Source organism: Bradyrhizobium sp. BRP22 (assembly GCF_020194175.1).
Taxonomy (GTDB): Bacteria; Pseudomonadota; Alphaproteobacteria; order Rhizobiales; family Xanthobacteraceae; genus Bradyrhizobium.
Genome location: NZ_JADYVX010000001.1, coordinates 229962 through 287632 on the forward strand (window position 1 = coordinate 229962; position 57671 = coordinate 287632).

Annotated in this window: 45 protein-coding genes; 30 read left to right on the top strand and 15 right to left on the bottom strand. The window is 64.0% G+C overall.

Translation table 11 applies throughout. From position 1 onward, the window contains the following. Positions 1-683 precede the first annotated feature (683 nt). Both I6F35_RS01005 and I6F35_RS01010 read left to right on the top strand, forming a co-directional pair. On the top strand, positions 684-2045 hold the full coding sequence (locus tag I6F35_RS01005) for an adenylosuccinate lyase family protein (RefSeq protein WP_225115766.1): 1362 nt from the start codon (positions 684-686) through the stop codon (positions 2043-2045). Positions 2046-2099: 54 nt separating this feature from the next. After that, the gene (locus tag I6F35_RS01010) at positions 2100-3356 is read left to right on the top strand and encodes an aminopeptidase (protein WP_225115767.1); all 1257 of its coding nucleotides are present in this window, start codon (positions 2100-2102) and stop codon (positions 3354-3356) included. A gap of 11 nt (positions 3357-3367) precedes the next feature. On the opposite strand, the gene I6F35_RS01015 is transcribed toward I6F35_RS01010, so the two are convergent. The 3 genes from I6F35_RS01015 to I6F35_RS01025 all read right to left on the bottom strand — a co-directional run bounded on the left by I6F35_RS01015 (position 3368) and on the right by I6F35_RS01025 (position 6518). Beyond that, on the bottom strand, positions 3368-4180 hold the full coding sequence (locus I6F35_RS01015; protein WP_225115768.1) for an MBL fold metallo-hydrolase: 813 nt from the start codon (positions 4178-4180) through the stop codon (positions 3368-3370). Between the two features lie 65 nt (positions 4181-4245). Further along, a complete protein-coding gene (locus tag I6F35_RS01020) occupies positions 4246-5769 on the bottom strand; it encodes a permease (protein ID WP_225115769.1) in 1524 nt (507 codons plus the stop codon). Next, positions 5766-6518: an ABC transporter ATP-binding protein gene (locus I6F35_RS01025; protein WP_225115770.1), complete on the bottom strand. Its 753-nt coding sequence runs from the start codon at positions 6516-6518 to the stop codon at positions 5766-5768. The genes I6F35_RS01020 and I6F35_RS01025 overlap by 4 nt, the downstream gene beginning before the upstream one ends. A gap of 294 nt (positions 6519-6812) precedes the next feature. On the opposite strand from I6F35_RS01025, the gene I6F35_RS01030 reads away from it, so the two are divergent. From I6F35_RS01030 to I6F35_RS01055, 6 genes are all read left to right on the top strand, one after another. Beyond that, positions 6813-7688 carry a branched-chain amino acid ABC transporter permease gene (locus I6F35_RS01030; RefSeq protein WP_225115771.1) on the top strand — a complete coding sequence of 292 codons (876 nt, stop codon included), beginning with the start codon at positions 6813-6815 and terminating at the stop codon, positions 7686-7688. A 5-nt stretch (positions 7689-7693) separates the two neighbouring features. Then, on the top strand, positions 7694-8845 hold the full coding sequence (locus I6F35_RS01035; RefSeq protein WP_225115772.1) for a branched-chain amino acid ABC transporter permease: 1152 nt from the start codon (positions 7694-7696) through the stop codon (positions 8843-8845). Next, entirely contained in the window at positions 8842-9600 is a 759-nt protein-coding gene (locus I6F35_RS01040) for an ABC transporter ATP-binding protein (RefSeq protein ID WP_225115773.1), read from the top strand. The genes I6F35_RS01035 and I6F35_RS01040 overlap by 4 nt, the downstream gene beginning before the upstream one ends. 4 nt (positions 9601-9604) lie before the next feature. After that, positions 9605-10393 carry an ABC transporter ATP-binding protein gene (locus I6F35_RS01045; RefSeq protein WP_225115774.1) on the top strand — a complete coding sequence of 263 codons (789 nt, stop codon included), beginning with the start codon at positions 9605-9607 and terminating at the stop codon, positions 10391-10393. Positions 10394-10483: 90 nt separating this feature from the next. After that, on the top strand, positions 10484-12322 hold the full coding sequence (locus tag I6F35_RS01050) for an AMP-dependent synthetase/ligase (protein WP_225115775.1): 1839 nt from the start codon (positions 10484-10486) through the stop codon (positions 12320-12322). 128 nt (positions 12323-12450) lie between these two features. After that, positions 12451-13650, top strand: a complete 1200-nt coding sequence (locus I6F35_RS01055) for an ABC transporter substrate-binding protein (RefSeq protein WP_225115776.1) — start codon at positions 12451-12453, stop codon at positions 13648-13650. Positions 13651-13770: 120 nt separating this feature from the next. Here I6F35_RS01055 and I6F35_RS01060 read toward each other — a convergent pair whose 3' ends face one another. Then, positions 13771-14505 (bottom strand): transglutaminase-like cysteine peptidase, encoded by a 735-nt coding sequence (locus tag I6F35_RS01060; protein ID WP_225115777.1) that lies wholly within the window; start codon positions 14503-14505, stop codon positions 13771-13773. A gap of 709 nt (positions 14506-15214) precedes the next feature. Between I6F35_RS01060 and I6F35_RS01065 the strand changes: the two genes are divergently transcribed. Together I6F35_RS01065 and I6F35_RS01070 are read left to right on the top strand one after the other, a co-directional pair. After that, positions 15215-19306, top strand: coding sequence for a nidogen-like domain-containing protein (locus I6F35_RS01065; RefSeq protein ID WP_225115778.1), 4092 nt, complete (start codon positions 15215-15217; stop codon positions 19304-19306). 83 nt (positions 19307-19389) lie between these two features. Beyond that, positions 19390-21618, top strand: coding sequence for an adenylate/guanylate cyclase domain-containing protein (locus tag I6F35_RS01070; protein WP_225115779.1), 2229 nt, complete (start codon positions 19390-19392; stop codon positions 21616-21618). Positions 21619-21940: 322 nt separating this feature from the next. Here the strand turns inward: I6F35_RS01070 and I6F35_RS01075 are convergent, their stop codons facing one another. Continuing rightward, positions 21941-23548, bottom strand: coding sequence for an ABC transporter substrate-binding protein (locus tag I6F35_RS01075; RefSeq protein ID WP_225115780.1), 1608 nt, complete (start codon positions 23546-23548; stop codon positions 21941-21943). 211 nt (positions 23549-23759) lie between these two features. On the opposite strand from I6F35_RS01075, the gene I6F35_RS01080 reads away from it, so the two are divergent. From I6F35_RS01080 to I6F35_RS01120, 9 genes are all read left to right on the top strand, one after another. Further along, positions 23760-25415: an ABC transporter substrate-binding protein gene (locus I6F35_RS01080; RefSeq protein WP_225115781.1), complete on the top strand. Its 1656-nt coding sequence runs from the start codon at positions 23760-23762 to the stop codon at positions 25413-25415. Between the two features lie 197 nt (positions 25416-25612). Next, positions 25613-26566 carry an ABC transporter permease gene (locus I6F35_RS01085; RefSeq protein ID WP_225115782.1) on the top strand — a complete coding sequence of 318 codons (954 nt, stop codon included), beginning with the start codon at positions 25613-25615 and terminating at the stop codon, positions 26564-26566. A 122-nt stretch (positions 26567-26688) separates the two neighbouring features. Continuing rightward, on the top strand, positions 26689-27576 hold the full coding sequence (locus I6F35_RS01090) for an ABC transporter permease (RefSeq protein ID WP_225115783.1): 888 nt from the start codon (positions 26689-26691) through the stop codon (positions 27574-27576). 3 nt (positions 27577-27579) lie between these two features. Continuing rightward, on the top strand, positions 27580-28647 hold the full coding sequence (locus tag I6F35_RS01095) for an ABC transporter ATP-binding protein (RefSeq protein WP_225115784.1): 1068 nt from the start codon (positions 27580-27582) through the stop codon (positions 28645-28647). Beyond that, on the top strand, positions 28644-28841 hold the full coding sequence (locus I6F35_RS01100; RefSeq protein ID WP_225115785.1) for a hypothetical protein: 198 nt from the start codon (positions 28644-28646) through the stop codon (positions 28839-28841). Before I6F35_RS01095 ends, I6F35_RS01100 begins: the two co-directional genes overlap by 4 nt. After that, complete coding sequence (locus I6F35_RS01105) at positions 28838-30250, top strand: amidase (RefSeq protein ID WP_225115786.1); 1413 nt, start codon at positions 28838-28840, stop codon at positions 30248-30250. The genes I6F35_RS01100 and I6F35_RS01105 overlap by 4 nt, the downstream gene beginning before the upstream one ends. Next, a complete protein-coding gene (locus tag I6F35_RS01110) occupies positions 30247-31224 on the top strand; it encodes an ABC transporter ATP-binding protein (RefSeq protein ID WP_225115787.1) in 978 nt (325 codons plus the stop codon). Before I6F35_RS01105 ends, I6F35_RS01110 begins: the two co-directional genes overlap by 4 nt. 319 nt (positions 31225-31543) lie before the next feature. Further along, positions 31544-33289, top strand: a complete 1746-nt coding sequence (locus I6F35_RS01115; RefSeq protein WP_225115788.1) for a type I secretion system permease/ATPase — start codon at positions 31544-31546, stop codon at positions 33287-33289. After that, a complete protein-coding gene (locus I6F35_RS01120) occupies positions 33286-34593 on the top strand; it encodes an HlyD family type I secretion periplasmic adaptor subunit (protein WP_225115789.1) in 1308 nt (435 codons plus the stop codon). Before I6F35_RS01115 ends, I6F35_RS01120 begins: the two co-directional genes overlap by 4 nt. 184 nt (positions 34594-34777) lie before the next feature. Here I6F35_RS01120 and I6F35_RS01125 read toward each other — a convergent pair whose 3' ends face one another. Further along, positions 34778-35260 carry a CinA family protein gene (locus tag I6F35_RS01125; RefSeq protein WP_225115790.1) on the bottom strand — a complete coding sequence of 161 codons (483 nt, stop codon included), beginning with the start codon at positions 35258-35260 and terminating at the stop codon, positions 34778-34780. Between the two features lie 160 nt (positions 35261-35420). Here I6F35_RS01125 and I6F35_RS01130 point away from each other — a divergent pair, with 160 nt between their 5' ends. The 3 genes from I6F35_RS01130 (at position 35421) to I6F35_RS01140 (ending at position 38078) form a co-directional block, all read left to right on the top strand. Further along, entirely contained in the window at positions 35421-36494 is a 1074-nt protein-coding gene (locus I6F35_RS01130) for an amidohydrolase family protein (RefSeq protein ID WP_225115791.1), read from the top strand. Positions 36495-36555: 61 nt separating this feature from the next. Beyond that, positions 36556-37665: an amidohydrolase family protein gene (locus tag I6F35_RS01135; protein WP_225115792.1), complete on the top strand. Its 1110-nt coding sequence runs from the start codon at positions 36556-36558 to the stop codon at positions 37663-37665. Then, positions 37665-38078, top strand: a complete 414-nt coding sequence (locus I6F35_RS01140; RefSeq protein WP_225115793.1) for a Rieske 2Fe-2S domain-containing protein — start codon at positions 37665-37667, stop codon at positions 38076-38078. The genes I6F35_RS01135 and I6F35_RS01140 overlap by 1 nt, the downstream gene beginning before the upstream one ends. Positions 38079-38211: 133 nt before the next feature. On the opposite strand, the gene I6F35_RS01145 is transcribed toward I6F35_RS01140, so the two are convergent. Continuing rightward, entirely contained in the window at positions 38212-39522 is a 1311-nt protein-coding gene (locus tag I6F35_RS01145; RefSeq protein WP_225115794.1) for an MFS transporter, read from the bottom strand. 135 nt (positions 39523-39657) lie between these two features. Next, entirely contained in the window at positions 39658-40557 is a 900-nt protein-coding gene (locus tag I6F35_RS01150) for a transcriptional regulator GcvA (RefSeq protein ID WP_225115795.1), read from the bottom strand. A 118-nt stretch (positions 40558-40675) separates the two neighbouring features. On the opposite strand from I6F35_RS01150, the gene I6F35_RS01155 reads away from it, so the two are divergent. Next, complete coding sequence (locus I6F35_RS01155) at positions 40676-40891, top strand: DUF1127 domain-containing protein (protein ID WP_225115796.1); 216 nt, start codon at positions 40676-40678, stop codon at positions 40889-40891. 66 nt (positions 40892-40957) lie between these two features. After that, positions 40958-41578 carry a GNAT family N-acetyltransferase gene (locus I6F35_RS01160; protein WP_225115797.1) on the top strand — a complete coding sequence of 207 codons (621 nt, stop codon included), beginning with the start codon at positions 40958-40960 and terminating at the stop codon, positions 41576-41578. 202 nt (positions 41579-41780) lie between these two features. Here I6F35_RS01160 and I6F35_RS01165 read toward each other — a convergent pair whose 3' ends face one another. Next, positions 41781-42482, bottom strand: a complete 702-nt coding sequence (locus I6F35_RS01165) for an SDR family NAD(P)-dependent oxidoreductase (RefSeq protein ID WP_225115798.1) — start codon at positions 42480-42482, stop codon at positions 41781-41783. A 151-nt stretch (positions 42483-42633) separates the two neighbouring features. Between I6F35_RS01165 and I6F35_RS01170 the strand changes: the two genes are divergently transcribed. Beyond that, a complete protein-coding gene (locus I6F35_RS01170) occupies positions 42634-44415 on the top strand; it encodes an acyl-CoA dehydrogenase family protein (protein WP_225115799.1) in 1782 nt (593 codons plus the stop codon). Positions 44416-44478: 63 nt separating this feature from the next. Next, on the top strand, positions 44479-45567 hold the full coding sequence (locus tag I6F35_RS01175) for a Zn-dependent alcohol dehydrogenase (RefSeq protein WP_225115800.1): 1089 nt from the start codon (positions 44479-44481) through the stop codon (positions 45565-45567). A 91-nt stretch (positions 45568-45658) separates the two neighbouring features. On the opposite strand, the gene I6F35_RS01180 is transcribed toward I6F35_RS01175, so the two are convergent. From I6F35_RS01180 to I6F35_RS01205, 6 genes are all read right to left on the bottom strand, one after another. Further along, the gene (locus I6F35_RS01180; RefSeq protein WP_225115801.1) at positions 45659-46012 is read right to left on the bottom strand and encodes a nuclear transport factor 2 family protein; all 354 of its coding nucleotides are present in this window, start codon (positions 46010-46012) and stop codon (positions 45659-45661) included. 140 nt (positions 46013-46152) lie between these two features. Continuing rightward, complete coding sequence (locus tag I6F35_RS01185; RefSeq protein ID WP_225115802.1) at positions 46153-47625, bottom strand: amidase; 1473 nt, start codon at positions 47623-47625, stop codon at positions 46153-46155. A gap of 116 nt (positions 47626-47741) precedes the next feature. Continuing rightward, on the bottom strand, positions 47742-48713 hold the full coding sequence (mbfA, locus tag I6F35_RS01190) for an iron exporter MbfA (protein WP_225115803.1): 972 nt from the start codon (positions 48711-48713) through the stop codon (positions 47742-47744). Positions 48714-48780: 67 nt separating this feature from the next. Then, on the bottom strand, positions 48781-49935 hold the full coding sequence (locus tag I6F35_RS01195) for an alpha/beta hydrolase (RefSeq protein ID WP_225115804.1): 1155 nt from the start codon (positions 49933-49935) through the stop codon (positions 48781-48783). Between the two features lie 221 nt (positions 49936-50156). After that, complete coding sequence (locus I6F35_RS01200; RefSeq protein ID WP_225115805.1) at positions 50157-51698, bottom strand: acyl-CoA synthetase; 1542 nt, start codon at positions 51696-51698, stop codon at positions 50157-50159. A 220-nt stretch (positions 51699-51918) separates the two neighbouring features. Further along, on the bottom strand, positions 51919-53091 hold the full coding sequence (locus I6F35_RS01205; protein ID WP_225115806.1) for an acetyl-CoA C-acetyltransferase: 1173 nt from the start codon (positions 53089-53091) through the stop codon (positions 51919-51921). A gap of 147 nt (positions 53092-53238) precedes the next feature. Here I6F35_RS01205 and I6F35_RS01210 point away from each other — a divergent pair, with 147 nt between their 5' ends. The 4 genes from I6F35_RS01210 (at position 53239) to I6F35_RS01225 (ending at position 57663) form a co-directional block, all read left to right on the top strand. Beyond that, a complete protein-coding gene (locus tag I6F35_RS01210) occupies positions 53239-53913 on the top strand; it encodes a TetR family transcriptional regulator (RefSeq protein ID WP_225115807.1) in 675 nt (224 codons plus the stop codon). Positions 53914-53988: 75 nt separating this feature from the next. Next, the gene (locus I6F35_RS01215; protein ID WP_225115808.1) at positions 53989-54747 is read left to right on the top strand and encodes an SDR family NAD(P)-dependent oxidoreductase; all 759 of its coding nucleotides are present in this window, start codon (positions 53989-53991) and stop codon (positions 54745-54747) included. Between the two features lie 191 nt (positions 54748-54938). Further along, complete coding sequence (locus I6F35_RS01220) at positions 54939-55745, top strand: enoyl-CoA hydratase/isomerase family protein (RefSeq protein WP_225115809.1); 807 nt, start codon at positions 54939-54941, stop codon at positions 55743-55745. A gap of 43 nt (positions 55746-55788) precedes the next feature. Then, positions 55789-57663, top strand: coding sequence for an AMP-binding protein (locus I6F35_RS01225; protein ID WP_225115810.1), 1875 nt, complete (start codon positions 55789-55791; stop codon positions 57661-57663). Positions 57664-57671 lie beyond the last annotated feature (8 nt).

The window sequence follows — 57671 nt, forward strand, 5'->3', positions numbered from 1 at the left end:
GTCTCACGGCGAATGAGGGGCGGGTCGCGATCGTCACGAACGTTGCGGTGGGATGCGGTGGACGCGGATGTTGCGAACGACGAACGCAGCTATCAGCGGACGGCGAAGTCGTGTGGTTCTGGCGCCCCGACGCTGGCGCTAAGTTCGCGGAGATAATCTGCGGGCGACGGTGGCAAGAAAGCCCGGTCACCGGGAAGAGCGCGAAGTAAGCCGTAAACCATCGCGCAGGGAAAGCCGGAGTTGCTTCGGTTGACCTGTGGTCCTACCCCCGTGCTCTTTGTTGCACGGGGCCCACGGGTGCAACCGGCACCCGGCTTTCCCTGCGCCCTCTGTATGAGGAGAGGGCGAAACGAGACGCAAACCTCGGACGCCATGCGCCGCGAGAACGCGGATTCACATCCATCCTTCGCGCCATTTGGGATTGCTTCGCCGCTCTCGCAATGACGGGGATAGAGCGACGTCGTCGGACCTATCTCCTCACCCTGAGGAGACCGCACAGCGGTCGTCTCGAAGGGCGAGGCCACCGGCGGGCCCCATGGTTCGAGACGCGCTACGCGCTCCTCACCTTGAGGGTCTGACACCGAAGCTACGTTGTTTCAGCCTTGCGCCAACATCCTAACCCCCACGGCAATATTGCGCTACGCTGCCTTCGCCAAACCACAACACAAAGCGAAACGCCCGCCATGTCCGTCTTTCCCGCTGCGACCACCGTCCTCGATTCCGTTCTGTTCCGCGACGCCTTCGGCACGTCGGCGATGCGCGAGGTGTTTTCCGACCTGCGCCTGATCGCGCGTTATGCGGAGGTCGAGGTTGCGCTGGCGAAGGCCGAGGCGCGCTGTGGCGTCATCCCGGCGCGGGCTGCGGAAGAGATCGCAACACGCACCAACGTCTCGGCGCTCGATTTCGACCTGTTGCGGCAGGAGACTGACATCGTCGGCTATCCGATCCTGCCGCTGGTGCATCAGCTCGCCAGGCAATGCGGCGAAGCCGGCCGTTACGTGCATTGGGGCGCGACCACGCAGGACATCATGGACACGGCCGTGGTCCTGCAATTGCGCGACGGCCTGAAGATCATCGAAGACGACATTGCCGCCTTGCGCGGCATCCTGGCCGATCTCTCCCGCCGCTATCGCGACACGCCGATGGCGGGCCGCACCCATCTGCAGCAGGCGCTTCCCGTCACCTTCGGCTACAAGGCCGCGATCTGGCTTGCCGCCTTCGACCGCCACGCCGAACGGCTGGCGCAGCTCAAGCCGCGGGTGCTGGTCGGCCAGTTCGCCGGTGCCGCCGGCACGCTCGCCTCGCTCGGCGGCAAGGGCTTCGAGGTGCAACAGGCGCTATGCGAGGAACTCGGCCTCGACGTTCCCGTTGCCACCTGGCATGTCGCGCGCGACGGATTTGCGGAAGCCGTGAACTTCCTGGCGCTCGTCACCGGTTCCCTCGGCAAGATCGCGCTCGACATCATGATCATGGCCTCGACCGAATTCGCCGAAGTCTACGAGCCATTCGTCAAGGGTCGCGGCGCGTCTTCGACCATGCCGCAGAAGCGCAACCCGATCTCCTCGGAGCTGATGCTGGCGGCCGCGAAGGCGGTGCGCCAGCATGCAGGGCTCATGCTGGATGCAATGGTGCAGGATTTCGAGCGCGCCACCGGACCCTGGCATGCCGAATGGATCGCGATCCCCGAGAGTTTCGTACTGACCGCAGGCAGCCTGCACCAGGCGAAATTCGCGCTTGGCGGACTGATTGTCGATGAGAAGAAAATGGCCGACAATCTCGACATCAGCCGTGGGCTCATTGTCGCGGAGGCCGTGATGATGGGGCTCGCGCCGGAGATCGGCCGGCAGGAAGCGCACGACGTCGTCTATGACGCCTGCCGCGTCGCCAACGAAAAGAGCATGACTTTGGCGGACGCGCTCTCGGCTGATCCGCGGGTCTCGAACCGCATCGATCGGGGGACGATCGAGCGGCTCACATTACCGAAAAATTATCTCGGTCTTGCCCCCCAAATGGTGGACCGGGTGCTGTCCTCGGTGAAACGTTGAAGAGCCCGCGTCGCTGGCCTATCTCTACGGTAGCGACCTAATCAAGGACCCAGCATGACCGCATCGCAACGCAACCTTTCCGCCGCAATCGATCCCGACAAGCTCGACCGCCTCGCCGAAGTCGCCATCAGGGTCGGGCTCGGATTGCAGCCGGGACAGGACCTGCTGCTGACCGCGCCGTCGTCGGCGCTGCCGCTGGTGCGCCGGCTGGCGGTGCATGCCTACAAGGCCGGCGCCGGCCTGGTCACGCCGATCCTGTCGGATGAGGAGGTGACGCTGGCGCGCTATCGCCATGGCCATAACCAAAGCTTCGATCGCGCGGCGAACTGGCTCTATGCCGGCATGGCGGAGGCGTTCTCCGCCAACACCGCGCGGCTCGCGGTGGTCGGCGACAACCCGATGCTGCTGTCGGGCGAGGATCCGACCAAGGTCGCGCGCGCCAGCAAGGCCAATTCGGTTGCCTACCAGCCGGCGCTGGAGAAGATCGTCAATTTCGAGGTCAACTGGAACATCATCGCCTATCCGAGCGCGTCATGGGCCAAGCAGGTTTTTCCCGACGATCCGCTGGAGACCGCGGTGGCAAAGCTCGCGGATGCGATCTTTGCGGCTTCCCGTGTCGACCAGGACGGTGCGGTCGCCGCCTGGGAGAAGCATAACGCGGTGCTGCGCGAACGGACACAATGGCTGAACGGCCAGCGCTTCCACGCGCTGCACTATACCGGACCGGGCACCGATCTCACGATCGGGCTCGCCGACGGCCATGAATGGGAAGGCGGCGCCTCGGTCGCCAAGAACGGCATCACCTGCAACGCCAACATCCCCACCGAGGAGGTGTTCACCACCCCGCATTGCCGCCGCGTCAGCGGCCATGTCGTGAGCTCGAAGCCGCTGTCCTACCAGGGCACCTTGATCGACAACATCCAGGTCAAGTTCGAGGAAGGGCGGATCATCGAAGCCAAGGCCTCCTGCGGCGAGGAAGTCTTGAGGAAGGTGCTCGATACCGACGAGGGCGCGCGCCGGCTCGGCGAGGTCGCGCTGGTGCCGCACTCCTCGCCGATCTCCAGGAGCGGCTTGCTGTTCTTCAACACGCTGTTCGACGAGAACGCTGCCTCCCACATCGCGCTCGGCCAGTGCTACTCGAAATGCTTCATCGGCGGCGACAAGCTGACGCCGCAGCAGATCGCGGCGCAAGGCGGCAACCAGAGCCTGATCCATATCGACTGGATGATCGGCTCGGACCAGACCGATATCGACGGCGTCAGGACCGACGGCAGCCGCGTGCCCGTCTTCCGCAAGGGCGAGTGGGCGTAAGGGAGAGGCTGTCAGACGCCGTCGAGCATGATCACGGTCGGTGTCGATGGCAGCGTGTCGCGCGAAATCCGCAAGCTGCGCTCGCTGCGCTGGTCGATCTCGAACTGCTGGCCGATCAGGCGCATGAACTCGTCGAGCGGGGTCGCAAAGCGGTGCATCGGCAGCACGACGGCGGCGCGCAGCCGCTTGGTGATTTCGGAGACGCCGGTGAGCGACATGGTGTAGGTGCCGTCGATCGGCACCATCACGATGTCGAGCCGGCCGATCGCCGCGAAATGGCTCTCGTCGAGCTTGTGGTGCAAATGGCCGAGATGGCCGATGCAGAGGCCGGCGACCTCGAAGATGAAGATCGAATTGCCGTCCTTGATCATCTCGCCCGCGGAATCGTCGCCGTAGTAGCGGCGGATGTCGGTGGTGACGTTGCGGACGAAGACGTCGCCGATCCGCGTGGCGTGATGGGCGGGCTGTCCGTTCTCGCCCCAGCCATGCAGCACATGCGGAATCTTCGGGTCGGGAAACAGCGTGTAATGCGTGCTGTGCGCCCGGTTCATGGTAACGACATCGGGCAGGCGGCCGGTGCGGTAGACGCCGTTGTAGTCGGTCGCGATCCGGATGCCGCCGGGGGTATCGATGTAATAGGTGGAGTGCCCGGCATAGGTGATCGCGACCTCGTCGGCCTTGGCGACGCGCCGCAGGCTGACCGGCGTGGCGCGCGGCGGCGCGCCTGCCATCGCCAGGCATTCGCTGCGCTGGGCATCCTGCCCATGGGCCGCGATGCTGAGGAAGCCGAGCAGGGCAAAGGCGGCGAGGATCGATCGCAACATGGGCAAGGTCCGTCAGCGGTGACGTCCTTGCCACTCTACCGTCTAATCCGGCGGCCGTCAGTAGATCAGTCCCGCCGCGGGCTGATCTTCCAGGTTATGGCCAGGACCGCCAGCGTCATGGCGGTGGTCATGACAGCCGCGACCGGCATCGCCAGCGCGAGCACAGATGTGGCCGCCCAGCCGATCGAGCAGAAGGCTTCCGCGAAGGTGGCGACGCGCGAGGAGGTCTGGCGGCGGCGGAACTGGCTGCGCCTGGCCTGCACGCGGAACCAGAGCTGGATCGCCGCGGCCGAGATCGTGGCGATGGTCACGCCGATCGCCGTGACGACCGCCTGCAGCGCCGAGGCGAAGGCCAGCGCGATGACGAATGGCGCGACCACCAGCGCGAACGAAAGCAGCACCACCTCGATCTTGGCGCGGATCACCTGGGACGGCGAAAGCGGCGCCGTGGCGACCAGGTCGGCGGCGTCCTCGCCCGATATCGTCAGCCAGGCGAGGCCGCCGGCGAGTTGGCCCGCTGCCATCACGATCACAGGCGTGATCAGCATCAGGCCTGTGGAGCCATCGGAAAAGCTCCGCCACAGCATCAACGCCGGCGGCACGAGGTAGAGCAATTGCATCAGGCTTTGCGACAAGAGCCAGGGATCACGCCGCAGCAGCACGAACTCTTTCCAGCGCAACGCCTGCTGGCGCGAGCCGCGCTGGAATGTCCGCACCCTGGCCTTTCGGCCGGCCATCGCCGGGTTCGCCGAGATGCTGATGATGGTGTCGGCGAAGCGCGGCGAGAACACCGCGATCACGACGCCGAGCAGGGCAAGGCTGAAGGCGAGCAGGAGCAGCAGCGCCTCGGTGTCGCCGAGCACGGCGCGGGCCGGCCACCACAGCATGCTGCCGGTGTCAGGCACGAAGTCCGCCGCGGTATCGGAGGTCAGCACGGCGAAGCGCGAGAGGGTGCCGTAAGAGAGGATCGCGACGATCTGCAGCGCGATGACGAAGCCGGCGCCGATGATCGCGGCCAGCACTTGTGCCACCAGGCGGGTGCGGCGCGGGCCGATCAGGCGGAACAGCGCCACCGTGAGGGCGGTTGCGACCGCCGCCGCCGAAAGGCCGATCGCGACGACGACGCCGAAGGCGGCAAGCCAGCGTGGTCCGCCGCCGATCACGAGCACGTCGACGAAGGGCGTCGAGAACAACAGCGCCATGCCGGTGACCTGCAAGGCGATCGCGGCAATGCGGACCGAGAAGATGTTGGTCAGCTTGATCGGGGACGACATGATCAGATCAAGGTCGGCACGGGCGTAAAACACCCGCGTCACGGACTCAACCGCCTGCGAGAGGATGAGCGCCCAGGCGAGGAAGATCGTCGACGACATCACGATCAGCGCCGACTTGTCGAGCGGCAGCGTCAGGCCCGCAAAACGGCCGACGACTGCATAGGCCGGCAGATGCAGGATGGCAGCGAAAATGAGCAGGCCGATCACCGCGCGCTTCGGCCGGCGCCGGCCGCCAGTCATCATGGCGAGCCACTCGCGCCAGGCCAGCCGGATCTCGTGCCGGGCGAACCAGGTGAGGTCGGTGGCCGAACTCATGCGGCCGCCGCTTCAGTCTCGACGAGGGCGATGAAGACGTCTTCGAGGCTGGTGTCGCCCCGGCCATTCTGCTGGCGCAGTTCCGTCAGCGTGCCCTCGGCCATGAGCCTGCCCTTGGCGATGACGCCGATGCGGTCGGCCATGCGCTCGGCGACTTCAAGGATGTGCGTGGTCATGATCACGGTTGATCCCGCCCGTACGCGCTCCTGCAATAGCCCCTTGACGTGGCGGGCGGAGAGCGCGTCGAGGCCGGTCAGGGGTTCGTCGAGGATGATCAGGCGGGGATCGTGGACCAGCGCGCCGGCCAGCGCCACCTTCTGGCGCATGCCCTTGGAAAATCCCTCGCAGCGCTCGCGCAGATGCGGCTCGAGCCCGAGCGAGACCAGGAGATCCTGGGCTGACCGTTCGGAAAGGCGGGGATCGGTGCCCCAGAGGCCGGAGACGAATTCGAGATATTCAAGGGGAGTGAGCTTGTCGTAGATCATCGGTTCATCCGACACCCAGGCCATGATCTGCTTGGCGGCGATCGGATCGGACAGCGCATCGATGCCGAAGATCGATACCGAGCCGGCGTCGGGCTTGAGCAGGCCGGCGACCATCCGCAGCGTCGTGGTCTTGCCGGCGCCGTTTGGCCCGAGCAGCGCGTAGAACTCGCCAGGGCGCACGGTGAGATCGAGCGCGTCGACCGCCGGCCGGTCAAAACGCTTGGTTAACCCTCGCACTTCGAGTGCTGGCGGATCTGATGGCATGATGTGGGGACGGTCCGGAGTTGATTTCTGGTTACGGACCATGAGGCGAAAGGCGTTTAGGCGCGGTGAATCGAAGGCCGCAAATCGCCGGCAATGCCGGAGAACTACGGGCTGCGGCATCTCTGCGCCATTATGCCAGGCGAGGGCTGCAGCGCTTTGTTGACAGCGCTTCCCGCTTTGCGCTCAAATCGCCGCCGGACATAGGCAGCTTCCAGCGCTCCCGAACAGAGGAGGGCGGAAGCGGGATGCAACGAGCGATCGACAAGAATTGCCGTGCATCGGGGAGGGAAAGTGATGCTGGACTTTGTTCAGCAGCTCGTCAGCGGCATTGCGCTTGGCTGCGTCTACGGCCTGATCGCGCTCGGCTTCGTGCTTGTTTACAAGGCAACCGAGGTCGTCAATTTCGCCCAGGGCGATCTGATGATGCTGGGCGGCTTCTTCGCCTTCACGTTCATCGGCATGCTCGGCCTCAATTACTGGCTCGGCTTTGCCGGCGCGGTGGCGGCGATGGCGCTGTTCGGCATGCTGGCGGAGCGGGTGGTGGTGCGGCCGATCCTCGGCTACCCGCAGTTCTCCATCATCATGGCGACAATCGGCCTCGGCTATTTCCTGCGCTCCGTCGCCGGCATCATCTGGGGCACCGACGATTTCAAGATCGAGACGCCGTTCAGCCAGGGCGTCCTGCGCATCGGCAGCCTGGTGCTCGCCTACGACAAGCTGTCGGTGATCGCGGCGACCATCATCCTGTGCGCGCTGCTCTATCTGTTCTTCAACCGCACCACGCTCGGCACCGCGATGCGGGCGAGTTCGGAGAACATGCTGGCCGCCTATTACATGGGCATCCCGGTCAAGCGCGTGGTCTCGATCGTCTGGGCGATCTCGGCGGCGGTCGCCACCTGCGCCGGCGTGCTGCTGGCGCCGATCACCTTCATCCATTCCAATGTCGGCCTTGTGCTGGGACTGAAGGCATTCCCGGCCGCCGTCCTCGGCGGCTTCGGGTCGATCCCTGGCGCTGTGGTCGGCGGCGTGCTGATCGGGGTGATCGAGAGCATGGCGGGCTTCTACCTGCCGCAGGGGTGGAAGGACGTCGCACCCTACATCGTGCTGCTCGCGGTGCTGCTGCTGAAGCCCGAAGGCCTGTTCGGTCTTCACGTGCGCAAGAAGGTTTGAGCAGCATGCGCTTCCTGTTCAAGACCGACTACGAAGACGACATCAAGCTGTTCCCGCATTCGGGTTATGTCTTCTCCTATGGCTTGCTGCTGGCATTGCTCCTGATCGCGCCCCACGTGCTCTCGAGCTATCTGATGAGCCAGCTCGTCTTCGTCTGCATCTATGCGATCGTTGGCGTCGGGCTCTTGATCCTCACCGGATTCACCGGGCAGGCGTCGCTCGGACACGCGGCGTTTCTCGCGATCGGCGCCTATACCGCAGCCTATCTGCAGCAGTTCAACGTACCCTTTCCGGTCTATTTCCTCGCCGCAGGGGTATTGACCGGCGTGGTCGGCGCACTTGTCGGATTTCCGGCGCTGCGACTGCAGGGCATCTATCTCGTTATCGCCACCATCTCGTTCGCCTTCATCGTCGAGGAAATCCTGGCGCGCTGGGAGAGTGTGACCCATGGCAATGAGGGCATGCGGGTCAAGACGCTCTATTTCCTCGGCACCGCGGTGCCGCGGGATGGACCGACCTTTTACTATCTATGTCTCGCGGTGCTGGTGCTGACCATCGTCGGCTCGCTGAACCTGCTGCGCTCGCCGACCGGCCGCGCCTTCGTCGCGATCCGCGACAGCGAGACCGCGGCCCGCAGCATGGGCATCAACGTCTCGCTCTACAAGGTGAAGTCGTTTGCGATCAGCGCCGCCATCACCGGCCTCGCCGGCGTGCTGTTCGCGCACAAGCTCTCCTTCATCAGCCCGGAAATGTTCACGCTGCAGCTCTCGATCGAGTTCATCATCGTGATCCTGATCGGCGGCACGTTCAGCCTGCATGGTGCGGTGCTGGGGGCGATCTTCCTTGTCATGATCGATCCATTCCTGACCTACCTGAAAGACGACATGCCCGGCGTGATCGCAGGCGCCGCCGCGACGCTTGGTGCCGGCGCCGAGCGCGCCGCACGTATCCAGGACGCGGTTGCAGCCTTTGCCTCGGCCAACGGCCTGAAGGGCGCGATCTACGGCATCATCATCGTGCTGTTCGTGCTGTTCGAGCCGCTCGGCCTTTATGGCCGCTGGCTGAAGATCAAGCTCTTCTTCCAGCTATTCCCGCTCTACAAGCGCGCCACCTTCAAGCGGCAGAAGATCTATGTGAAGTCGGAGCGGAATCGATGAGCTATTTCCGCGCCGAAAATCTCTCGCTTCACTTCGGCGGCCTCAAGGCCGTCGATGCGGTGAGCTTCGCGGTCGAGAAGGGCGAGATCCTCTCGATCATCGGGCCGAACGGCGCAGGCAAAAGCTCGATCTTCAACCTGATCTCGCGCATCTATCCGCCGACCTCGGGAAAGATCTTCTTCGAGGATCAGGACATCACCGAGCAGCCGGCCTACGATATCGCCAAGCTCGGCATTGCCCGCACCTTTCAGAACATCGAACTGTTCGAGAATGCGACCGTGCTTTCCAATCTGCTGGTCGGCCGCCATCGCCATTCCACCACGCAGCTCTGGCAGGAATTATTGTTCCTGCCGAGTGTGCGCGCCACCGAGAAGGTGCATCGCCGCCGCGTCGAGCAGGTGATCGAGTTCCTCGATCTCGAACCTTACCGCGACAAGCTGATCTCCGGCCTTCCTTACGGCGTGCGCAAGGTGATCGAGCTGGCCCGCGCGCTGTGCTCGGAGCCGAAGCTGATCCTGCTGGACGAGCCGTCGTCGGGGCTGAATGTGGAAGAAACCGACGACATGTCGTTCTGGATCCGCGACATGAGGTCCGAGCTCGGCATCACCGTCCTGATGGTCGAGCACGACATGACGCTGGTGAACCGCGTCTCCGACCGCGTCATCGCGCTGAACTACGGCCGAGTGCTGGCGATGGGCTCGCCTGCGGACGTGCAGCAGCATCCCGACGTCGTCGCGGCCTATCTCGGAGCTTGATGCCATGATTGCCGCGGTCATGCCCGAGACCATCCTGAAGCTCAGCAATATCGAGAGCTATTACGGGCCGATCATGGCCATCCGCGGCATCAGCCTGGAGGTGCCGCGCGGCAGGATCGTCACGCTGCTGGGCGCCAACGGCGCCGGCAAGACCACGGTGTTGAAGACGATTTCCGGCATCCTCGATCCGCAAAAGGGCTCGATCGAGTTTCTTGGCAAACCGATCCAGCGCATGGAAGCCGACAAGATCGTGCGGCTCGGTCTGAGTCATGTGCCGGAAGGGCGGGAGGTGTTTCCGTTCCTGTCGGTGCGCGAGAACCTGATGATGGGCGCCTATCCGCGCAGCGACCGCGACGGCGTCGCCGAGGATCTTGACCGCGTCTATGGCTATTTCCCGCGGCTGAAGGAGCGGATCGACCAGCCGGCCGGCCAGCTCTCCGGCGGCGAGCAGCAGATGCTCGCGATCGGGCGGGCGCTGATGAACCGGCCGACGCTGCTGCTGCTGGACGAGCCGTCGCTGGGGCTGTCGCCGATCCTGGTGAAGGAGATCTTCACCATCATCCGCCGGGTCAATGAAGAGCAGGGCATGTCGATCCTCCTGGTCGAGCAGAACGCCAAGGTTGCGCTGGAGACCGCGCATTACGGCTATGTGCTGGAGATCGGCCGTATCGTGATGAACGACACCTGCGAGCGGCTGATGCATTCAAAGGATATCCAGGAGTTCTATCTCGGCGCCAAGGAGGCGGGTGCGCGGGGGGAGCGGCGCTGGAAAAAGAAGAAAACATGGCGTTGAGAGGGACTTGACGATAGATTGAAGGCCTGTCGCGGAAAGATCGGCGCAAAAGCCGGCGGTCGCGACGGGCGAGGAGAGGAGGGAACGGGCATGGCCGGAGCGGCGGTGCTGACGGTCGCCGACACGATCGCGAGGAGTTTTCTTCTGGCGGTGGAGACGCGCGGCGACAGGCCCGCGATCCGCGAGAAGAAGTTCGGCATCTGGCAGCCGACGAGCTGGCGCGAGTGGCTGCAGATCTCCAGGGATATCGCCTACGGCCTGCATGCCATCGGCTTCCGTCCTGGCGATGTCGCCTCCATCATCGCCAACGCGGTGCCGGAATGGGTCTATGCCGATATGGGCATTCTCTGCGCCGGCGGCGTCTCGTCCGGCATCTACCCGACGGACTCGTGGGTCCAGGTCGAATATCTCATCAACGATTCGCGCACCCGCGTGGTCTTCGCGGAAGACGAGGAGCAGCTCGACAAGCTGCTCACCTGCCGCTCGCGCTGCCCGACGCTGGAGCGGATCGTCGTGTTCGACATGGAGGGTCTGAGCGGCTTCTCCGATCCCATGGTGATGTCGCTTGCCGAATTCACCGCGCTCGGCCGCAATCATGCCCAGGGCAGAGAGGCGCTGTGGGACCAGATGATCGGAAGCCGGACGAGCTCCGATCTTGCGATCCTCGTCTACACCTCGGGCACCACAGGTCCGCCGAAGGGCGCGATGCACGCCAACCGCAGCGTGACGCACCAGATGCGCCACGCCAACGACCTGTTCCCGTCGACCGATCACGAGGAGCGGCTGGTGTTCCTGCCGCTCTGCCATGTCGCCGAGCGCGTCGGCGGTTATTACATCTCGGTCGCGCTGGGATCGGTGATGAATTTCGCCGAAAGCCCTGAGACCGTGCCGGACAATCTGCGCGAGGTGCAGCCGACCGCCTTCCTCGCCGTGCCCAGAGTCTGGGAGAAATTCTATTCCGGCATCACCATTGCGCTGAAGGATGCGACCCCGCTCCAGAACTGGGTTTATCGCCGCGCGATGGCGATCGGCTATCGCATCACCGACTGCCGGCTGGAAGGCGAGCAGCCGGCGCTGCCGCTGCGCTTTGCCAACCGGCTGGCCTATTGGCTGGTGTTCCGCAACATCCGCCGCATGCTCGGGCTCGACCGCTGCCGGATCGCGTTCACCGGCGCCGCGCCGATCGCGCCCGACCTGATCCGCTGGTACCTCGCGCTCGGCATCGACATGCGCGAGGTCTATGGCCAGACCGAGAATTGCGGCGTCGCCACCATCATGCCGACCGAACGCATCAAGCTCGGCTCGGTCGGCAAGGCCGCGCCCTGGGGCGAGGTGATGATCTGCCCGAGGGGCGAGATCCTCATCCGCGGCGACTTCCTGTTCATGGGTTATCTGAACCAGCCGGAGAGGACTGCCGAGACCATCGACGCCAGGGGCTGGCTGCATACCGGTGATGTCGGCGCGATCGACAACGAGGGCTACGTCAAGATCACGGACCGGATGAAGGACATCATCATCACATCAGGCGGCAAGAACATCACGCCGTCGGAGATCGAGAACCAGCTCAAATTCTCCCCCTATGTTTCGGACGCGGTGGTGATCGGCGACAAGCGGCCTTACCTCACCTGTCTCGTGATGATCGACCAGGAGAATGTCGAGAAATACGCCCAGGACCACGACATCCCCTTCACCAACTACGCAAGCCTGTGCCGCGCGGCGGAGATCCAGGATCTGATCCACCGCGAGATCGAGGCGGTGAACGCCAATTTCGCCCGCGTCGAGACCATCAAGAAATTCTATCTGATCGAGCGCCAGCTCACGCCGGAGGACGAGGAATTGACGCCGACCATGAAGCTGAAGCGCAGCTTCGTGAACAAGCGTTACGCGGCCGAGATCGAGGCGATGTACGGCGAGCGCGCGGTCGCCTAGGCGCGACGGTTTTCTCCGTCTCGCCGTCCTTGCGAGGAGAGGTGCGCAGACGAGGTCAAGAGAAAGGCGAAGGAGCCCAGACAGGCCCGATCCTTCGCTCGATATGGGCCATGGAGAGGAGGATCATTATGTCGAAAGCGTTCAGGGCATTGGGCCTTGCGGTGGGTGCGCTGGCGCTGACCCACCTGCCGGCGTCAGCGCAAACCAAGGTCACCAACGAAGGCATCTCGGCGAACGAGATCGTCATCGGCACCCATCAGGATTTGTCCGGGCCGATCAAGGTCTGGGGCGTGCCGGTTTCCAACGGCATGAAGATGGCGGTGGAGGAGATCAACGCCGCCGGCGGCATCACCGGCCGCAAGATCAAGATGATCCTGGAGGACAGCGGTTACGATCCGAAGAAGGCGGTGCTGGCTTCGCAGAAGATGGTCGAACGCGACAAGATCTTCGCGATGATCGGCCCGATGGGGTCGCCGACCGTGCTGGCCGCGCAGGACGTGCTGTTCGATGCCGGCGTGCTCCAGCTCTTCCCGCTGACGGCGGCCGAATTCACCTTCAAGTTCGATCCGAACAAGCCGCAGGAGCGGCTCAAGTTCAACAACCTGCTGCCCTATGTCGAGAGCACGCGCGCCGCGCTCAAATACATGGTGGAGCAGAAGAACCCGAAGAAGCCCTGCATCATGTATCAGGATGACGAGTACGGCAAAAACGTGCTCGACGGCTTCACCCAGCAGGTCGCGGCGATGAAGCTGCAGCCGGCCTCGATCACCAGCTACAAGCGCGGCGCCTCCGACTTCAGCGCCCAGGTCGCCAAGATGAAGTCCGATGGCTGCGACCTCGTCGTGCTCGGCACCGTGATCCGCGAGACCATCGGCGCGATGAGCGAAGCCAAGAAGCTCGGCTGGGACGTGACCTTCCTCGGCTCGACGCCGACCAACGTGCTCGAAGTGCCGGCGCTCGGCAAGGAAGCGGTGGAGGGCCTCTATGCGGCGTCAGGCTTCGAGATTCCCTATGAGGACACCGCCAAGGGCAAGGTGAAGGATTGGCTCCTCAACTACAAGAAGATGTTCGGCACCGACGCCAATACGCAGGCGATGATCGGCTACAACGCGGTGACGACGTTTGCCTTCTACGCGCAGAAGGCCGGCAAGGATCTGACCGGCCAGAAGATGCTGGATTCGCTTGAGTCGGGCGAAAAATTCCTCGACATTTTCAATTCGCCGCCGACCAAGTTCTCCAAGACTGACCACCTCGCCAACACCATCACCCAGGTGCAGCAGATCAAGAACGGCCGTTGGGTGCTGATGAAGGACAGCCTGTCGTTCTGAGAGAGCATACACGCGCCGTCATTGCGAGCGAAGCGAAGCAATCCATGTCGCCCCACGCGGAGAGATGGATTGCTTCGTGGCTGCGCTCCTCGCAATGACGAATAGCGTTGGTTGCGTTGGCTACTGCAGCGTGGCCTCGGCCACGAGTGGAATGTCCGTGTAGCGCCGGACGCCGGCCTCATCGACCACGAAGGTCGGCCGGTAGTTCCTGACGTCCGTATCGGCGACCATCATCATGCGGCGGTTGTCCAGTGTCAGCCACTGGCCGTCGAGCCGGGCCGCGGCCACCGCATGATCCTCGCCGCGCAGCGTGTCGTGCATGATCACGATCCGCAGGTCTTCCGGTGCCATACCGGCCAGACGCAGCGCGACGAACTTGGCGATCGCGTAGTCCTCGCAATCGCCGGCGCCGTTCGCAAAGCTCGTCAGCGGCGAAGCCCAGAGATCGATCGCGCCATATTGCACGAGATCGTCCGCCGGCCTGATCGCGAGATTGATCGCGCGGTTGATCTCGCCGAGCCGGGCGCGGCCGTCTCTAGCCTTCGCGTCGTTGACGACAGCAAGGAATTTCAGCGCGGCCGGCGAGACGCAGCCCTCGCGGTCGCCCTCGCACAGCGCGAGCTGTACGAGATCGTCGGCGAGCCGGCGCTGCAGGCCGAGCCATTTGTCGCGCAACCCGCCGTCCGAGAGGAGGGCGGTCGCACGTCCGAACGGCTCGATTGATTTCTTGATCAGGACTGCGCCAGCCGGCGACAGCGGCGTCCCGGCGCTGACCTGCGCCGCCGGTGCAAGCCAAAGCAGGCCGCAGGCGAGCATGAGCGCGCGCAGCGCGCCCGAATAACCGAACATTCCCATGTGACACCCCCTGTCCGGGCATCGGCGGCATTCGCCCGCGCGTGACCGGATCGTTTCGCGGGCAGAGGATTGCGTGGGAGCGCTTGCGATCTGGTTTAAGGAGGGCGGCTCGGCCGCGGAAATGCGGAAGAGGCTGAAGCCGGTCTCGCCAAACCGTCGAAAATTTTATCGATCTTGCTAACCCGTGGTCGAACCTTCTGGGGGGTCACGATGTCTTATGCTTGATGTCTGCTTAACCGGCGCTCGTTCCTGGGCGAGGCTGGCGCAACGGCATCCGATGTCGTCGGACGCATCAGGCGGCCGAGCTTTCTGCACATATGGCTAACGGGGCGGCGGTCCATTTGATTAGTAATCTAGATCACATTGGGCAGCCGAACGGCAGTGTACGCTGGCCTGGCGGGGCGGACGGCCGGCAGTCGAAATCATCCTTCCATCCCAAGAAGTAATTGAATTTACTTCTATTTTCCGCAAGTTGAATGGAAGCTCCATGCACTTTTCAGGCAACAACATGCGTCGGATCAAATCTGCTTCGCGCCGGGCCGGGCGAAGACTTCTCGATCACGCCGCCAATAGGACTCGCACTCGGCGTGCGTGCTTTCGCGTGGTTTCTCCTAATGATATGTGTAGGTTCGTCTTAGGAAATTTGCATTTTTATTAACTGTTTCTGGTGACGGCATTGAATTACGCCGGCAAGTTTGGGTCGAGTGGGGTGGGGTCTCTTTCCAGCGCACATGCCGATCTCGATTCGTTTTCATTCCGCGCTGACCACGCGGACAGCTTTACCGTTCCTGACGCGCATCTTCTGTTCTCCGGCAACTTCCACAAATCCGGCAATGATCTCGTCATTTCCGACGACCTGCATCGCGTGGTGGTGCCGAATTACTTCCATGGCGACAAGCACCCGATACTGCTTTCCCCCGAAGGGGCGTCGCTGGATCCGAAGGTCGTCGACGCGCTGACCGGACACACGGTTTACGCCCAGGCGGGAACGCCGCCGGCCGCAGATCTGGTCGGCCATATCGCCAAGATGACCGGCAGCGCCAGCGTGGTGCGCAGCGGCGTCACCCTCGAACTGCAGAATGGCGACGCGGTGTATCAGAACGATCTGGTGCAGACCGGTAGCGGCTCCACACTCGGTCTCGTCCTGAACGATGGCACCACGTTCAATCTCAACGCCAATGCGCGGCTGATGTTGAACGAGCTCACCTATGACGCCAGCAGCAGTTCGAACTCGTCGCTGATAACGCTGGTGCAGGGCGCCGCCAGCTTCGTCGCCGGCCAGGTGGCCAAGTCCGGTGACATGAAGGTGGCGACGCCGATCGCGACCATGGGCATCCGCGGCACCGCGGTCATTCTCGACATCTCGACAGTCGACGGCTCGGTGTCGATTTCGGTCATCGACCAGCAGGACAATCAGGTCCACGCGGTGCAGGTGTTCAACACGCGCGGCGTTTTGATCGGCACGGTGACCAGCAATGGCAGCATCCTGAACCTGACGCCGACCGCGGCTTTCGAGCTGATCGCGCGGGAGAGCGCCAAGACACTGGCGCAGGTTGCGCAGGAATTCGCGACCTTCCAGGCGGTGCTCAATACCTATGACATCCGGAAGGCGATCGACCCGAACCTGCCGCAGCACACCGAGAACAACGCCGATCCGCAGACGAGATATGCATCGTACGGCAGCTCCACGGGCGCCGATTCGCCGGGCACCGAATTCGTTTCGGTGTTCGGCAGTGGCAGCGTTGATACGACCGGCACCGGCACCAAGACCTTTATCGTCAAGATAGGTAACGTGGGTACGGAAGGAAGCACGAGCTTCCTGCAGGACGCGGGCCTTCCGCCGCAGCCGCCGGAGCAGCAGCAGATTAACGGCAGTGCCGCGGGCAGCGTAGTTGAGGATCAGGCGACGATCGTAACCGGCACGCTGGCGGTGCAAAACGTCAACGGCGCGCAAATCTTCCAGCCAGTGCCATCCTCGGCGCTGGCCGGTCGTTATGGCAACTTCACGTTCGACGCGAACACCGGCGCATGGACTTATACACTGGTCCATGAGGTGGCGAACCAACTCGCGGAAGGGCAGGTCGTGCACGACACGCTGACGGTGATGTCGGCAGACGGCACCCCGCGGGTCATCGACGTCACGGTCACCGGTTCGAACGATATACCGACGGTGGCGTCCGGAACGGTTGCAGATCGCACGATCGTGGTGACCGCTTCCACTTCCGGCAACGATCGCGTCAGTCCGGAACTCGCTGCTCGGCTTAACGCGCCAGGGTTGATTAGTGATCTTCCCGGAGGTTCCGCTTATGGAGCAGCGGCGCTTGCTCCGGGCGACGACAACTCATCCGTCGCGATCAATGTCACCTCGGTGTTCGGCGCGCAGGGCATCAATTTCTTTGGCCACTACTACACCTCGCTTTACATCAACAACAACGGCAACATCACGTTCGGTTCGCCGACGGCCACTTACACGCCGAGCGCGATCAATGCAGGTCTGTACAATCCGATCATCGCGGTGTTCTGGGCCGACGTCGACACGCGTGGCGGCGGAGCGGTCTATTACGATCTGGATGAAATCAACGGCGTGATGACCATCACGTGGGACCGCGTTGGATACTACTCATATGGAACGGACAAGCTCAATTCATTCCAACTGGTGCTGATTGACCAGGGCAACGGGAATTTCGACATCCAGTATCGCTACGGCGATATTCAGTGGACGACGGGTGGGGCAAGCGGCGGCTCTGGCGGCCTCGGCGGAATCCCGGCGCGTATCGGCTATTCGGCCGGCGACGGCACGCACTATTACGAGCTGCCGCAATCCGGAAACCAATCTGCACTGCTCGATCTTTCGGGGACGGACGGCAATACGGGCATCGACGGTGTCGACCAGTTCGAAGTGCGGAACGGTGACGTCATCTCATCGTCCCTGACGACGACCGGCACGATCAATTTCTCTGATCCCGACCTTACCGATACTCACAACGTCCTTAGTGTAACCTATGTCGGTTCCGACCAGCCGCTCGGAACCCTGACTCTGGTCAAGCAGGCCGACACCACGGGTACTGGTACAGGCGGGCAATTCGTCTGGACCTACACCGCCGATCCTGCGGATGTGCGCGCTGCGCTCGGCGGGCTGCCGAACCACAGCAAGGTCGAAACCTTCAACGTCGTGATCAGCGACGGACATGGCGGAACGTTCACGCAGACTGTCTCCGTTACGCTGAACGAGCCCGACAATCATGCGCCGGTCGTCTCCGGTGCCGTGATCGGATCGGCGACGGAAGATGGCGCGGCCAGCATTCTGGATGCACTCGCCAACGCATCCGATGTCGACCAGCATGCATTGACGGTCGTGGACGTTCCGAGCCAGCTTCCGCCCGGCGTATCGTATGACGCGAACTCGCATGCATTCACGCTCGATCCCAGCGCCAGCGCCTACCAGCATCTTGCGGCCGGCGAGCCAACGACGGTGACCGTCCACTATGGCGTCTCCGACGGCACACTCGTCACGCCGGCTTCGGCCTCCTGGACGATCACCGGCACCAATGATGCGCCCGTCGCAATACCAGTGACATTGGCGAACGGCACCGAAGATGCGCCTTACATCGTTTGTGCCTCCGCTCTCCTGGCCGGCGCCAGCGATATCGATAGCCAGCAGCTTTCGATCACCGCTCTCAGCATCGCGAGTGGTGGCGGCTACCTTGTCCCCAATCAAAATGGCACATGGACCTACACGCCGGCTCCGGGACATGCCGGCCCGTTCAGCTTCGCCTACACCGTCTCCGACGGGGCGCTCAGTGCGAGTTCGACCGCAAACCTGACGCTGGACTGCGATAGCTCGGCGATCACGCCGGTTGCGGTCACCGTGCATTCGCCCGCCGGTTACGACTTCAGCACGTTCTATGACGATTTGGCGGCGAGCCAGTTCGCGACGGCTGACGAGAACGGCAATCACGCCTTTGTCGTCAATGCCGACAAAGAGATCATTTTCGAGATGGTCGGAAGCGGCTACAGCCACGATCCAGAGACGAACTCCTTCACCAACCTCATCAACGAGATCGATATTTTCGGCACGACCGACCCGGCCCAGGCTACGCCGGCGAATCTGTTGGTCAGCACCCATGGCTGGAACATCATCGTCCAGGCCGTCGTCAATTCTACCGGTCAAGATGCTCCGCTCGATCCAGTGGTCCCGTCTACGGGACTCGACGCGTTCGACTTCTCCGCAGTTGCTTTCAACTACGTCGGCAGCACCGGCCCTGATGTATTCCTGGCCAGCGATCATCCCGATGTCTTCAACGGCCTCGGCGGCCCGCTCGGCCCGTCCGATCCGGGCAGCGACACCGTCGATTACTCGCATGCAAGCGGCCCGATCTGCGTCAACCTGCTCACCGGCGCCACCACGGGCACGGCGGCCGAAGGCGATCTCTTCTCATCGATCGAGAATTTGCGCGGCACGGCGTTCAACGACACGCTGACCGGTGACGGCCATAACAACATCCTGTTCGGCGGTGCCGGCAACGACACATTCGTCTTCAAGCAGAACGCCGGCGGCATCGGCTACGACACGATCAGCGACTTCGTGGCGGGCCAGGACAGGATCGAGCTGGATTACGTGGCCTTCGGTCCCAATGGTCAGAACGATTTCGACCATTGGCTCGAAAGCCACGCGACTGTCGAGAACGGCAACGTGCTGATCGACCTCGACGGCAACGGGCACAACACGATCCTCTTGAAGAACGTGGCGCTCGCCAGTCTGCATGCCAACGATTTCATCCTGCCGCCGGGCAGTGTCTGAGCGCGCCGGTCGGTCCGCCTGGGTGCACTGCACCCCAAAACTCTCGGCGTGATCAATCGACGCGGGCGTGATATCGAGACGGCATGAGGCGGCTGAAGGCATTGCAAAGGTGGTTCAAGCGGCGCTTCGGCTACGCGCGGCTTGCCTGCCTTGCGCTGTTGATCGGCTTCGCCGCGCTCAGGGTGTTCGATCCGCCGGCAATCGAGGAACTTCGGGTCAGGACCTTTGACGGTTTTCAGCTCATCGAGCCGCGGGTCAAGACGATCAGGCCGGTCACCATCGTCGATATCGACGAAAAGAGCCTGTCCGAGCTCGGCCAGTTTCCCTGGCCGCGCACGCGGGTCGCCGATCTCGTCACCAACCTGACCCGGCTTGGCGCGGTCGTGATCGCCTTCGACATCGTGTTCTCCGAGCCGGACCGGCTCAATCCGGATGCCGCCGCCGATACGATCCGCAATCTCGACGAGGAGATGAAGGCGAAGCTGCGGGCGCTGCCGAGCAACGACCAGATCCTGGCGGATGCGATGGCCAAGTCGCGCGTGGTGCTGGGCGCCTCCGGCCTGCCCTTCGTGGTCGCCGAATTCGACAAGTCGCTGCCGCTGACGCCGCTTGCGATGAAAGGCGAGGAGCCGCAGCCTTTCATGTTCGATTTCCCCGGTTTGCTCCGCAACGTCCAGGTGCTGGAGCAGGCCGCCGCCGGCCGCGGCCTGTTCACGATCAAGCCGGAGCGCGACGGCATCGTCCGCCGTGTGCCGATGATCATGGTGGCCCAGGGCGCCACCATGCCGTCGCTGAGCTTCGAGGTGCTGCGGGTGGCGACCGGGTCCGGCACCGTGCTGATCGATACTGACAAGGCCGGCATCAAGAGCCTCGCGCTCCGCGGCTTGCGGATCCCGACCGACCGCAACGGCCAGCTCTGGGTGCACTTCGCCCAGGCCGACCCCTCGATCTACGTCTCGGCAGCCGACGTGCTGCATGGACGCGTGCCGGCGGAGAAGATCCAGGGCAAACTGGTCCTGATCGGCACGTCTTCAGTCGGGCTCAACGACATCAAGACCACGGCGGTTACCCCGGCGATGCCGGGCGTGGAAATTCATGCCCAGGTGCTGGAGAGCGCGCTGTCCGGCGCCAGCGTATCCCGGCCGAACTACGCCGTCGCGTTCGAATTCGCGGCCGCGCTGGTGTTCGGCCTGCTGGTGATCGCGTTCGCTCCGCTGTTCGGGCCGATCACGCTGGTCGGCCTGGGCGCGGTGTTCGCGACCGCGCTGATTGGCGCGTCCTGGTACTTCTACACGCAGCACCACCTGCTGATCGATTTCACCTATCCCCTGATGTCGACCACGGCGATTTATCTGACGCTGATCTTCTCGAGTTTCGTCCGCGAGCAGCAGCAACGGAAGCAGATCCGCGGCGCTTTCGCGCAATACATGTCGCCCGCGCTGGTCGAGCAGCTCGCGCAATCGCCGGAGAAGCTTGTGCTCGGCGGCGAGGAGCGCGAGATGACCATCATGTTCTCCGACGTCCGCGGTTTCACCACGATCTCGGAATCCTACAAGCGCGATCCGCAAGGGTTGACCGCGCTGATGAACCGCTTCCTGACGCCGCTCACCAACGCGATCCTTGCCCGCAAGGGAACGATCGACAAATATATGGGCGATGCGATCATGGCGTTCTGGAACGCGCCGCTCGACGACAAGGAGCACGAGATCAACGCCTGCGAGGCGGCGATCGACATGCTCGATCGCATCGACGAGCTCAACAAATTACGCAAGGAGGAGGCCGACGCGGGCGGCCACGTCTATATCCCGCTCAATGTCGGCATCGGCCTCAACACCGGCGTCTGCGTGGTCGGCAATATGGGCTCCGACCTGCGCTTCGACTATTCGGTGCTCGGCGACAGCGTCAACCTTGCCTCGCGCCTCGAGGGGCAGTCCAAGGAATATGGCTTCCCGATCATCGTCGGGTCGAAGACCGCGCTCGCTGCGAAGGAGAAGTTCGCGATCCTTGAGCTCGACTTCATCATGGTCAAGGGCAAGAAGGAGCCGGAGGTGATTTACGCGATCGCCGGCCGCGGCGATGTCGCGCAGTCCGGCCGATTCCAGCGTCTGCGCAATCTCACGATCGAGATGCTGTCCTGCTACCGCAACCGCGATTGGCAAGGCGCGCTGGCGACGATCGAACGCGGCCGCAAGACCGACGAGGGTCATGTGCTGGAACGGCTGTACAATCTCTATGAAGCGCGCATCCGCCATTTCATGGAGAGCCCGCCACCGGAGGACTGGAACGGCGCCTTCGCGTTACTCACGAAGTAGCTCGTCGTCCCGGGCTTTACCCGGGACCCATAACCACAGGCCGTAGTTTTGTGGTGCAAAGGAACTACAGGCTCGTCTCAACAACTGCGCCCTGTGATTATGGGGCCCCGCTTTCGCGGGGACGACATCGGTGTGCGTTGTTACAGTAGACATAGGGTGCGCACGCTGCGCTTTGCCTACCCTACGACCCGGCGTCGTCATTCCGGGGCGATGCGAAGCATCGAACCCGGAATCCATTTTTCCGCCATCGCCTGCGGTCCGATGGATACCGGGTTCGCGCCAAGAGGCGCGCCCCGGAATGGCAACGGTATCTACGTCGGACTCACTGCAGCCCGATCTGCGTCAGGTCCTGGAACCAGTGCTGCGCCTGGACGAAGGTCTTGACCTTGGGCGACAGCGCATGCGGGTTGGTGTCGTGCACCACCCACACCAGCACGGCGTCGTCGACGATCTGCGCATGCGCCTGCGCCAGCAGTTCGTCCTGCTTGGTGGTGTCGAAGGTCTGCTTGGCCTCGTCGATCAGCGCGTCGACCTTCGGGTTCTTGTAGCCGCCCCAGTTGACGCCGACAGGCGCGATCTGGCCGGAATGGAAGAAGCGCACGATCGCGTAGAGCGGGTCCGAGGTCACATAGGCGATGTTGTTGGCGGTGATGCCGGCGTTCATCTCGTCGGCCGCGCCCTTGCGCCAGTGCGTATATAAAGTCTCGAGCTCGACCACCTTGAACTCGACGTCGATGCCGATCTCCTTGAAGCTCTGCTGCAGGAATTCGTTCATCGGCAGCGACAGCATCTGTCCGGTGCCGCCCTGGGCGATGATGAAAGTCGTCTTCAGCGGCTTCTCCTTGGAGTAGCCGGCTTCCTGCACCAGCTTCCTGGCCGCGGCGAGATCATATTTGATGTCGAAGGTCGGCTTGCCGAACCACGGGCTCGACGGGTCCACCTGTCCCTTGGCAGGTTTTGCCAGTCCGTTCATCAGCCCGACCACGGCATCGCGATCGATCGCCAGGTTGAGCGCCTTGCGCAGGCGGATGTCGGTCCAGGGCGAGCCCGGCAGCACGCTCAGGTGATAGTTCCAGACATGCGGGGTGACGTTGTCGACGATCTTCATGCCGGCGGCCTTGAGCTGCGGCACCGCGTCCGGCGCTGGCGTCTCGATCAGGTCGACCTGGCCCGCAAGCAGCGCGTTGGTGCGCGTCAATGCCTCCGGCATCGGGATCAGCACCATCTTGTCGACCTTGGGCAGCCGCTTCTTGTTCCAGTAGTCCTCGTTCCTGGTGAGCTCGGCGAGCTCGCGCGGCACGAGCTTGGTCAGCTTGAACGGGCCGGTGCCGGACGGCTGGCTTGCGAACTTGTCCCAGTCCTTGCCGAGCTTTTCATATTGCGCGGGGCTCGAGACCAGGAACCAGAGCATCTGGTAGGGAAAGAAGGAGTCGACCGTCTTGGTGGTGATCTCCACGGTGAAATCGTCGATCTTGGCGTAGCTCGCCACCGAGGGCAGGCGGGTCTTCACCTGCGCGCTCTGCCGCTTGTCGAATTGCGGCGCCTTGTCGTTCAGCACCTTGTCCAGATTCCAGATCACCGCGTCGGCGTTGAAGTCGCTGCCGTCATGGAACTTGACGCCTCGGCGCAGCGTGAAGCGCCACTTGGTCTTGTCCTTGTCGTCGACCTTCCATTCTGTGGCGAGGCCGGGCACCAGTTTGCCGGGCCGGTCGGCGACATCCATCTCCCAGGCGACCAGGGGATCGTAGATCGTGTAGGCGGTGAATTGATAGGCACCTGCGCCGCGATCGGGCTGACCCGTCGTGAGCGGGATATCCGCCATCGAGATTCCGTAGCGCACCACGGTTTCGGCCTGCGCCGGCTTAGCGCTCCAGCCTGCGCCGATGGCAAGCGCTAAAGCAGCTACGAGAATCGAATGTCGGGTGCGCATGTACTGAAGCTCCGTTGACGTATTCCGAATACCGGATGCCAACCAAGCAAGCTTGATGCCAGAATAGGCACATCTTTCCGCGTCGCGGCACGGACTGAGAAGAAACGACGCATCTAGGGGCGATTTCTCGCTGAACTATTCCCCTTGGCACAGGCATTGCATACGATTGCCCAACAATTAATCACCCGAAGTTGAAGAAGGGACCTTTGCGATGCGTACTAAGAAAACCAAAACAATGGCGCTGGCCGCGGCGCTGGCGATTGCGCTGGCGGGCCTGCCGCGGGCAGCTGGCGCCGAAACGGTGCTGCGCATCGGCATGACCGCTGCCGACATTCCGCGCACGCTCGGGCAGCCCGATCAGGGCTTCGAAGGCAACCGCTTCACCGGTCTGACGATGTATGACGCGCTGACGATGTGGGACCTGTCGTCGGCCGACAAGGCGAGCGTCGTCATTCCCGGCCTTGCGACCGAGTGGAAGGTCGACGATGCCGACAAGAAGAAATGGACCTTCAAGCTGCGTCCCGGCGTCACCTTCCATGACGGTTCGCCGTTCAATGCCGATGCCGTGGTCTGGAATGTCGACAAGGTGCTCAAGCAGGATGCACCGCAGTTCGATGCCAGCCAGGTCGGCGTCACCGCCTCGCGCATGCCGACACTGGCCTCGGCCCGCAAGATCGACGACCTGACGGTCGAACTCACCACCAAAGAGCCGGACAGCTTCCTGCCGATCAACCTGACCAATCTGTTCATGGCGAGCCCGGCGAAGTGGCAGAAATTCTATGACACCGCCGAAGGCGCCGACGCCAAGGCGAAATCGCAGGCCGCCTGGGCCGCTTTCGCCAGGGACGCCTCCGGCACCGGCCCGTGGAAGATGACGAAATTCACCCCGCGCGAGCGGCTCGAACTCGCCAAGAACGCTGCCTATTGGGACAAGGCGCGCGTTCCGAAGGTCGACAAGATGGTGCTGCTGCCGATGCCGGAAGCCAATGCGCGCACCGCGGCGCTGCTCTCCGGCCAGGTCGATTGGGTCGAGGCGCCGGCGCCGGATGCGCTGCCCGAGATCAAGCAGCGCGGCTTCGTGCTCTACTCCAATGAATCGCCGCACGTCTGGCCCTGGCAGTTCTCCCGCATCGAGGGCTCGCCCTGGAATGACATCCGTGTCCGGAAAGCGGCCAATCTCTGCGTCGATCGCGAAGGTCTGCGCGACGGCCTGCTTGCCGGGCTGATGGTGCCGGCAACCGGCACGTTCGAGCAGGGCCATCCCTGGCGTGGCAATCCGACCTTCCAGATCAAGTATGACAAGCCGGCCGCGCAGAAGCTGATGCAGGAGGCGGGCTACAGCCCGAGCAAGAAGCTGACGGTGAAGATCCAGACGTCGGCTTCGGGCTCCGGCCAGATGCTGCCTCTGCCGATGAACGAATATCTGCAGCAGGCGCTCGCCGAATGCTATTTCGACGTGCAGCTCGATGTGATCGAATGGAACACGCTGTTCACCAATTGGCGGCGCGGCGCCAAGGATCCGACCGCCAATGGCTCCAACGCCACCAACGTCACCTATGCGGCGATGGATCCGTTCTTCGCGCTGGTGCGCTTCCTGCAGTCGTCGATGGCGCCGCCGGTGTCGAACAATTGGGGCTATATCAACAACCCCAAATTCGATGAACTGGTGACCAAGGCCCGCCAGAGCTTCGATCCCGCCGCGCGCGATGCGGCGCTCGCCGAACTGCATGCGGCCTCCGTCGACGACGCGGCGTTCCTTTACGTCGCCCACGACGTCTCGCCGCGCGCGATGAGCCCGAAGGTCAAGGGCTTCGTGCAGCCGAAGAGCTGGTTCGTCGATTTCTCGCCGATCTCGATGACACAGTAAGCCCAATGTGCTGCTCGCCGTCTCCCCTCGTGGGAGAGGGTGCTTTGCGAAAGCGAAGCCGGGTGAGGGGTCTGTTTCCGCGGACACGCCCCTTTCCTTCAACGACCACAATATCCGCGGACAGAACCCTCATCCGGCGCGCATCTCATGCGTGCCACCTTCTTCCACAAGGGGAGAAGGGAAGAAGCGAGTGACTCGTGTTTTCCTATATCGCCAGACGTATCGTCTATGTGATCCCGATCGTCATCAGCGTCGCGCTGGTGTGTTTCCTGCTCGTGCACATCACGCCCGGTGATCCCCTGGTCGCGGTGCTGCCGGCCGACGCCTCGCAGGAGCTGGCGCAGCAATTGCGCACGGCTTACGGCTTCGACCGTCCGTTGCCGGTGCAGTTCGGGCTGTGGCTGTGGCGCGCGGTGCATGGCGATCTCGGCCATTCCATCGCGACCGGCCGGCCCGTGCTGTCGGAGGTGATGCGCGCCGTCGGCAACACCGTGACGCTCGCGATCTTCGCCGCGATGATCGGCTTCACGCTCGGGCTGTTGTTCGGGCTGATCGCCGGCTATTTCCGCGACAGCTGGATCGACAAGCTGGCGACGTCGTTTGCGATCGCCGGCGTCTCGGTGCCGCATTACTGGCTCGGCATGGTGCTGGTGATCATCTTCTCGGTGCAGCTCAACTGGCTGCCCGCGGTCGGCGCCGGACCCGGCGGTTCCGGCGCGTGGGCATGGGACTGGGATCACTTTCGCTATCTGATCCTGCCCGCGGTCACGAGCTCGGTTATTCCGATGGGCATCGTCACCCGCACCGTGCGCGCCCTGACCGGCGATATCCTGTCGCAGGATTTCGTCGAGGCGTTGCGCGCCAAGGGCCTGCGCGAGACCAACGTGTTTCGCCACGTCGTCAAGAACGCAGCGCCCACCGCGCTCGCGGTGATGGGATTGCAGCTCGGCTACATGCTCGGCGGCTCGATCCTGATCGAGACCGTGTTCTCCTGGCCGGGCTCGGGGCTGCTGTTGAACTCCGCGATCTTCCAGCGCGATCTGCCGCTGCTGCAGGGCACGATCCTGGTGCTGGCGCTGTTCTTCGTGGCTCTCAACCTCCTGGTCGACATCGCGCAGGCTGCGATCGATCCGCGGATCAAGCGAGGCTAGCGCGTGATGACAATGGATCGAGTAGCAACCAAGACGGAACTGCGCTCCCTGTCCCGCTTGCGGGAGAGGGTTGGGGTGAGCGTGTCGTCTCCGCGACGAGACTGTCCGTGGGGAGAGGTGAAATGAGCACGATCACCGATCTCGCACTGCAAGCCGCTCCCGCAACGAAGGCGCGCGGCTATTGGGCAACCGTCGGCCGCCGCATCATGCGTGACAAGGTCAGCATGGCCTGCGCGCTGATTCTGATCCTGATCTTTGCCTCGGCACTCTTCGCGCCATGGCTCGGGCTCGCCGATCCCTACCAGGGCTCGATGATCCGCCGCCTGCGCCATATCGGCACGCCCGGGTATCTGCTCGGCACCGATGAGCTCGGTCGCGATATGCTGTCGCGTCTCGTCTATGGCGGGCGGCTGTCGCTGATCATCGGCATCCTGCCTGTCATCTTTGCCTTCGTGATCGGCACCGGGCTCGGGCTGGTCGCAGGTTATGTCGGCGGCAAGCTCAATACCGCGATCATGCGCACCATCGACGTGTTCTATGCCTTCCCCTCGGTGCTGCTCGCGATCGCGATCTCCGGCGCGCTGGGCGCCGGCATCGTCAACTCCATCGTGTCGCTCACGGTCGTGTTCGTGCCGCAGATCACCCGCGTCGCCGAAAGCGTGACGACCGGCGTGCGCAACATGGACTTCGTCGAGGCCGCGCGCGCCTCCGGCGCGGGGCCGCTCACTATCATGCGCGTGCACATGCTCGGCAACGTGCTCGGCCCGATCTTCGTTTACGCCACCGGCCTGATCTCGGTGTCGATGATCCTCGCCGCCGGCCTTTCGTTCCTCGGTCTCGGCACCAAGCCGCCGGAGCCGGAATGGGGGCTGATGCTCAACACGCTGCGCACCGCGATCTACGTCAATCCCTGGGTTGCGGCGCTGCCGGGCGTGATGATCTTCGCCGTTTCGATCTGCTTCAATCTTTTGAGCGACGGCATGCGTAGCGCCATGGACATCAGGAACTGAGGCATGAGCCAGATGACTGAACCCGTTGACATGCTTGCCCCCGTCGAGGACGTCGGCGGCGCCGCGCAGCCGCTGCTTCAGGTGAAGGGCCTGACCAAGCACTTCCCGGTACGCGGCGAGCTGTTCGGCAAGCGCAAGACCGTGCGCGCAGTCGACAACGTCTCCTTCGCGATCGCCAAGGGCGAGACCGTCGGCATTGTCGGTGAGTCCGGCTGCGGCAAGTCGACCACCGCGCGGCTCCTGATGCACCTGATGAAGCGCGACACAGGCGACATCATCTATGACGGCATGCAGGTCGGCCGCGCGTTGTCGCTGCGCGAATTGCGCCGGGGCATGCAGATGGTGTTCCAGGACAGCTACGCCTCGCTCAATCCGCGCCTCACCATCGAGGAATCCATCGCCTTCGGCCCGAAGGTGCACGGCATGGCAGATAGCGCCGCACGCACGCTGGCGCGCGAGCTGCTCGGCAAGGTGGGTCTGCGGCCGGAAAACTTCGCCAACCGCTATCCGCATGAGATCTCCGGCGGCCAGCGCCAGCGCGTCAATATCGCGCGTGCGCTGGCGTTGTCGCCGCGGCTCGTGATCCTCGATGAGGCTGTGTCGGCGCTCGACAAATCGGTCGAGGCGCAGGTGCTCAACCTGCTCGCGGACTTGAAGCGCGAATTCGGGCTGACCTATCTCTTCATCAGCCACGACCTCAACGTCGTCCGCTACATCTCCGACCGCGTGCTGGTGATGTATCTCGGCGAAGTCGTCGAGCTCGGCCCGGTCGACAAGGTCTGGGACGAGCCTGCGCATCCCTATACGCGCGCGCTGCTGGCGGCGATGCCGTCCTCCGATCCGGACAAGCGCACCGAGGTGCCGCCGATCTCGGGCGATCCGCCGAACCCGATCGATCCGCCGCCGGGCTGCCGGTTTCACACCCGCTGCCCGTTTGCGGAGCCGCTCTGCGCAAAAGCCACTCCACAACTGACCACGCTCGATAGTACGGGTCATCAGGCGGCGTGCTACATGGCCATCCCAGGCTCGGGGCACAGCCGCGCACCGGCAAGGGAGGAAAAGGCGGCATGACGAAACCCAGTCCAAAGGAAGCGCTGGCGATGGCCGACGTCGCAGGCGTGCCCATCGACGGCGAAATCGCCGCGCGCATTTCCAATTCGATCAGCCCGGCCTTCACAGGCTTTGCGCCAGTCGCCGGCACGCTGCCGTTCGATCTCGAGCCTGCGAGCTTCCTGCTGGCGCAGACCGCGAAGGTGTCGAAATGAGCAGCGAACTTGCCTTGATGTCGCTGACGGCGGTTGCGCAAGCGATCGCCGAGAAGAAAGTTTCCTCGCACGAAGTGACGCGAGCCTTGCTGCACCGCATCGCGGAGTGGCAGCCCAAGCTCAACGCCTTCATGGCAATCGAATCCGAGCAGGCGCTTGCCGCCGCTGATGAAGCCGATGCGGAACTCGCGAAGGGCAGGAGCCGCGGCGTCCTGCACGGCGTGCCGCTCGCGCACAAGGACATGTATTACGAGGCCGGCAAGGTCGTGACCTGCGGCTCGCTGATCCGCCGCGACTTCGTTGCCAAGACCACCGCGACCGCGCTGCAGCGGCTGAAGGATGCCGGCTCGATCCGGCTCGGCTCGTTGCAGATGGTCGAGTTCGCCTACGGCCCGACCGGGCATAACGTGCATTATGGGCCGGTCCGCAACCCCTGGAATGTCTATCACATCACCGGCGGCTCGTCATCCGGCTCCGGCTCGGCGGTGGCCGCACGCTTGACCTCTGCGGCGCTCGGATCGGATACCGGCGGCTCGGTCCGGATGCCCGCGCATTTCTGCGGCGTCACCGGGCTCAAGACGACCGTCGGCCGCGTCAGCCGGGCCGGCGCAATGCCGCTGTCGCAATCGCTCGACACCGTCGGACCACTGGCGCAGACCGCCGGAGATTGCGCGCTGCTGCTCGGCTTGATGGCCGGTGCGGACCCCGAGGACCCGACCGCTTCGACGTTGCCGGTGCCGGATTATCTGGAAGCCACCAAAGGCTCGCTGAAAGGTCTCAAGATCGGCGTGCCCACCGCCTTCTATGTCGACGACCTCGATTCCGAGGTGGCGCGCATTCTCGATGAGACCATCGCCGTCCTCAAGCGCGAGGGCGCCGAGATCGTCAAGGTCGAACTGCCCGACCAGCGGCAGCTCAGCTCGGCGTCCCAGATCGTGCTCGCCGCAGAGGCGGCCGCCTTCCACAAGCGTTGGATGATCGAGCGTCCGCAGGACTACGGCCCGCAGGTCTTGATGCGGCTGCAGAACGGGCTCGCAGTTCCCGCCGTCAGCTATCTCGAGGCGATGCGCTGGCGCGGTCCGGCGCTTGCCGCCTACAATGCCGCGGTCAGCGGCGTGGACGCGGTGATCGCGCCGGCAGCGCCGGTGCCTGCGCCGACCATCGCCGAGAGCGACGTCGGCAACGGCCCGGGCGCCGAAGCGGTGATCCAGCGGCTGACGCGCTTCACCCGCCCGGTCAACTATCTCGGCGTGCCGTCGCTGGTGGTTCCCTCCGGGTTCACCCGCGCAGGGCTGCCGGTCGGCATGCAATTGATCGGCCGCTCGTTCGAGGAAGCCACGCTGCTCCGCATCGGCGCGGGGTTCCAGCGGGCCACCGATTTCCACGCGAAGGTGCCGAAGCTCGCATGACCAATCTTGTCGAAGTCCGAGATCTCAACATCCGCTTCACCGGCGAACGCACGGTGCACGCCGTCAATGATCTGAGCCTCTCGCTCGGCGAGGGCGAGGTGCTCGGCCTGCTCGGCGAATCCGGTTCCGGCAAGAGCGTCACGCTGCGCGCGCTGATGCGGCTGTTGCCGAAGAAGCGGACGCTGATCTCGGGCAGCGTCAAGGTATTGGGACAGGACGTGCTGGCGATGGACGACGAGGCGCTGTCGAATTTTCGCGGACAGACCGTCTCGATGATCTTCCAGGAGCCGGCGCTGGCGCTCGACCCGGTCTACACCATCGGCCGCCAGATCGCGGAAACGGTGATGCGCCACGAGGGCAAGGGCGAGCGCGACGCAATGGCGCGCGCGCTCGAGATGCTGGAGGTGGTGCGCATTCCCTCCGCCAAACGCCGGCTCGACTCCTATCCGCACGAAATGTCGGGCGGCATGCGCCAGCGCGCGATGATCGCGCTGGCGCTTGCCTGCAAGCCGAAAATCCTGCTCGCGGACGAGCCGACCACGGCACTCGATGCCACGGTCCAGATCCAGATCCTGCTGCTGCTGCGCGAGTTGCAGCGCGAGTTCGGTATGTCCGTGATCTTCGTGACCCACGACATTGGCGTCGCGATCGAAATCTGCGACCGCGTCGCGGTCATGTATGCCGGCCAGATCGTCGAGCAGGGCAGTCTCCGTGGCATCGTGCGTGCCCCGGTCCACCCCTACGCGAAGGGATTGCTGGCCTCGACCATCCATGGCGCCAAGCGCGGCGAGCGGCTCGAGACGATCCCGGGCACGCCGCCCTCGCTGGATCGTGCGCCGACCAGTTGCTCCTTCGCGCCGCGCTGCAGCCTGGCGCAGCCGCGCTGCAGCGAACACTTGCCGCCGGCCGTGCAGGTGGCGCCGGACCGCATCGCCCGGTGCGTCCTGGCCGAGCCGGCTGTTGCCGCCACGTAACACCGCCGGCGCCGTCACCTCGGCGTCAGGAAAACTTCGCCAGATTCCCGTATCGTAGCCCGGGTGGAGCGGAACGCGTAACCCGGGACACCTGCATCAGCGTCTAACGGCCCCAGGTTACGCTGGCGCTCCACCGGGCTACGAAGTTCGGCCGGGGCGGTCGCCGTCGTTAACTTTCTGGACTTGCCGGTTGCCTGTGCGGAACGGCGACGAGGTTAACGCAACCTCATGAATGTTGCGGCGTCACAAATGGACGCTGGCCGCAAACAACGGTAAAACTGAACTGATTACGTAACCCTTTTTGCAGAGATCAGAATTGATGGCAGCCGCTCCCGGCGTCCGGCGTTCCGAACTCGGCGATGCGCTGCGCGCCTGCCGGGCCGCGTTCATCGGCGTCGGCCTGATGAGCTGCGTGATCAACGTTCTCTATCTGACCGGCTCCATCTTCATGCTGGAGGTCTACGACCGCGTGCTGCCGAGCCGCAGCGTGCCGACCCTGGTCGGCCTGGTCGTGCTCGCCGCCGGCCTTTACATCGCGCAGGGCGTGCTTGATCTCCTGCGCGGGCGGATCCTGGGGCGGATCGGGACCTCGCTGGACGAGGCGATCAATGCGCGCGTGTTCGAGACCATCGTGCGCCTGCCGCTCGTGATGGGCAATCGCACCGAGGGGCTGCAGCCGCTGCGCGATCTGGACAATGTCAGGTCGTTCCTCGGCAGCCAGGGGCCGGGCGCGTTCTTCGACCTGCCGTGGCTGCCGCTCTATATGGCGATCTGCTTCGCCTTCCACTGGCTGCTTGGCGTCACCGCACTGGCCGGCGCGATCGTCCTGATCGTGCTGACGCTGATCACCGAATTCATGTCGCGCAGCCCCGCCAAGGAGGCGATGACGCTCGCCGCCCGTCGAAATGATCTTGCAGCGGCTAGCCGCCGCAATGCCGAAGTGCTGGTGGCGATGGGGATGTCCGGGCGACTGAGGCGGCGCTGGAGCGAGGCCAACGAGAATTATCTCGCGGGCAACCAGCGCGCGAGCGACGTCGCCGGCGGGCTCGGCGCGGTCGCCAAGGTGCTGCGCATGATGTTGCAGTCCGCGGTGCTCGCGGTCGGTGCCTATCTGGTGATCCACCAGGAGGCGACCGGCGGCATCATCATCGCGGGTTCGATCCTGAGCGCCCGCGCGCTGGCGCCGGTCGATCTCGCGATCGCGCACTGGAAAGGATTTGTCGCGGCGCGGCAGAGCTGGCAACGTCTCAACCGGCTCTTGCAGCAGATGCCGCAGGCCGAAACTCAGACGTTGCTGCAGGCGCCGACCAGGCGGCTGTCGGTCGAGGCCGTCGCGCTCGCGCCGCCCGGCGAGCAGCGGGTGATCGTGCAGGAGGTGACGTTTGCGCTCGAAGCCGGCAGCGGCGTCGGCATCATCGGTCCCAGCGGTTCAGGCAAATCGTCGCTGGTGCGCGCGCTGGTCGGCGTCTGGATGCCGTTCCGCGGCAAGGTGCGGCTCGACGGTGCCGCGCTCGACCAATGGTCGCCTGACGTGCTCGGCCGCCACATTGGCTATCTGCCGCAGGACGTCGAACTGTTTGCGGGCTCTGTGGCGCAGAATATCTCCCGTTTCGATGCGGAAGCGAAGTCGGACGATATCATCGCCGCCGCCAAAGAGGCCGGCGTGCACGACACGATCATCAAGATGCGCGAGGGTTACGACACCCAGGTCGGCGAGCAGGGCACAGCGCTGTCGGCCGGCCAGGCGCAGCGGATCGCGCTGGCGCGCGCGCTCTATGGCAATCCGTTCCTGATCGTGCTGGACGAGCCGAACTCCAATCTCGACAGCGAGGGCGACGAGGCGCTGACGCGAGCGGTGCGCTCGGTGCGCCAGCGCGGCGCGATCGTCGTCGTGGTGGCGCACCGGCCGATCGGGATCGAGGGCGTCGACCACATCCTGGTGCTGAAGGATGGCCGCATGCAGACCTTTGGGCCGAAGGAAACCGTGCTGGCGCAGGTGCTGCAGCCGCGCGTCGCCCCGACGCCGCCGGTCAAGATCGTCTCCGAGGCGGGAGCCAAATCATGAGCGAGGAATGGCGCGGGGCGCAGCGCTCGATCCGGCTGCATCTGATCATCGGTCTTGTGGTGGTGCTGGTGGTGGCCGGCGGCTTCGGCGGCTGGGCCTCCACCGTGCCGATCTCGGGCGCCCTGATTGCGCCGGGGTCGGTGGTGGTCGATTCCAACGTCAAGAAGGTGCAGCACCCGACCGGCGGCGTGGTCGGCGAGGTACGCGTGCGCGATGGCGACCTCGTCAAGACCGGCGATATCGTGGTGCGGCTGGATGAGACGGTCGTGAAGGCGAGCCTTGCGATCGTGGTCAAGACGCTCAACGGGCTCAACGCGCGCGCCGCGCGTCTGGAGGCCGAGCAGCAGGGCCGCGACAAGATCGCGTTTCCGAAGGCCCTGACCGACCGGGCCGACGATCCCGACGTCCGCGACATCCTGGCGAGCGAAACCAAGCTGTTCGAGGTCCGCGTCAACGGCCGCACCGGCCAGAAGGCGCAATTGCGCGAGCGCGTCACCCAGCTCAACGAGGAGATCGCCGGCCTCAGAGCGCAGGAGGTCGCCAAGGACAAGGAGATCGAGCTGGTGCAGAAAGAGCTGGTCGGCGTCCGTCAGCTCTTTGACCAGCATCTGGTGCAGCTCACACGGCTGACCACCCTCGAGCGCGACGCTGCGCGGCTGGCCGGCGAGCGCGCGCAATACATCGCCGCCCGCGCGCAGGCCAAGGGCAAGATCACCGAGACCGAGCTGCAGATCATCCAGGTCGACAAGGACATGCTGTCCGAGGTCTCCAAGGATCTCCGCGAGACCAACGACAAGATCGGCGAGTTCGTCGAGCGCAAGGTGACGGCCGAAGACCAGCTTCGCCGCATCGACATCCGCGCGCCGCAGGACGGCATGGTGCTGCAGTCGACGGTGCATACCGTCGGCGGGGTGATCACGGCGGGCGACGCCATCATGATGATCGTGCCGCAGGCCGACGATCTCTCGGTGGAAGCCAAGGTCAATCCGCAGGATATCGACAAGCTGCAGATCGGCCAGAAGACGCTGCTGCGCCTGTCCGCCTTCAACCAGCGCACCACGCCGGAGATCAGCGGCGTCGTCACCCGCGTGTCGGCCGACGTCACCGCCGACCAGCGCACCGGACAGAGCTTCTACACCATCCGCGTCTCGATGCCGCCGGACGAGGTCAAGCGGCTCGGCGACGTCAAGATCATTCCGGGCATGCCGGTCGAGGCGTTCGTCCAGACCGGCGACCGCACCATGATGTCCTATCTGATGAAGCCCCTGAGCGACCAGTTCATGCGCTCGTTCCGGGAGAAGTGATCTTGTTGTGCAGTGGGGCCTCATCCTTCGAGACGCCGCTGCGCGGCTCCTCAGGATGAGGGGATAGGCCTGAACGACAGGACCGGCCTGCTCTTCATCAGGATGGGCCCCGCCCCTCATGGTGAGGAGCCGCGAAGCGGCGTCTCGAACCATGAGGCCACGGCTTCAGCCCGCGCGCGCCTCATCACCGCGATAAATTCTCCAAAAGCAAATTCAGCGCCGCCTTCGCGAACGCCTGCATGTTCGCTTGCCGGTCGCTGCCGCCGGTCTCGAGCGCGATCACGGCTTCCACAGGCCCCGCCACCGCCATGCAGCTATGGCCCGCCGCGTCGCCATAGCGGTTCCCGGTGGGGCCCGCGGCGCCGGTTTCGGACAGGCCCCAGTCGGTTGCAAGGCGCGCGCGGATCTGGCTTGCGAGCAGCTTGGCGTAAGGTTCCGACGCGGAGCGGATGCCCTTCATCGTCTCATTGGGAATGTCCATCAGCACGCGCCGCGCATCGCGGGTGTAGATCACGCCGCCGCCGATGAAATAGGCGGACGCGCCGGGCACGGCGAGCAGTGCGGCCGAGATCAGGCCGCCGGTCGAGGATTCCGCCACTGCGATGGTCTGCTTCCGCTCGATCAGCCTGGCCGCAATGTTTTCCGCAATCGACACCAACTCGTTCATCGGCCGCCTCTCTTGTTGTTTGCCATGAAAATTCTCTGGGGCGTCCTGCCTTCCTAGCACACCAGTTCGGCTTCTGCCGAGTTGCGGGCTCAAGGCAGGCCTGCTTGAATGCCGATCAATCAATGGGCGCGGCGCGCACGCGCTCAAACGAGGAAACGTCATGACGTCGCCGATCGCCGACGGCGTGGATTGCGACCTGCATCCCGCCGTGCCTCATCTGACCAGCCTGTTGCCGTACATGAACGACTATTGGCGCGACCAGGTGACGACGCGCGGCATGACGGATCTGCTGTCGCAATCCTATCCGGTCAATTCGCCGATCTCGGCGCGACCGGATTGGCGGCCGGCGCAGGGCAAGCCGGGCTCCAGTCTCGCCGACATGCAGCGCCAGGTGCTGGACAAGTTCGCGGTCGCCTACGGCATCTGCAATCCGCTCTATGGCGTGCAGATGGTGTTCAGCGAGGACATGGCTGATACGTTCTGCAGCGCGCTGAACGACTGGCTCGCCAGGGAGTGGCTGGACAAGGACGAGCGTCTGCGCGGCTCGATCGTGATCCCGGTGCAGAGCATCGAGAAATCCGTGAAGGAGATCGAGCGCTGTGCCAGGGATCCGCGCTTCGTGCAGGTGCTGATGCTCGTGATGGGCGACATGCCGCTCGGCAAACGGCACTACTGGCCGATCTATGCCGCGGCGGAGCGTCTGGGCCTGCCGATCGGCGTGCACGCCGGCAGCGCCTATCACAATCCGCCGACCTCGGTCGGCTGGGGTTCCTATCACATCGAGGATTATGTCGCGCAGGCCCAGGCGTTCCAGACGCAATTGACCAGCCTGATCGTCGAAGGCGTGTTTGCCCGCCATCCGAATCTCAAAATGGTGATGCTCGAAAGCGGCTTCACCTGGCTGCCGCCGTTTCTCTGGCGCTTGCACAAGTTCTGGCGCGGCGTCCGCATGGAAACACCGTGGGTCGATCGCGCGCCACTCGAGATTGTGCGCAGCAACATCCGCTTCTCGCTGCAGCCGGTCGATGCGCCGCCGGAGCCGGAGACGCTGAACCGATTGTTCGAGCATATGCAGTCGGACGAATTGCTCCTATTCTCGACCGACTACCCGCACTGGCAATTCGACGGCGACGAGGTGCTGCCGAAAGGGATTCCACCCGAACTGGTCCGCAAGATCATGATCGACAATCCGCTCGCGACCTATGGCCGCCTGAAGTTACCTGCGACGGCGTGATCCAGAAAAGTGGCGTCCGGTTTTCGGACAAGATCATGCCCAAGTGAGAGGAGACGACGCCATGAATGTCCAGATTCGTGAACGTCCGGAGGCGACACTTTCCGCCAGCATCAAGACCGCGATCGCCGATTGCGACATCCATCCGGCGCGCGCCACCCCAGCCGAGCTCTATCCATTCCTCGCCAAGCGTTGGCATGCGCATCTCGAAACCTTCGGCGTCCACGCTTATCAGGGCATGATGGGCGGCCCACCCTATCCCAAGGCGCAGCCGAACGCCTCGCGCCGCGACGCCTATCCGCCGGAAGGCGGACCGCAGGGCTCGTCGCTTTCCTTCATGCAGCAACAGCATCTCGATCCGAACAACGTCGCGCTCGGCGTGCTCAATCCGCTCAATACCGGGCAGGGCATCCGCAATCAGGATCTCGCGGCCGCGATTTGCTCGGCGATCAATGACTGGCAGATCGAGAAATGGACCAGCAAGGACCCGCGCCTGAAAGGCTCGGTTGTCGTCGCCAATGAGGACGGACAGGCGGCGGCCGCCGAAATCCGCAAGCGCGCCGGTGATGCGAACTTCGTGCAGGTGCTGCTGCTCAGCCGCAATGTCGAGCCGCTCGGCCAGCGCCGCTATTGGCCGATCTATCAGGCGGCGGAGGAGGCCGGGCTTCCGGTCGGCGTGCACGCCTTCGGCTTCGGTGGCAATCCCATCACCGCCTCGGGCTGGCCGAGCTTCTACATCGAGGAGATGGTCGGCCACTCGCAGTGCCAGCAGACCGCGCTGGCGAGTCTTGTTCTGGAAGGCGTGTTCGAGCGCTTTCCGAAACTGAAGATGGTGATGGTCGAAGCCGGCTTCGGCTGGGCGCCATCGCTGGCCTGGCGGCTCGATAAGGTGTTCGAGCGCCTGCATGCCGAGGTGCCGCATCTGAAGCGCAAGCCATCGGATTATATCCGCGACCACATCTGGTGGACCACGCAGCCGATGGAGGATCCGGAAAGCCGCGAGCATCTGTTCCAGACCATCGAATGGATCGGCTGGGACAGACTGTTGTTCGCGACCGACTACCCGCATTGGGACTATGACGAACCCTCGCGCGTGCTGCCGGCCGGCGTCAGCGACGTCAATAAGCAGGCGTTCTATCTCGACAATGCGTGCAAGCTGTACGGACTTTCTTGATGGCGAAGCACGTGGTTGCCCCGGTGAATGAACTGCCGCCGGGCACAAGGAAGTTCCTGGAGATCGATGGCCGGCCCATCGCAGTCTTCAACGTGAAAGGCGAATTCTTCGGTCTCTTGAATCGCTGCCCGCATCAGGGCGCCTCGCTGTGCGAGGGACCGCTGATCGGTCTCGCGCAATCGTCCGATCCGGGCGAGATCGAATACACGAAGCTCGGCGAGATCATCCGCTGCCCCTGGCACGGCTGGGAGTTCGATATCCGCACCGGTCAGTCCTACTGCGACCCGAAGCGCTTCCGCGCGCGGGCCTATCCGGTCAATATCGAGCCGGGCACGGCTCTGGTGAAGGGCCCGTATGTTGCGGAGACCATCGCGGTCTCGGTGGAAAGCGACTACGTGGTGGTGGATTTGTAATCCACTGTCATTCCGGGGCGCGCGCAGCGCGAGCCCGGAAGCCATTTCACCGCTTGCACTTGCCGCCCGATGGATTCGGGGTTCGCTGCTGCGCATCGCCCGGAATGACGACGGTGGTCAGAGGCCGGCAGTGTCACGCGGCGACCGCTTCACGCGCCTCGATCGTTTGGCCGCCGCGATAGACCGTGACGGTCGCGATGATGCCGAGCGTTGCCGCGAACATCAGCCAGAAGCCCGGCGAGGCCTTGTCGCCGGTGTGGTCGATCAGCCAGGTCGAGGCGAACGGCGTGAACGTGCCGAACAGTGCCGCCGCCAATGCGAAAGCCAGCGAGAAGCAGGTGGTGCGCACATGCGCCGGCACGATCTCGACCAGGCAGCCGAGCATGGTGCCGCTGTAGACGCCGAAATAGAACGAGAACATCATCTCGACCGCCAGCATCTTGCCGAAGCTCGGCGCGGCCACCAGCCAGTGCAGCGCAGGATAGGCGGTGATGAAGGCGAGTCCTGCGATCGTCAGCAGCACCGGCTTGCGGCCGATGCGGTCGGAGACGGCGCCGCCGACCGGATTCCAGATGAAGTTGGTCACCGCCACCAATAGCGTGACCAGCAGCGCGTCCTGCGTCGACAGTTTCAGCACGTTCTTGCCGAAGGTCGGCGTGTAGACGGTGACAAAGTAGAATGTGGTCGTGGTCAGGATCGCGATCATCATGCCGAGGATCACGATGCGCCAGTTCGCGATCGCGGAAGCAAACACTTCGGAGGCGGTCGGATGCCGCTTCATGGCGAGGAACGCCGGCGTCTCCTCGAGCGTCCGCCGCAGCACGAAGATGAAGGGGATGATCAGGCAGCCGATGAAGAACGGGATGCGCCAGCCCCAGGCCGACACGGTCGCCGGCGAGATCATCTCGCTCAGGACAAAGCCGACGATCGCGGCGACGAAGATCGCGACCTGCTGGCTCGCCGACTGGAACGAGGTGTAGAAGCCGCGGTTGCCGGGAGTTGCGATCTCCGACAGATACACCGAGACGCCGCCGAGCTCGACGCCGGCGGAAAAGCCCTGCAGCAGCCGGCCGAGCAGCACGATGACGGGCGCAGCGATGCCGATGGTCGAATAGCTCGGGCAGATCGCGATGACCACCGTGCCCATCGCCATGATCGCCAGCGTGACGATCAAGCCCTTGCGGCGTCCGATCCGATCGATATAGGCCCCCAGCACGATGGCGCCGACCGGGCGCATCAGTGCGCCCAGCCAGAATACGCCGAAGGTGTTGAGCAGCGAGGCGGTCTCGTTGTCGGAAGGGAAGAACGCTTTGCCGATTGCGCTGGCATAGAAGCCGAACAGGAAGAAATCGAACTGCTCGAGAAAATTGCCGCTGGTCGCGCGCAAGATGGCGCCGATGCGCGATTTGATCTGCGGTATCTCTGCCGTGTTCGTCGGCGCCATGCGCGTCCTCTCCCTGTTGTCGTGCTGCGGCGCCTCGCCGCAGGGTTCAGCTCTGCGGCAATTTGGCACAGCCGGCTGGCGCGACCAACCCGCAAAACGCGGTGGCCACCCTGAATCTTCAGGATTCGTCGGGGCTCAGGCCTTGCCCTGGGCCGAGGACACCACCCACTGCCGGAACGCCGCAAGCTTCGGCGCATCGGCCCTGGCCTGTGGCGAGACCAGGTAGAAGCCGGCGTCGGCGGGGAGCGTGATCTTGAAGGGAACCACCAGCCGCCCCTTGGCGATGTCGTCCTGGACGTACGATGTCCTGCCCATGGCGACGCCGATGCCGTCGATCGCGGCCTGAATGGTCACGAAGATCAGGTCGAAGGTGACGCCCGGCTGTTTCGAGAGGTCGGGCGGCAGCCCAGCCGCCGTCAGCCACAGGCGCCAGTCGTCGCTGTTGATGTTGCTGGTATGCAGGAGCACGTGGTCGCGAAGGTCTTCAGGGCATTTCAGCGGCTTCTCGCCCTTGAGCAGAGACGGGCTGCAGACCGGAAACAACTCGTCCGCCATCAGCCAATCGGCGCGCAATCCCTGCCATTGGCCGCGACCGTAGCGGATCGCGGCATCGACATTGTCGCGCTGGAAATCGACCAGGCTGGTCGAGGTGGTGATGCGCACGTCGATGCCGGGATGCGCCTCCTGGAACGTGGAGAGCCGTGGCAGCAGCCATTTCGCCGCCAGCGAGGCCAGCGTCGACACCGTCAGCACGTGGTCGTCCTCGCGCCGCAGCAGCCGGTCGGTAGCCAGCTTCAAATCGTTGAAGGCGGCGCGGACGCCCGGGAGATATTCCGCGGCCTTCGGCGTCAGCGTCAGCGCCCGGTTCTGCCGCACGAACAATCTGACACCGAGCTCCTGCTCCAGCCGCTTGATCTGATGGCTGATCGCAGTCTGCGTCACGTTCAGCTCGGCGGCGGCCTGGGTGAAGCTCAGGTGCCGCGCCGCGGCCTCGAAGGCCCGCAAACCGTTCAGCGAAGGCAGCCTGGCGGTCATCTCCCCCGTTTCTCCCAGCACATGATTTTATCTCATGTGAAACGGTACAAAGTGTCGTTTGTGCAAAGCGGCATCAGCGCTGATATTCCGTGCAGTAGATTAGCCATAGGAGCTGCGCATGTCCACTTGCACCCATGAATCGATGATAAATCATCATGGACAGGGCCTGTTCGCGCAGGTGCTGCCCCAGTTGACCGAGACGCTTCACGTCTGGCGCCAGCGGTATGAGGCGCGCCGCGAGTTGGCGCAATGGTCCGAGCGCGACCTCCACGACATCGGCAAGTCCTGGAGCGACATCGCTTACGAGGCCGAAAAACCCTTCTGGCGGGCATGAGGTGACGCCAACGCTGGCGCTGCCCTCCCACGGGGGCGCCGGCCAATTCTTTCCGGAGAGCGTGTCATGAGCAGTCTGCGTCTCGACGATCTCAAGCAATATTCCGACGTGCTGCGTTCGCGCACCGGTGAGACGATCACCGTGCGCTTCGTCGAGCCGAGCGATGCGGAGGAGCTGCAGAACTATTTCCGCTCGCTCTCGACCCGCTCCCGCTACAATCGTTTCCTCGGCGCGATGCGCGAACTGCCCAAGGACGTGCTGGAACATTTCATCCATGTCGGCGAGCACGAGCAGTTCAGCGTCGTCGCCACCGCGATGGTCAACGGCTTTGAGGTCATCGTCGGCGAAGCGCGCTATGCCTTCCATGCCGAGGATGCGAGCATCGAGTTCGGCATCTCGATCGATGACCGCTGGCAGGGCCAGGGCATCGGCCGTGCGCTCCTGAAGAATCTCGAATGTCGCGCCGCCGCGCTTGGCGCCGAGCATTTGTTCGGTGACACGCTGCGTTCGAACGATGCCATGATCGCGCTGGCGAAGAAGGCCGGCTACGCCGTCACCAACAGCCCCGGCGACTGGAAGCTGGTGCGCTTTGCGAAACACATCGACATCGGACCGCAAGATATCCCATGTGCCAGCTGGCGGCTCGCCGCCGCCCGCAAGGCCGCTTTCTCCTCGCTTGCGGTTTGATCACTGGCCCGGTTCTGGTTGCCCCAGAACCGGGCTTTTTTCTTTGTCTTCGATCCGTCCCACCGTCGTCCCGGGTCAAGCCCGGGACGACGGCGCGCGCTAGAGCATTTTCGGTTCTGATTGAATCAGAACCGAAGCTCTAGATTCTTGTTTTGACGCGTTTTCTTCACGCGAACCGGTATCCACTTCGCTCGAAAACGCTCTAGAACTTCTCCACCCAGGGGCGCAGCTCCACTTCCCACGTCCAGGCGCTGCGCGGCTGCTGCAGCACGTTCCAATAGCTGAGCGCAATCGCGTCCGGATCGAGCAGCGAATCCGGATGGTCTTCGGGATCAGGGCGCGTCTTGCTGCGGATGCCGCCGTCGATGACGAAATGCGCGATATGGATTCCCTGTGGCGATAGTTCGCGCGCCATGCTCTGCGCGAGGCCGCGCAGCGCAAACTTGCCCATCGCAAACGACGATGACTGCGCATACCCCTTGACGCTGGCCGAAGCGCCCGTGAACAGGATCGCGCCGTGCTTGTTCGGCAGCATGCGCCGCGCGGCCTGCTGCGCCACCAGGAAGCCGCCGAAGGCTGAGACTGCGATCGCGTTGGCGACATCGGCCGGCACGAGGTCGACCAGCGGGCCGCGTGCCCGCGCGCTGGCGTTATAGACCACGAGGTCGGGCGTTCCGATCTCGCGCTCGACCAGGCCGAACAGACGTTCGACCTCATCCGCGTCGGTTGCGTTGCAGGCAAAGGCGCGCGCGCCGGTCTCGCTGCAGAGCGCGCCGAGCTTTTCGATTTGGCGTGCGGCCAGCGCCACGCGAATTCCTTCGCGCGAAAATAGCCGCGCCAGCGAAGCGCTCAGGCCTTCACCGACACCGACGATCAGGGCGATCTTGTATTTTGGGGTTTCCATGAGCTTTCCTTGAGCTGCCGGAGAAGATTTTGCTGTGGCAAGAAGGCTGCGGCGAAATTGACTCTCCCGCCGCAACCGTATGGGGCGACATCCCGGCATTCGATGTGCGATAGTCTCATCCAACAGATGAGGAAACGAACCAGAGATTTCAATGCAGCCGCTGAAACACGCTTCCCACGCCGATATCGCCAACCAGCCGGGCCTGCTCGCGCCGGATACGTCGGGCATGAATTTCTACCAAGCCGATCCGGCGCTTCAGGATCTGCTGCGGCTGCATCTGCCCGATGCGCTGTTTCGCCATATCGAGCCGCATCTCGATCGGCTGGGGGCGCTCGCAGGCGGCACCCTCGACGAATGCGCGCGGCTGGCCGACCGCCATGTGCCGGTGCTGCACCAGCGCGACAAGTTCGGCCGTGACGTGCAATGGGTCGAATATCATCCGGCGTATCGCGAACTGGAGAAGGCCGCTTTCGGCGAGTTCGGCATCCACGCGATGTCGATCCGCAAGGGCATTCTGGGCTGGCCGGACAAATATCCCGTCGTCGCCAAGCATGCCTTCACTTTCCTGTTCAACCAGACCGAATTCGGCATGGGCTGCCCGATCAACGTCACCGACGGCTGCGCGAAGCTGCTGGCGAATTTCGGCAGCGAGGCGCTGAAGGCGAAATATCTCGACGGCCTGACCCAGACCGACATGGAGAAGCTGACACAAGGCGGCCAGTTCATGACCGAGAAGGAGGGCGGCTCCGACGTCGGCACGCTGACCACGACTGCGGTGCAGGACGGCGACCACTGGAGACTCTACGGCGAGAAATGGTTCTGCTCGAATGCGGACGCCAAGGTCGTGATGCTGCTGGCGCGGCCGGAGGGCGCGGGCCCTGGGACGCGCGGCGTCGGCCTGTTCCTGATGCCGCGCTTCCTCGATGACGGTTCGCAAAATCACTATCGGATCGTGCGATTGAAGGACAAGCTCGGCACCCGCTCGATGGCTTCGGGCGAGATCAAGCTCGAAGGCGCGATCGCATACGCGATCGGCAAGCTTGATCGCGGCTTCGTGCAGATGGCCGAGATGGTGAACTCGTCGCGGCTCTCCAACGGCGTCAAGTCGACTGCGCTGATGCGACGCGCGTATCATGATGCGATGACGGTGGCGAAGGGCCGCGTCGTGTTCGGCAGCCGCATCATCGACCTGCCGCTGGCGCGGCGGCAATTGATGAAGATCATGCTCGCGACCGAGCAGGCGCTGTCGATGAGTTTCTTGACCGCCGATGCGCTCGACCGCGCTGAAGCCGGCAGCCAGGACGCGGCGGCGTTCCTGCGCATCCTGACGCCGACTTTGAAATTCCGTGCCACCCGCGATGCGCGAAAGGTCTGCGGCGATGCCATGGAGATGCGCGGCGGCATCGGCTACATCGAGGAATTCGTGACCGCGCGGCTGCTGCGCGATGCACATCTCGGTTCGATCTGGGAAGGCACCGGCAACATCGTCGCGATCGATGCCTTGAAACGCGCCGTTGGCCGCCATGGCGCCGACGCGGCACTCGCGGCGGACCTGCATGCACGGCTCGACGACAGCGCCAATGTACCGCAGGCCTGGCGCAGCCGCCTGCATGAACTGACCGACCGCGCCGTCGGCTTTGCGCGCGAAGTCGCCGGCCGGATGGATAATGAAGCCGAAGCACGGCGCGCCACCAGCCTGCTTTACCACGTCGCAAGCGCGGTGACGCTCGCCTGGGAAGGCGGGCGCATCCATGAGATGCGCGGCGATGCGCGGCGGCTCTTGCTGTCGCGGCTGGTGATCGACCATCGCGTCGCCGCCCACGATCCGTTCCGGCTGACGGAAAATACCGTGGCCCGCGCCATCACCGATCGCCTGCTCGGCGACCGTGCCGTCGGGATAGCCGAGGTTGGCGAACTGCTTCTCGCAGCGTAGGCTCGTGCTTCACCCTCTTCGGGAGCGGTGAACGCAACGATAAACAACAGAGGGGAAACACCGATGAAGGCCGCCGTCCTGTACGAAGTCAACAAGCCGCTCGTGATCGAGGACGTCAGCCTGCCAAATCCCGGCCCGCGCGAAGTGCTGATCCGCACCTCCGTCGCCGGCCTCTGTCATTCCGACCTGCACTTCATGGAAGGACTCTATCCGCATCCGCTGCCTGCGGTGCTCGGCCACGAATCCGCTGGCGTGGTGGAGAAGGTCGGCTCCGATGTGAACTATGTGAAGCCCGGCGATCATGTTGTGACCTGCCTTTCGGTGTTCTGCGGCACCTGCGACAATTGCACCACGGGCCGCACCGTGCTGTGCACTGACACCACCGTGAAGATGCTGCCGGGCGCGTCCAACCGGTTGTCCTGGAACAGGCCGGAGAAATTGAACCAGTTCCTCAATCTCTCGTCCTTTGCCGAGCAGATGCTGGTGCACGAGAATGCGATCGTGAAGATCCGCAAGGACATGCCGCTCGAACTCGCCGCCCTGATCGGCTGCGGCGTCATCACGGGCTATGGCGCTGTCGTGAACACAGCGAAGGTGCAGGCCGGCGAGACGGTGGCGGTGATCGGCTGCGGCGGCGTCGGCATGGCCGCGATCAACGGCGCCGAGATCGCCGGCGCCGGCCGCATCATCGCCATCGACACCAATCCTGCGAAACTGCAACTTGCGACCAAGCTCGGCGCCACCGACATCATCGATCCCAGGAATGGCGACGTGGTGCAGCAGGTGCGTGAACTCACCGGTGGCGGCGTGCATCACTCGTTCGAGGTGCTGGGCCGCAAGGAGACCGCCGAGCAGGCCTTCGGCATGCTGGCCCCCGGCGGCACCGCGACCATTGTCGGCATGATCCCGTTCGGCCAGAAGATCGAGCTGCACGGCTTTGATTTCCTCAGGGAGCGCCGGATCCAGGGCTCGTCGATGGGCTCCAATCATTTCCGTGTCGACATGCCGCGGCTGGTCGAGTTCTACATGCGCGGCAAATTGCACCTGGAGGACTGGATCTCGGCGAAATTGAAACTATCCGAGATCAATGACGGCTTCGCCAACATGAAAGCCGGCAAGACGCTGCGCAGCGTGGTGGTGTTCGATAGCTGATTTCGCTCGGTCACAATACGAAAGGTACGCTCCCTCTCCCGCTTGCGGAGGTGACTTCGCGGTTAGATCGTCCGGAATAACGAAACCCCTTTCACCGCGTCACATGCGCTGACACCGCGAGCCATTTTCCGTTCTGCCTTGCCCAGCAATCGGTGTATCGCCCGTGCGCCTGCTGCCCGTCCGGCGTGGTGTAGCTGGTTGCCGCGTGGATGATGGCGAAATCGCCCAAGATGCGGATCTTCACATCATGCGCCTGCAGGTTCTTGATCGCCACGGGCTTTGCGGTCTGCTCAAGGAAGGCGGCGCGGTCGACCAGCGACTTGTCGGGATTTGAGCAATAGAACTCCGCCGCCAGGATTTCATCGAAGCGCCTGACGTCGGAATTCTGCACCGAGGCGACATAGTCGCGATTGAGCGCGGTGAGCTCGTCGATGTCGTTGGGCATTTGTGTTTCCTCCCATGTTCGCCACCCGTCATTGCGAGCGAAGCGAAGCAATCCATCTCTCCATGCTCGCGGATGCATGGATTGCTTCGTCGCTTCGCTCCTCGCAATGACGGCGAAGACGGTACCCGCCGTCTTCATTATCAGTCATCAAACATCTTCGGCGGCACGAAGCCGCCGAATTCTCGCTCGATCAGTTCGGCCAGCTTGAGCGGCGTGCGATCCTCCAGCCAGGGCCCGACGATCTGCACGCCGACCGGCAGTCCGTCCGGCGCGAGGCCGGTCGGGATCGCGGTTGACGGCAAGCCGGGCAGCGTCGCGATGCCGGGCCAGGCGAGCTGGTCGGGATAGACATACTCCTTGCCATCGACCGTGATGCGGCGCTTCTCCTGTTCGGGCGAGTGGTCGTGCGGATAGGCCGGCGTCGGCATCACCGGACAGATCACGGCGTCGAAGGTCTTGAACAGTTCGCGCCATTGCGCGCGCAGCCGGGTGCGGCCGTTGTCGGCCATCACCCAGTCGCGATGGCTGAGCGCGATGCCGCGCAGCCGTTCCGCAGCAAGGCTGGTGTCGCTGTCCGGCAGCGCCGCCGCGGCTTGCTTGGCTCCCTCATAGAAGTCGGGCGCGAAGGAAGCGGCGAGGAACGACATCAGTATCCGCATGTAGAGCCGGCTCGATGCGGCGAAGTCCGGCAACAGCTTGCTTTGGCGTTCGACCTTGACGCCCGCCCTGGCGAGGTTGGCGGCGAGCTTTTCGATCGAGCCACGTACGACAGAGTCCGTCGGCATCACCGGATCGGTATCGATCACCAGCACACGAAAGTCCTGCAGGCGCGTATGGCGAGGCGCCGGCAGCTCGAGCCGGTAGGCTTTGCCGTCCTCGAGCGGATCGGGACCCGTGATCGTATCGAGCAGCAACGCCAGATCGGCCGCGCCGCGCGCCATCGGGCCGATCACCGACAGATCGCGGTTGAACGGCAGCGAGGGCAGGGGCGGCGGCACGTGGCCGCGCGACGGCGCCAGCGCGTAGGTCGGCTTGTGCGCGTAGATGCCGCAATGGAATGCGGGCACGCGCAGCGAGCCGCCGATATCCGAGCCGAGCGAGAGCGGGCCGTAGCCGGCGGCGAGCGCGGCCGATGATCCGCCGGACGAGCCGCCCGGTGTGCGGCCGAGATCGTAAGGATTGTTGGTGGTGCCGTAGATCTCGTTGTAGCTCTGCCAGTCGCCGAGGACGAGCGGCACGTTGGTCTTGCCGAGAATCACTGCGCCGGCATCCTTGACCCGCGCCACCGAGAGTGCATCCTCGGTCGGCGTGAAGTTCTTCTGCTCGGGAATGCCCCAGGTCGTCGGCAGGCCGGCGATGTTGTAGGATTCCTTCACAGTCATGGGCATGCCGAGCAGCGGCTTTTGTTCGCCACGGGCGCGGGCTTCGTCGGCGGTTCGCGCCGCTGCCAGCGCGCGGTCGAAATCGCGCACGCAGACTGCATTGATCTTCGCATCGTGACGCTCGATCCGGCCGATCGCATCCTGCGCCAGCTCGACCGCGGACACCTGCTTTGCGGCGAGTGCCGCCGATATCTCGACCGCGGTCTTGAAACTCCATTGCGATTTGGCCAAGGCAGACTCCCGATGTGATGGCTGACGCAGCTTTGATGATGCTCAGTTTGATTGAGGCTCGCAAGCACGATGCCTCATGCCTCGGATGCAGCCTTGTCGCTTGATCGGATTTGCGCTTAGGCGGTGCCGATCAAAATGCCGACACCGAGCACGATGGCGCCGCCGAGCACGATCTGGAATACCGCCTGCAGGAACGGCGTGTCCATGTAGCGCGCGCGGATATAGGCGATCGCCCACAATTCGAAGAACACCACGATGCAGGCGATCGCGGTGGCAAACCAGAACGCGTTTGGCCAGGAGTCTGGCACCAGATAAGGCGCGGTGTGGCCGAGGCCGCCGAGCGTCGTCATCAATCCGCAGGTGAGGCCGCGCAGCCATGGCGAGCCGCGCCCGGTCAGCGAGCCGTCATCGGATAGCGCCTCGGCAAACCCCATGCTGATGCCGGCGCCGATCGACGCGGCGAGGCCGACCAGGAAAGTCTGCCAGTTCTGATGGGTAGCAAAGGCGGCAGCGAACAACGGTGCCAGTGTCGAGACCGAGCCATCCATCAGCCCGGCGAGTCCGGGCTGGACATATTGCAGCACGAACATGCGTCGGCGGGTCCGGTCCTCTTCGGCGCGCACATCGGGCTTGAGGATATCGCCTGTCAGTTTGGCGGCGAGGTTCTCGTGGTACTTTTCCGCCTCGGCGAGATCGCCGAGCAGGCGGCGCACGCCGACGTCCTCGGCCTGCTCGGCGGCCTTGGCGTAGAAGCGCTCGGCCTCGAGCTCCATGGTCTCGACTTCTCTGCGGATGGTGTCGAGCGACAGGTTCTTGGTCAGCCAGATCGGGCGCCGGCGCAAGAATCCCTTCACGTCCTCGCGGCGGATCGGCGGCAGATGCGGACCGAAACGCTGCTCATAGAGCTCGAGCAGCTGGTGCCGGTGGCCGCGTTCCTCCTCGGCCATCTGCTCGAAGATCCTGGCGGAGTCCGGATAACGCTCGGCGAGGTCCTCCGCGAAGGTCATGTAGATGCGGCTGTCCTCCTCCTCGGAGGAGATCGCGACCGCCAGCACTTCGCGCTCGGTCAGATCGGCAAAGTTCTTCACGGAGCCGCCTTCCAACATAGTTTAGAATTATTCTAAACTAGATAGGAGGCCTTGGCTACCGCGTCAATCACCTTCCGCCGTGCGCGTTTCGCAGAAACGTGAGCAGCAGCCGGCCGACCTCTGCCGGCTGCTCCTGCTGCACCCAATGGCCAGCGCCGTCGACCAGATGACAGCCGATCATGTTGGTGCAGGCCTTCGACTGCATCGCCTCGAACACGCCGGGGCGCTGGTAGGTGCCCCAATCCTGCCGGCCCGAGATGAAACAGGAGGGCACATCGATGGTGCGGCCCGACCATGTCTGCAATTCCGGGACGAATGCGCCTGACGTGCCGCAGCGATACCACTGCAAGCCGCCCTGAAAACCGTTGCGCGCGTATTCGGCGCTGTAGAACGCAAGCTCGTTATCCGGCAGCCATTTGTTGGCGGCGATCTCGGCGGCCGACGGCATTTCCTTCGCGACAGTGGCCGCCATGCCGTCGGCGAGATCCATGATGTAATAGGTCGGCAGCTTCGCCAGGTCGCCGGCGGACCAGGACTGCAGCGGATAGGGCTTGTTGTCTTTCCAGTCCGCGCTCTTGTGGTGGTAATAGGCGCGCAGGAAATCATGCACGCCCTGCGGCGCGCGGTGCATGTCGGCATTGGCCTCACGCGTCGAATAGTACCATTGGTAGTGCTTGCGCGGTCGTGGCAGCGCGGCGAGCTCGCGATGCACCGGGTCCTCTGATGCAGGCGTCGCGGGCGCGTCCGCGGTGTTGAACGGCAGCGAGGGCGGACCGCCGAACGGCGCGCTCATCATCGTCACCGCCCGGAACACATCCGGCCGGATCAGCGCGCACCAGGCCGCGACCGAAGAGCCGAAATCGTGCCCGATCACGGCATCGACGCTTCTGTAGCCGAAGGCCGAGACCAGCCCCAGCGCATCGCGCACCAGATTGGGGAGGCGGAACGACGCGAGATCGCCGTCATAGTCGCCATCCCAGCCAGTCGTGCGCCCATAACCGCGCTGGTCCGGCGCGATCACGTGATAGCCGGCCGCAGCCAGTGCCGGCATCACCTTGCGCCATGAGAACGCCAGTTCGGGAAAGCCGTGCAGCAGCAGGAGACAGGGCCGTCCCCTGGTTTCGAAACCGGCCTCGAGCACATGCATGCGCAGGCCGTTGATATCGTCGACATAGCGGGAGCGAATGCCCGCGGGGAGCGGGATGTCGGGGAGAGTATTCATGGCGCTTTCATCCACGTCTTCTTGATGCCGCGCGACTGTAAAGATGTGGATGCGCGGGACAAGCCTGGCGTCGACAAACTCGCTGTCGTCCCGGCCAAGCGAAGCGCGGAGCCGGGACCCATACCACAAATGTTCGTGTTGCGGAAAGCCGTGGCGGCGGTACGTGCAGCAACGCGGGCCGGTGGTTATGGGTCCCGGCATTCGCCGGGACGACAAGAAAGTTACGCTCTCGCCGGCTTCGGCCAATAGCGGTCGCGCAGATGGCGCTTCACCAGCTTGCCGGTCGGCGTGCGCGGGAGTTCGGCCTCGAAATCGATCGAGCGCGGGCATTTGATCGCGGACAGCCGCGACTTGCAGAAGACGATCAATTCGGCTTCGAGCTGCTTGCCGGCCTTCGCCATATCGTGCGGCTGCACCACGGCCTTGACCTCTTCGCCCATCTCCTCGTTCGGTACGCCGAACACCGCGACGTCGGAGACGTCAGGATGCGTGATCAGCACGTCCTCGGTCTCCTGCGGATAGATGTTCACGCCGCCGGAGATGATCATGTAGCTCTTGCGGTCGGTGAGATAAAGGAAGCCGTCCTTGTCGAGATAGCCGACATCACCGAGCGTCGACCAGCCCTTGGTGTTATAGGCGCGCTTCGTCTTCTCCGGATCGTTGTGATAGGTGAATGCCGGTGCATCGGCGAAATAGACCGTGCCGATCTCGCCAACCGGCAGCTCCTCGTCGTTCTCGTCGAGGATCTTCACCTTGCCGACGACAGCGCGGCCGACCGTGCCGCGGTGCTCCAGCCATTGCTGCGAGGTCGACACCGTGACGCCGTTCCCTTCGGAGCCCGCGTAGTACTCGATCAGGATCGGCCCCCACCACTCGATCATCTGCGCTTTCACGTCGACCGGGCAGGGTGCCGCCGCATGGATCGCGCCCTTCAGCGAGGAGACGTCATAGCGCCTGCGCACTTCGTCGGGCAGCTTCAGCATGCGCACGAACATGGTCGGCACGAGCTGGGACTGCGTCACCTTGTGCTTCTCGACCAGCTTCAGGAATTCCTCGGCGTCAAAGGATTCCATGATGATCGAGGTGCCGCCGAGCACGATCGCCATCATGTTGAAGCGCAAGGGAGCGGCATGATAGAGCGGCGCCGGCGACAGATAGATGCTGTCCGCGTTCATGCCGCACATCTCGGCGCACAGCACCCGTAGGAACGGGTTCGGCACGTCGATCGAATTGCCCTCGAACTGTTTCTTGATGCCCTTGGGCCGTCCGGTGGTGCCGGAGGAATAGAGCATGTCGTAGCCCGCGACCTCGTCCTTGATCGGCGTGGTCGGCTGCACGATCGCTTCCTTGTCGAACGAGCGGAAGCCGGGCAGCGGCTCATCCATCATGAACCATAGCGGTTCGTCCGACCCGCCCTTGACCAGGCCCGTCACCTGCTCGGCGCATTTCGGTGAGGTGATGAAGAGCTTGGCGCCGCAGTCCTTGATGATGTAGGCGATCTCGTCCTGCTTCAGGTAGCGGCTAATCGCGGTGTAATAGAGGCCTGCGCGCTGCGCCGCCCAGCAGATCTCCATGAAGGCGAGCCGGTTCTCCATCAGGAAGGCGATGTGGTCGCCGGCCTTCAGCCCGAGCGAGCGGAACAGATGCGCGCCCTGGTTCGAGAGCTCGTCGAGCTCGCGATAGGTGATCGCCTTGCCGGTGCCGGCCATCCGGTAGGCGATCTTGTCCGGATGCGTGCGCGCGTGGATCGAGGGGTGGGTCACAGGCGTTTCCTTGAAAGATTTCTTCTGTCGTCCCGGCCTTGCGTGCCGCGGCGAAGCCTCTTTGGCGTAGCCGGGAGCCGGGACCCATAACCACCGATCGTGGTTTGGAATTGGGCTGGAGCCCCAGCCGGGCATAACCACGAAAGCCTGTGGTTATGGGTCCCGGGTCAAGCCCGGGACGACACCGTTTGTGTGGTGACTACGGTGAACGATCGAACGCTTACAGCCGTTCGACGATCGTCACATTCGCCATGCCGCCGCCTTCGCACATGGTCTGCAGGCCGTAGCGCTTGTCGCGCTGCTTCAGCGCGTTGATGAGCGTGGTCATCAGCTTGGTGCCGGAGCCGCCGAGCGGATGGCCGAGCGCGATCGCGCCGCCATTGACGTTGAGCCTGGCCGGATCGGCGCCGGTGGTTTTCAGCCACGCTGTCGGCACCGAGGCGAAGGCCTCGTTGACCTCGAACAGGTCGATGTCGTCGATCTTCATGCCGGCCTTCTTCAGCGCCCGTTCGGTGGCGGGCAGCGGCGCCTCCAGCATGATCACGGGATCATGGCCGAGCATACTCATGTGGTGGATGCGCGCCAGCGGCTTGACGCCGAGCTGCTTCAGCCCCTTCTCGTTGACGACGAGCACGCCGGAGGCGCCGTCGCAGATCTGGCTCGAGCTCGCCGCCGTCAGCTTGCCGTTCTCGGCGATCAGCTTGACGCCCCTGATGCCGTCGCGGCTGACGTCGAAGCGGATGCCTTCGTCGATGTGATGGGTGTCGGTGGTGCCGTCGGCGCGGGTGATCTGCACCGGCACGATCTCGTCCTTGAAGTTGCCGGCCTGGGTCGCGGCAATCGCGCGCTGGTGGCTATTGTAGGAATATTCATCGAGCTCGTCTTTGGAGAGGCCGTATTTCTCCGCCATCATCTCCGCGCCGGTGAACTGGCTGAACATGATGTTCGGGTAGCGCTTCTCGATGTTCGGGCTCTTGTAGTAGCCGAAGCCGTTCTTCTGCGGCAGCGACGAGGCAAGGCCCATCGGCACCCGCGTCATCGACTCCACGCCGGCGGCGATCACGATGTCCATCGAGCCGGACATCACGGCCTGAGCCGCAAAGTGCAGAGCCTGCTGCGAGGAGCCGCACTGCCGGTCGATCGAGGTGCCGGGCACGCTTTCCGGCAGCTTCGAGGCCATCACTGCGTTGCGCGCGATGTTGTTGGACTGCTCGCCGGCCTGCATCACGCAGCCCATGATCACGTCCTCGATCTGCGCGGGATCGGCGCCGGAGCGCTCGACCAGCGCGTCGAGCACGGTCGCGGCCAGGTCGGCCGGATGCCAGCCGGCAAGGCGCCCCCCCTTGCGGCCGCCGGCGGTGCGAGCGGCGGCGACGATATAGGCCTCGGCCATGTCTTATCTCCCTTAAGTGTTCTGGATGGGCGTTTCGAAGATGGCCGGATTAAAAGGGCGGCAATGGATTTAGTCAATCAATCAATTAACTCTTGAGGTCGGGCGCGGCATCGGGTTATCTGCCCGACGGACCTTCCTGGCAGGCTCATGGCATCAGAGTTGAACACCACCATACCGACGCGACTTCCGGCGGGCAGGAACCCGACGGCGGAGAAGCTGCTGATTGCCGCGAGCGAGTTGATGATCGAGCGCGCCTCGATCGACGTGTCGCTGTCCGACATCGCGCAGAAGTCCGGCGTCAATGCCGCACTGGTGAAGTACCACTTCGGCAACAAGGACGGCCTGCTGCTGGCGCTGCTCGCGCGCGATGCCGCAACCGAGATGTCGCAGCTCGAATATCTGCTGGCGCAGCCGATCTCGCCGACCGCAAAGCTCCGCCTGCACATCACCGGCATCATCCGCGCCTATCACCAGTTCCCCTATATGAACCGGCTGATCCACTATTTGCTGCATGAGAGCAACGCGGAGGCGGCCGACGAGGTGTCGAAATTCTTCATCGCGCCGCTCTTGGATTTCCATCGCCGCCTGCTCGACGAAGGCGTGCGGGCCGGCGAATTCCGCGAGGTCGATCCGGTGCTGTTCTACACCAGCCTGATCGGCGCCTGCGACCACCTGTTCTTCGGTCGCCACGCGATGTCGCGCGCAACCGGCGTCGGCCCGGTCACCGACGAGGTCTGCCGCGAATACATCAAGCATATGGAAGCGCTGATCTTCGGCGGCATGCTCAATCCGTCGACCCAGAAAGGTGTTGCGGCCGAGTGACCAACTGAGTTCTGGAAGTCCCAAGCCTCGAGTTCCAAGTCTAGAGAAAGAAACGCCCAAGGAAAGGTTGTATCCATGCGGTTGAAAGATGTTGCCGTTCTCATCACCGGCGGTGGCTCCGGCCTTGGCGCCGCCACCGCGCGCGCCATGGCCGCGAAGGGCGCCAGGATCGGTGTGCTCGACCAGAACAAGGAGAACGCCGAAAAGGTTGCGGCCGAAGTGAAGGGCGTGGCGCTTCATGCCGACGTCACCAGCGAGGAGCAGGTCAAGGCCGCGATCGCCAAGGCGGAAGCCGCGCATGGCATTGCCCGCGTGCTGATGAACTGCGCCGGCATCGGCGGCTCGCAACGTGTGGTCGGCAAGGACGGCGTCTATCCGCTGGAGAAGTTCACGCGCATCATCAATGTCAATCTGATCGGCACCTTCAACGTGCTGCGCCTGTTCGCGGAGCGGCTCGCCACCGCGCAGCCGATCGGCGAGGAGCGCGGCGTCGTCGTCAACACCGCTTCGGTTGCGGCGTATGAAGGCCAGATCGGACAGATCGCCTATTCCGCCTCGAAGGGCGGCATCGTCGGTCTAACGCTGCCTGCGGCGCGCGACCTCGCCAGCCTCAAGATCCGCGTCAACACCATTGCGCCCGGCATCTTCTTCACGCCGCTCCTGATGGGTCTGAACGAGGAAGCGCGCAAGAGCCTCGGCGCGCAGGTGCCACATCCGGCCCGCCTCGGTGAGCCCGATGAATATGGCGCGCTCGCGGTGCATATCGTCGAGAACGCGATGCTCAACGGGGAAACCATCCGCCTCGACGGCGCCATCCGCATGGCTCCGCGGTAAGGCGATCGCCTCTTCCCTTCTCCCCTTGTGGGAGAAGGTGGCGCGGATGAAATCCGCGCCGGATGAGGGGTTCTCTCCGGCTGGCAACCCCTCACCGTATCGAATGCACGGTTAAAGCCGGTGCAGCCCTCTCCCATAAGGGGAGAGGGCGCAGCAATCGGCATCGCATCGGCGGATGCAGGGAGCATCGCGTGACCCAACCGCTTCTGATCGAACATCACGACGGCGCCGATTGGGTGACGCTCAATCGTCCCGAGAGCCTGAATGCGCTCGATCCGTCGCTGATCGATGCGCTGAATGTCTATTTCCAGAGCCTGCAGCGCAACCGCGACACCCGCGTCGTCGTGCTGAAAGGCGCCGGCCAGAACTTCTGCGCCGGCCTTGACCTCAAGCACGCGATGCAGCGGCGCGCCGGACAGCAGGAGCCGCCCGGTGTCACCGAGTCGCTGGACTCGCAGCGGCGCATCGCCGACATCGTGATGCTGATGCGGCGCTGCCCGCAGCCGATCGTCGCGCTGATCCAGGGCGCTGCCGCCGGCGGCGGCTTTGCGCTGGCGCTCGCTTCCGATATTCGCATTGCCACCAAGTCGGCGCGGATGAATTGTGCCTTCATCAAGCTCGGCCTCGGCGGCTGCGATATCGGCACCAGCTACTTCTTGCCGCGCCTTGTCGGCGTCTCCGTGGCATCAGAACTGATCCTCACCGGCCGCTTCATCGGTGCGGAGCGCGCGCTTGCGGTCGGGCTCGTCTCGGAGGTGGTCGAAGAGGGCGCGCTTGACGTGGCGGCCGAGCCTTACGTCGAGGCGATGCTGACGGCTTCTCCGGTGGGTTTGAGGCTCTCGAAGGAGTGCCTCAACATGAGCGTCGATGCGTCCTCGCTGGAAGCGGTGATCGCGATGGAAGACCGCAACCAGGTCCTGTGCAGCCGCTCGGAAGATTTTGCAGAAGGTATCAGGGCCTTTCTCGAAAAACGAAAGCCTGTGTATATCAGGCGATAGCAACGAAAGATCCGCAAAGGACAAGAATTCCGGGAGACGCAAAATGAGTGGGAGTGCAGCCGCGGTGCTGGAAAAGCCCGGCTTTCGCAAGATCGAATGGCTGCCGCGTGACATCGCTGTGGAGCGGCGTGAGGATGGCGCGATCATTTTGAAGTCGCGTATTCCGCTCGGCCCCTACGAGACGCACATTCCTGCGTCGCTTGCGAAATGGGCGAGGGAGGTGCCGGAGCGCACCTGGCTCGCCCAGCGCACCGGCCCGGAGCGACATTGGCGAAAGCTGTCCTACGCCGACGCCAAGCGCGCGGTGGATGCGCTCACCCAGGCAGTGCTGAATCTGAAGCTCGATCCCGGCCGCCCGGTCGCGATCCTCTCCGGCAATTCGATCGAGCATGCGTTGATGACGCAGGCAGCGATGCAGGCGCGGCTGCGGGCAGCGCCGGTGTCGCCGGCCTATTCGCTGATGAGCCAGGATCATCTCAAGCTCAAATATCTGTTCGACCTGATCAAGCCCGCCGTGGTGATGGTGCAGGACGGCCCGACCTTCGAGAAGGCGTTGCGCGCGCTCGATCTCGATGGCGTCGCCGTCATCCACGTCGCGCGCCCTTGCGAGGGCATCAAGAGCGTCAGCTTCGCCGAGCTTGCGGCGACGCCCGTGACCGACGATGTCGAAGCCTCGATCGCGCAGATCACGCCGCAAACGGTTGGCAAGCTGCTGTTCACCTCGGGTTCGACCGGCATGCCCAAAGCCGTCATCAACACCCAGGAGATGATGTGCGCCAATGCTGCGATGATGATGCAAGTGCGGCCGCGTGATCCGAACGGGCCGCTTGCAACCTATCTCGACTGGATGCCGTGGAATCACACCATGGGCGGCAACGCGCTGTTCAATCCGGTGCTGATCGACGGCGGCACGCTCTATATCGACGACGGCCGGCCGATGCCCGGCCAGTTCGACGAAACCATCCGTAACCTGCGTGAGATCTCGCCGACCTACTACGCCAACGTCCCGGCCGGCTACGCCGCGCTGGCGGCGGCGATGGAAAAGGATGACGTGCTGTGCCGCAGCTTCTTCAGGAATCTCTCCGTCATGGCCTATGGCGGCGCGCGGCTGCCTGACGATCTCTACGACCGCATGCAGGCGCTCGCGGTTCGCACGACCGGCGAGCGCATCGTGTTTTATACCGGTTGGGGCTCGACCGAGACGGCGCCGACCTCGACCGGCACCTATTGGGACACCGAGCGCGTCGGCCTGATCGGGCTGCCGTTCCCCGGCGTCGAACTGAAGATGGTGCCGTGCGGCGCGAAATATGAATTGCGCCTGCGCGGCGTCAACGTCACACCCGGCTATTTCGGCCAGCCCGAGCTCACCAGATCGGTGTTCGACGAGGAGGGGTTTTACTGCATCGGCGATGCCGGCGTGTTCGTCGACCCTGAGGATCCCGTGCAGGGCATCATCTTCGCCGGACGCGTCGTCGAGGATTTCAAGCTCACCACCGGCACCTTCGTGCATGTCGGCTCACTTCGCACCGACGCCATCGCCGCCGCGACGCCTGTGGTGCATGACGCCCTAGTGGCCGGGCAGGATCGCCCGTTCATCGGCCTGCTCGCCTGGCCCAATCTTCACGCCTGCCGCCAGCTCATCGGCGATTCCAACGCTACCTTCGAAGAGGCTGTGAAGCATCCGGAGGTGATCGCCTGTTTCAGGCGCGGGATCGAAGCGCACAATGCTTCCGTCGCCGGCGCCAGCAGCCGGCGCATCTCGCGCGCGATGCTGATGGTCGAGCCGCCCTCGATCGACGGCAACGAACTCACCGACAAGGGCTACATCAACCAGCGTGCCGGCCTCGAGCGCCGCGCGGCGCTGGTGGAGAAGCTCTATGCCGACACACCCGACGCAGATGTGATCGTACTGCAATGACAATCAAC

What these genes read in the sequence shown, in the direction of transcription:
- I6F35_RS01210 (WP_225115807.1), top strand. Translation starts at nt 53,239, where the DNA reads ATGGCATCAGAGTTGAACACCACCATACCGACGCGACTTCCGGCGGGC.
- I6F35_RS01155 (WP_225115796.1), top strand. Translation starts at nt 40,676, where the DNA reads ATGTCCACTTGCACCCATGAATCGATGATAAATCATCATGGACAGGGC.
- I6F35_RS01045 (WP_225115774.1), top strand. Translation starts at nt 9,605, where the DNA reads ATGATTGCCGCGGTCATGCCCGAGACCATCCTGAAGCTCAGCAATATC.
- I6F35_RS01015 (WP_225115768.1), bottom strand. Translation starts at nt 4,180, where the DNA reads ATGTTGCGATCGATCCTCGCCGCCTTTGCCCTGCTCGGCTTCCTCAGC.
- I6F35_RS01225 (WP_225115810.1), top strand. Translation starts at nt 55,789, where the DNA reads ATGAGTGGGAGTGCAGCCGCGGTGCTGGAAAAGCCCGGCTTTCGCAAG.
- I6F35_RS01160 (WP_225115797.1), top strand. Translation starts at nt 40,958, where the DNA reads ATGAGCAGTCTGCGTCTCGACGATCTCAAGCAATATTCCGACGTGCTG.
- I6F35_RS01025 (WP_225115770.1), bottom strand. Translation starts at nt 6,518, where the DNA reads ATGCCATCAGATCCGCCAGCACTCGAAGTGCGAGGGTTAACCAAGCGT.
- I6F35_RS01060 (WP_225115777.1), bottom strand. Translation starts at nt 14,505, where the DNA reads ATGGGAATGTTCGGTTATTCGGGCGCGCTGCGCGCGCTCATGCTCGCC.
- I6F35_RS01135 (WP_225115792.1), top strand. Translation starts at nt 36,556, where the DNA reads ATGAATGTCCAGATTCGTGAACGTCCGGAGGCGACACTTTCCGCCAGC.
- I6F35_RS01090 (WP_225115783.1), top strand. Translation starts at nt 26,689, where the DNA reads ATGAGCACGATCACCGATCTCGCACTGCAAGCCGCTCCCGCAACGAAG.
- I6F35_RS01020 (WP_225115769.1), bottom strand. Translation starts at nt 5,769, where the DNA reads ATGAGTTCGGCCACCGACCTCACCTGGTTCGCCCGGCACGAGATCCGG.
- I6F35_RS01070 (WP_225115779.1), top strand. Translation starts at nt 19,390, where the DNA reads ATGAGGCGGCTGAAGGCATTGCAAAGGTGGTTCAAGCGGCGCTTCGGC.
- I6F35_RS01180 (WP_225115801.1), bottom strand. Translation starts at nt 46,012, where the DNA reads ATGCCCAACGACATCGACGAGCTCACCGCGCTCAATCGCGACTATGTC.
- I6F35_RS01030 (WP_225115771.1), top strand. Translation starts at nt 6,813, where the DNA reads ATGCTGGACTTTGTTCAGCAGCTCGTCAGCGGCATTGCGCTTGGCTGC.
- I6F35_RS01125 (WP_225115790.1), bottom strand. Translation starts at nt 35,260, where the DNA reads ATGAACGAGTTGGTGTCGATTGCGGAAAACATTGCGGCCAGGCTGATC.
- I6F35_RS01150 (WP_225115795.1), bottom strand. Translation starts at nt 40,557, where the DNA reads ATGACCGCCAGGCTGCCTTCGCTGAACGGTTTGCGGGCCTTCGAGGCC.
- I6F35_RS01050 (WP_225115775.1), top strand. Translation starts at nt 10,484, where the DNA reads ATGGCCGGAGCGGCGGTGCTGACGGTCGCCGACACGATCGCGAGGAGT.
- I6F35_RS01120 (WP_225115789.1), top strand. Translation starts at nt 33,286, where the DNA reads ATGAGCGAGGAATGGCGCGGGGCGCAGCGCTCGATCCGGCTGCATCTG.
- I6F35_RS01165 (WP_225115798.1), bottom strand. Translation starts at nt 42,482, where the DNA reads ATGGAAACCCCAAAATACAAGATCGCCCTGATCGTCGGTGTCGGTGAA.
- I6F35_RS01095 (WP_225115784.1), top strand. Translation starts at nt 27,580, where the DNA reads ATGAGCCAGATGACTGAACCCGTTGACATGCTTGCCCCCGTCGAGGAC.
- I6F35_RS01105 (WP_225115786.1), top strand. Translation starts at nt 28,838, where the DNA reads ATGAGCAGCGAACTTGCCTTGATGTCGCTGACGGCGGTTGCGCAAGCG.
- I6F35_RS01110 (WP_225115787.1), top strand. Translation starts at nt 30,247, where the DNA reads ATGACCAATCTTGTCGAAGTCCGAGATCTCAACATCCGCTTCACCGGC.
- I6F35_RS01175 (WP_225115800.1), top strand. Translation starts at nt 44,479, where the DNA reads ATGAAGGCCGCCGTCCTGTACGAAGTCAACAAGCCGCTCGTGATCGAG.
- I6F35_RS01145 (WP_225115794.1), bottom strand. Translation starts at nt 39,522, where the DNA reads ATGGCGCCGACGAACACGGCAGAGATACCGCAGATCAAATCGCGCATC.
- I6F35_RS01130 (WP_225115791.1), top strand. Translation starts at nt 35,421, where the DNA reads ATGACGTCGCCGATCGCCGACGGCGTGGATTGCGACCTGCATCCCGCC.
- I6F35_RS01140 (WP_225115793.1), top strand. Translation starts at nt 37,665, where the DNA reads ATGGCGAAGCACGTGGTTGCCCCGGTGAATGAACTGCCGCCGGGCACA.
- I6F35_RS01040 (WP_225115773.1), top strand. Translation starts at nt 8,842, where the DNA reads ATGAGCTATTTCCGCGCCGAAAATCTCTCGCTTCACTTCGGCGGCCTC.
- I6F35_RS01075 (WP_225115780.1), bottom strand. Translation starts at nt 23,548, where the DNA reads ATGCGCACCCGACATTCGATTCTCGTAGCTGCTTTAGCGCTTGCCATC.
- I6F35_RS01010 (WP_225115767.1), top strand. Translation starts at nt 2,100, where the DNA reads ATGACCGCATCGCAACGCAACCTTTCCGCCGCAATCGATCCCGACAAG.
- I6F35_RS01005 (WP_225115766.1), top strand. Translation starts at nt 684, where the DNA reads ATGTCCGTCTTTCCCGCTGCGACCACCGTCCTCGATTCCGTTCTGTTC.
- I6F35_RS01205 (WP_225115806.1), bottom strand. Translation starts at nt 53,091, where the DNA reads ATGGCCGAGGCCTATATCGTCGCCGCCGCTCGCACCGCCGGCGGCCGC.
- I6F35_RS01100 (WP_225115785.1), top strand. Translation starts at nt 28,644, where the DNA reads ATGACGAAACCCAGTCCAAAGGAAGCGCTGGCGATGGCCGACGTCGCA.
- I6F35_RS01195 (WP_225115804.1), bottom strand. Translation starts at nt 49,935, where the DNA reads ATGAATACTCTCCCCGACATCCCGCTCCCCGCGGGCATTCGCTCCCGC.
- I6F35_RS01080 (WP_225115781.1), top strand. Translation starts at nt 23,760, where the DNA reads ATGCGTACTAAGAAAACCAAAACAATGGCGCTGGCCGCGGCGCTGGCG.
- I6F35_RS01215 (WP_225115808.1), top strand. Translation starts at nt 53,989, where the DNA reads ATGCGGTTGAAAGATGTTGCCGTTCTCATCACCGGCGGTGGCTCCGGC.
- I6F35_RS01035 (WP_225115772.1), top strand. Translation starts at nt 7,694, where the DNA reads ATGCGCTTCCTGTTCAAGACCGACTACGAAGACGACATCAAGCTGTTC.
- I6F35_RS01115 (WP_225115788.1), top strand. Translation starts at nt 31,544, where the DNA reads ATGGCAGCCGCTCCCGGCGTCCGGCGTTCCGAACTCGGCGATGCGCTG.
- I6F35_RS01055 (WP_225115776.1), top strand. Translation starts at nt 12,451, where the DNA reads ATGTCGAAAGCGTTCAGGGCATTGGGCCTTGCGGTGGGTGCGCTGGCG.
- I6F35_RS01170 (WP_225115799.1), top strand. Translation starts at nt 42,634, where the DNA reads ATGCAGCCGCTGAAACACGCTTCCCACGCCGATATCGCCAACCAGCCG.